The organism is Streptomyces sp. NPDC059875 (assembly GCF_042731085.1).
Lineage (GTDB): Bacteria > Actinomycetota > Actinomycetes > Streptomycetales > Streptomycetaceae > Streptomyces.
The window spans coordinates 1-55,497 of record NZ_JBHWJZ010000039.1 but is presented as its reverse complement, the minus strand read 5'-3'; the positions used below and the strand labels follow the sequence as shown (position 1 = coordinate 55,497).

Genomic DNA, 55,497 nt, shown 5'->3' with positions numbered 1-55,497 from the left:
CCTCCAGATACGAGCCGGCCGACCACTGGTGGACGCGGACGGCCAGCACGTTGCCGCGCGCCTTGAGGAGCCGGCCGACGGAGAACTCGTGCGCCAGCCGCGAGCCCTTGAACTCGCCCAGCTCGGTGCCGTTGAGCCACACCCGCGCACAGGACTCGACGCCGTCGAAGCGCAGCACCGCCTCGCCTGCCTCCGGCCAGCCGTCGGGGAGGTCGAACCGGCGCAGATGGTCGCCCGTCGGGTTCTCCGTCGGCACGCGCGGCGGATCGACCGGGAAGGGGTAGACGACGTTGGTGTACGCGGGGGCTCCGTGGTCCTTGCCCTGGAGCACCCAGTGTCCCGGCACCGCGATCCGGTCCCAGGCCCCGGCGTCGTACCCCTCGGCGGCGAAGGACTCGTCCTCCGTGTCGGCGCGGGGCGAGAGCCGGAAGCTCCAGGGGCCGTTCAGCGAGAGGGAGGCGGCGTCCGAGCGGGCGAACCAGGCGCGGGGCCGCAGGCCGCCGCGGCCGGGCGAGACGTCTTCGTACCAGGGAAGCACGGGCATGGGTCTCCTGCCGGAAGGGGGAGGGGAGAGGTGTGAGGAGGTCAACGGCGCGGAAAGCGCTTGCCGTCCCTGCTGTCTCCATCCCACCTCGACGGGCTCCCGTGCACAAGCCCGGGAGCCCGTCCGGCTGTTGGACTCTTCGCCGCCCGGTTGGACTACCGGCCCGCGCGCCGCTTGTTCCACACGTCGAAGCCGACGGCCGCGAGCAGTACGAGCCCCTTGATGACCTGCTGGTAGTCGGTGCCGATGCCGACCAGCGACATGCCGTTGTTCAGGACGCCGAGCACCAGCCCGCCGATCACGGCGCCCATCACCGTGCCCACGCCCCCGCTCATCGACGCACCGCCGATGAACGCGGCCGCGATCGCCTCCAGCTCGAAGTTCAGGCCTGCCTGCGGCGTGCCCGCGTTGAGCCGCGCCGCGTACACGCAGCCCGCAAGCGCGGCCAGGACCCCCATGTTCACGAAGACCAGGAAGGTGACCCGCTTGTCCTTGACGCCCGAGAGCTTCGCCGCCGCCTTGTTCCCGCCGAGCGCGTACACATGGCGACCGACGACCGCGTTGCGCATCACGTACCCCAGACCGATCAGGAGCACGCACAGGATGAGCATCACCACGGGAACGCCGTGGAAGCTCGCCAGGGCGAGGGTGAAGGCGACGATCGCCGCCGTCATCGCCACGCACTTCAGCGCCCACAGTCCGGTCGGCAGCACCTCGAGTTCGTACGCCGACTGGCGCCGGCGGTCGCGCCACTCCCGCAGCAGCAGGAAGACGACCGTGACGAGCCCGATGAACAGGGTGGGGTTGTGGTACTGCGTGTACGGCCCCATCTCCGGGATGAAGCCCTTGGCGATGTTCTGGAAGCCGTCGGGGAACGGCGCCAGGGAGCGGCCCTCCAGGAAGATCTGGGTGAGACCGCGGAAGAGGAGCATCCCGGCGAGCGTCACGATGAACGACGGGATGCCGAGATACGCGATGAAGTAGCCCTGCCAGGCGCCCGCGACGGCCCCGACCAGCAGGGAGAGGACCAGGGCCAGGACCCAGGGCATGTCGTGACGGACCATCATCACCGCGGACAGCGCGCCGACGAAGGCCGCCAGGGAGCCCACGGAGAGATCGATGTGCCCGGCGATGATGACGATCATCATGCCCATGGCCAGGATGAGGATGTAGCTGTTCTGCTGGATCAGGTTGGAGACGTTGTTCGGCAGCAGCAGCGTGCCGTCCGTCCAGATCTGGAACAGGACGACGAGGAAGGCGAGCGCGACGAGCATCCCGTACTGGCGCATGTTCGCCCGCAGCGTCCGCAGGAGCAGCGCACCGGCCGACGGGCGCACCGGCTGCGGCGCCACCGTGTCCTGCGCGGAAGGGGTCGTGGTGGTCATGGCGGGCCTCAGCTCCTGCTCATGGTCATGTGACGCATCAGGGTTTCCTGGGTGGCCTCGGCGCGACTGACCTCACCGGTCAGCCGGCCCTCGGCCATCGTGTAGATCCGGTCGCACATCCCGAGGAGCTCCGGCAGCTCGGAGGAGATGAACAGCACGGCCTTGCCCTGCGCCGCGAGCCGGTCGATGACGGTGTAGATCTCGTACTTGGCGCCGACGTCGATGCCCCGCGTCGGCTCGTCGAGGATCAGCACGCGCGGGTCGGCGTGGATCCACTTGCTCAGCACGACCTTCTGCTGGTTGCCTCCGGAGAGCCGCCCGACCTGCTCGAACACGGTCGGCGTCCGGATGTTCAAGGTGGTCCGGTAGCTCTCGGCGACCTTCCGCTCCAGGTGCTCGTCGACGACTCCGCGCCGCCGCATCCCGGTCAGGGACGGCAGGGAGACATTGCGGTGCACGGTGTCGTCCAGATGGAGGCCGTAGCGCTTGCGGTCCTCGGTGACGTACGCGAGGCCGGCCTCGATCGCGGCGGGGACGCTCCCGGTCGCCGCCTCCCGGCCGTCGATCTCCACCGACCCGGTGACGTACCGTCCGTACGAGCGGCCGAAAAGCGACATCGCGAGTTCGGTGCGCCCGGCGCCCATGAGGCCGGCGATCCCGACGATCTCGCCCCGCCGCACGGTCAGCGAGACGTCGTCGACGACCGTGCGCCGGTGGTCCACGGGATGGCGTACGGTCCAGCCGCGCACCGCGAGCGCCACCCGGTCCGCGTCCTCGCCCTCGTACGCGGTCCGCTCGGGGAAGCGGTGGTCGAGGTCACGGCCGACCATGCCGCGGATGATCCGGTCCTCGGACAGTTCGGGTGCGGCGTCCGGGGTCGGCCGGACGGGCAGGGTCTCGATGGTGCGGCCGTCGCGCAACACGGTCACGGTGTCGGCGATCCGCCGGATCTCGTTCAGCTTGTGCGAGATGACGACGGAGGCGATGCCCTCGGCGCGCAGTTCCAGGATCAGTTCGAGGAGCTTCGCGCTGTCCTCGTCGTTGAGCGCGGCCGTCGGCTCGTCGAGGATGAGCAGCTTCACCTCCTTGGACAGCGCCTTGGCGATCTCCACCAGCTGCTGCTTGCCCACGCCGAGGTCGGCGACCGGCGTGTGCGGGTTCTCGCGCAGCCCGACCCGCGCCAGGAGCCGCTTGGCGCTGCGCAGGGTGTCGTTCCAGTCGACGATGCCGCGCCGGCCCTGTTCGTTGCCGAGGAAGATGTTCTCGGCGATCGACAGATGGGGGACCAGGGCGAGTTCCTGATGGATGATCACGATGCCCCGGCGCTCACTGGCCCGGATGTCCCGGAACGCGACCGGCTCGCCCTCGAAGTGGATCTCGCCCTGGTAGCTGCCGTGCGGATGGACACCGCTGAGCACCTTCATCAGGGTGGACTTCCCGGCGCCGTTCTCCCCGCAGAGGGCGTGGATCTCGCCGGGCCGGACGGTCAGGCTCACCTCGCTGAGGGCGGTGACTCCTGGGAAGGTCTTGGTGATGCCCCGCATCTCCAGGACGGGCCCCGGCCGCCCGTTCCCGGTCACGAGAGCTGCCCCGCCGTGAAGTACCCCTCGCGGACGAGGAGCTGGGTGTTGGACTTGTCGATGCTGACCGGGTCGAGGAGGTACGACGGCACGGTCCGCTTCCCGTTGTCGTAGTCCCCGACGTTGTTGACCTCGGGCTTCCGGCCGTTGAGGACGGCGTCTCCCATGGCCACGGCACGGGCGGCCAGTTTGCGGGTGTCCTTGAAGACGGTCTGCGTCTGCTCGCCGCGGATGATGGACTTGACCGAGGCCAGTTCGGCGTCCTGGCCGGTCACGACCGGCAGGGGCCGGCCGCCGGTGCCGTAACCGGCGCTCTTGAGGGCGGAGATGATGCCGATGGAGATGCCGTCGTAGGGGGAGAGGACCGCGTCGACGCTCTCCTCGCCGTAGTTCTTGCTGATCAGGTCGTCCATCCGCTTCTGCGCGGTGCCGCCGTCCCAGCGCAGCGTGGTCGCCTGGTTCATCCTCGTCTGGCCGCTGCGGACGACGAGCTGCCCGCTGTCGAAGTACGGCTGGAGCACCTTGATGGCGCCGTTCCAGAAGTACCGGGTGTTGTTGTCGTCCGGCGAACCCGCGAACAGCTCGATGTCGTACGGCTTGCCCGCGCCCTTGGCGGGAGTGCCCAGCTTCAGCCGCTCGACGATGTACCGGGCCTCCAGCTCGCCGACCCGCTCGTTGTCGAAGGAGGCGTAGTAGTCGACGTGTTCGGTGCCCATGATGAGCCGGTCGTAGGAGATCACCGGGATGCCCGCGTCATGGGCGCGCTGGAGGACCTCGGTGAGCGCGGAGCCGTCGATGGCGGCGATCACCAGGAGCCGGCGCCCCTTGGTGATCATGTTCTCGATCTGGGCGATCTGGTTCTCGACCTTGTCGTCGCCGTACTGCAGATCGGTGTCGTAACCGGCCTGCCGGAACTGCTTCGCCATGTTCTCGCCGTCGGCTATCCAGCGCTCCGAGGCCTTGGTCGGCATGGCGAGCCCGATGGTGCCGCCCTTGCCGGCGTCGGGCTTGTAGCGGCTGCCGCCGCGGGCCTCCTGGCCGCAGGCGGTCAGCAACGTGGTGAGCAGCGCGGCCGCGGCCGCGGCGCGCAGGGTGCGGGTGCGCATGGTCAGTTCCCTTCGGGGGTGGGGAAGCGCCGGAGCTCGCCCGGCAGCCGGGAGCCGAGCGGGGACATGCCGCCGTCGGCGCCGTGCCGGGCCAGCAGGTCGAGGACGAGCCGCCCGCGCCGGACCCGCTCGCGTGCGGTGGCCAGGGTGTGCTCGCGCAGATGGGCCCCGTACGGATAGATGCCGGGGGACTTGCTGAGACCGAACTTGAGGTAGAGCGGCGCCCCGCGCCGGATCAGCTCGGCGGCCTCGTACATCCGGATCGAGCCGCCGAGGTCGTCGGGGGACTCGACGTAGAGGTCCATCGGGGCGCGGCTGGCCCGGCGGATCTCGCTGAGGTGGGCGAGGGTGAGATCGGAGGGGATGTTGAGGGAGTCCGCGCCGAGGTGCTCGTAGACGGCGTACCCGGCCGGGTTGACCGGGCCGATCAGCGCGGACACCTTGAAGGTGGTGTCGGCCGGGAGCAGGCCCGTCGCCCGCAGCCGGTGCAGGGTCCACAGCACGCCCTCGTCGGCGATGAGCAGACAACGGACCCCGAGCGCGGTGCCGCGCAGGGCGTCCTCCACGCAGCCGGCGAGACCGTCGTGGCCACGGGCGCGCAGCCCCGCGCCGCCGGAGTCGGTACGGGTGGCGGCGCCGATGTCCCAGGTGCCGCGCGGCCCGGTGAACAGGCAGAGCTCGACGTCCCGTTCGGCGCAGGCGTCCACCATCTCGGTGATCTCGTCGTCCGTCAGCATCCAGACGCCGCTGCCCTGGCTGATCCGGTGGACCGGGACGTCGAGCCGGGAGCTCTCCTTCAGGACGGCCGCGAGCGCCTCGGGGCCCTCGACGGAGGGGATCTCGGTCCGCCAGGTGCCGCCGTCGGGGAAGGTGTGCGGGGAGGCCTCGGCGGGGTCCGTCGGCGGCACGGAATGACCGATCCCGGCGAGCGCGGCGGCGCCGGGGCGGCGGGGGGCGGAGGGAGTGGGCACAGGACTCCTCATTGTTCGATATACCGGACACCGTCCGGAACGTTGGGTATGCGGCGGTACGGGGAGCCCGGGACTCCCGTACGTCGCCCGGGACTCCCGTACCGCCGTACGGCTCGTCGCCACGCACCGTCATGGGCGCAGCAGCACCTTGCCGGTCTTCGGATCGCCGCCGCCGACCAGGGCGACGGCCTCCGCGAACCGCTCCAGCGGGAACTCGTGGCTGATCAGCGGCGCCGGGTCGAGCAGCCCCAGGCCGAAGGCCCGTACCGCGTCGGCCCAGGCGGCGGACGGCGCCCCGAAGACGCTGCGGATCTCCAGCTGGCTGAGCGAGAGATGGACGGGGTCGATGCCGGTGGCCCCGGGGGTGAACATCCCGGTGAGCACGACCCGGCCGCCCCTGCGGGCGAGCAGACAGGAGGAGGCGGCCGTGGTCGGTGCCCCGGCGGTCTCCACGACCAGGTCGAAGCGGTCGGCCGCCGCCGCGGACTCGCCCGGGGTCAGGGCCTCGCTCGCGCCGAGCCGCAGCGCCTGCTCACCCCGCGCGACCCGCGGGTCGACGACGGTCAGTTCGGCGGGCGAGGACGCGGCGAGCCACTGCACGGCGAGCAGGCCCAGCGTGCCGGCGCCGACGACGGCGACCCGCTCGCCCGGCCGCGGCCGTCCCGCCCGTACCGCCGCGGCGATCACGGCGGCCGGCTCCAGGAGCGCGGCGGCGCGCAGGTCCGCGCCCTCGTGCAGGAGGTGCAACAGTCGGGCGGGAACGACCACATGGTCGGCGAACGCGCCCGGCTCGGTGAAGCCGGTCTCCGCGTACCCGGCCGTGCACAGGCTGGTCTCGCCGCAACGGCAGCGCTCGCAGGTCCCGCACGCGCGGAACCCCTCCGCGACGCACCGGCGCCCCAGGAGGGAGGCGTCGACCCCCGCCCCCACGGCCTCCACGGTCCCGGACCATTCATGGCCGGGCGTCACGGGGTAGCGGACATAGGCGGGATCGCGGTGCCCGTCGTACACCTCGCGGTCGCTCATGCAGACTCCGGCGGCGGCGACCCGGACACGGACCTCGCCGGGGCCGGGCTCGGGAGTCTCCCGCTCGACCAGACGGTGCTCGCCCGGCCTCTCGACGACGATCGCGCGGCTCACTTCGGTGCCCTCCGCTCCCAGCCCTCGGCCCAGAGGTCGAACCGGGCCTGCTGCTGGGGGAATTCGGCGGCGGCGTCCACGTCCAGCTCCACCCCGAGACCGGGCGCGTGCGACACCTCGAAGCAGCCGGTCTCCGGGTCGACCTGGGGCGCGCCGCGCACGACCTTCTTGATCTCCGCGTCCGCGAAGTCGTTGAAGTGCTCCAGGATCTTGAAGTTCGGTGTGCAGGCGGCGAGTTGGAGCGAGGCCGCGGTCAGTACCGAGCCGCCCACGTTGTGCGGTGCGACCATCATGTAGTGCGTCTCGGCGGTGGCGGCGAGCTTGCGGGTCTCCAGGATGCCGCCGATGTGTCCGAGGTCCGGCTGGATGATGTCGGCCGCCTGCGACTCGAACAGCTCACGGAACTCGATCCGGTCGTGGATGCGCTCACCGGTCGCGATCGGCAGGTCGACCTTCGCGGCCACCTTCTCCAGCGCCTTCAGGTTCTCCGGCGGTACCGGCTCCTCCAGCCAGGCCGGCCGGAAGGGCGCCAGCTCGCGTGCCAGCCGGACCGCCGTCGCGGGGGAGAACCGGCCGTGCATCTCCAGCATCAGCTCCGTGTCCGGCCCGATCGCGTCACGTACCGCCTCGATCAGCGACACCGCGTACCGCGACCCCTCGGCGTCGAGCTCGAGGTGGCCCGTGCCGAACGGGTCGATCTTCAGCGCCCGGTAGCCGCGGGCCACGACCTCCTGGGCCGCCTTGTGGTACGCCTCGGGAGTCCGCTCGGTGGTGTACCAGCCGTTGGCGTACGCCTTGACCCGGTCGGTGACCTTGCCGCCGAGCAGCTGCCACACCGGCACGCCCAGCGCCTTGCCCTTGATGTCCCAGCAGGCCATCTCCACGACCGCGATCCCGGACATCACGATCTCGCCGGCCCGCCCGTAGTCGCCGTACTTCATGCGCCGGACGAGGTCCTCGACCGCGAACGGGTCGGAGCCGGTGATGTGGTTGGCCTCGGCCTCGCGGAGGTATCCGATCAGGGCGTCGGTGCGGCCCAGCATGCGGGTCTCGCCGACGCCGGTCAGCCCCTCGTCGGTGTGGACCTGGACGTACGTGAGGTTGCGCCAGGGTGTGCCGACGACATGAGTGGTGATTCCCGTGATGCGCACGGTGGTTGCTCCCGGGGTCGTTCGATATTTCGTCACACGTTCGAAATCGTGGCGTGACCGTAGACAGCGACTTCCCGGGTGTCAATGGTCCCCGCACGACCGTTGCCGGGAGAACGGCCGTGTGGTTAGCCTGTGTTCGCCATACCGATCACTGATCGGGATTTCGAACGACGAGGGGTGGGTGGACGGCATGGGGCGTCTCGTTCCCGCGGTGACCAGGGCATTCGACATCCTGGAGCTGTTCCTGCAGGGCGACGGATCACTCTCCGCACCCGAGATCACGCGCAGGCTCCAACTCCCGCGCACCACCACGCACGAGCTGCTGACCACGCTCGCCGCCCGCAACTATCTGACGCCGGTCCCGCAGCAGCCGGGCCGCTACCGGCTCGGGGTGCGTACCTACCAGCTCGGCAGCCGCTACGCCGAACAGCTCGACCTCGCCGCCGAAGGGCAGACCGTCGCCCGCGAGATCGCCGAGACCTGCGACGAGACCGTCCATGTCGCCCTCCTCGAGGACCTGGACGTCATCTACATCGCGAAGGTCGACTCCACGCACGCCGTCCGCATGGTCTCCGCGGCGGGCCGCCGGCTTCCGGCCCACTGCACGGCCGTCGGCAAGCTGCTGCTGGCGTTCCTCCCCGAGGAGGAGTTCGGCGCCCGGGTCGAGGGCCGCGAACTGGCCCGTATGACACCCCACAGCATCACCGACCCGGACGCCCTGCGGACCGCGCTCGCCGGGATCCGCTCCCGGGGCACCGCCACCGAGCACCGCGAGTCCAACCCCGATGTCAGCTGCGTCGCCGCACCCGTACGGGACGGCTCCGGCCGGGTCGTCGCCGCGCTGTCCATCTCCGTGCCCGTGATCCGCTGGAGCGAGGAGCGGGAGAGCGAACTGGCCGCGCTCGCCGCCAAGGGCGCCGGAGACCTGTCGCTCCGGCTCGGCCACCGGACCGCCCGATGACGCCGGACACAGCCGTGCGGGAGTACGCGGAGCTCGGCGAAGGACCCACCTGGGACCCGGCCGGAGCCCGGCTGATCTGGGTCGACATCCTCGGCCGCCGCATCCACACCTACGAGCCGGACAGCGGCCGTCGCTCCGTCCTCGCCGTCGACCAGCACATCGGTGCGGCCAAGCCCCGGACCGGCGGCGGACTCGTGGCCAACCTCAGGGACGGCATCGGACTGTACGAACCCGACGGCACGTTCTCGTGGCTGCGCCACGACCCCGTGCCGGGCCGGCGCGGCAACGACGCGGCCGTCGCCCCCGACGGGAGCCTGTGGGCGGGCACCATGCGCTACGACGAGGGACCCGGTGGCGGGAACCTCGTCCGGATCGCCCCCGACGGCACCGCCACCACGCTCCTCGACTCCGTCACGATCAGCAACGGCACCGGATGGAGCCCGGACGCCGCCCTCACCTACTACGTCGACACCCCCACCCGCCGGGTCGACACCTTCCGCGTCGAGGACGGACACGTCGTCGAGCGCCGGGAGTTCGTCACCGTCGAGCCGGGCGCCGGCTTCCCCGACGGGCTCGCCGTCGACGCCGAGGGCTGCGTCTGGGTCGCCCTCTGGGACGGCGGACAGCTCCGCCGCTACACCCCGCGCGGCGCCCTCGACCGTACCATCCAGCTGCCCGTGCGGAGGCCGACCGCCTGCGCTTTCGGCGGCCCGGGGCTGCGCGACCTGTACGTCACGACGGCCCGGACCGGCTTGGCGGACCCGCACCCGCTCTCCGGTTCGCTCCTCGTGCTGCCGGGCGTCGGCGAGGGGCTCCCCGGCACCCCGTTCGCCGGCTGACGCCTGGACAGTGCCCTAAGCCTCCGCTTAGGCTCGGCGGTCCGAAGCATCGGGCAGCCGCCCGGGACACCGCCCGGGAAGCCGGGAACAGCCGCGGAGAACTGAAGTGGTCACCCTCGCCGATGTAGCCCGTCACGCCGGAGTGTCGGCCAGCACGGTCAGCTATGTCCTGAGCGGCAAACGGCCCATCTCCGACTCCACCCGCCGGCGGATCCAGCGCAGCATCGACGAACTCGGCTACCGCCCGCACGCAGGCGCCCGCGCCCTCGCGAGCAGCCGGACCGGCATCCTCGCCCTGATGATGCCGTTGCGGACCGACCTGTACGTGCCGGTGATGCTGGAGATCGCCATGGCCGTCACCACCACGGCCCGCACCCACGGCTACGACGTCCTGCTGCTCACCGGGGAGGAGGGCCCGGAAGCCGTGCTCCGCGTCGAGGGGAGCGCCATCGCCGACGCGATGATCGTGATGGACGTCGGACTCGACGACCCGAGGCTCCCGCATCTCCGGCAGGCCGCACGGCCCGCCGTCCTCATCGGCCTGCCGGCCGACACCGGCGGACTCGACTGCGTCGACCTCGACTTCGAGGCGGCGGGGGCCCGCTGCGTCGGCCACCTCGCCGACCTCGGCCACACACAGATCGCCGTCCTCGGCGAACCCCCGGCCGTCTACGCCCGCGGCACCGGCTTCGCCGAACGCACCGTCACCGGACTGCGCGCGGCCGCCCTCGCCCGGGGCGTGGGCCTGTTGCACCGTCCCGTCGAGGGCACGTACGCCGCCGTCGCCGCGACCGTGGGCCGGATCTTCGAGGAACGCCCGGGCACGACCGCCCTCGTGGTCCAGAACGAGGCCGCCGTCGAACCGCTCCTCGCCGTGCTGCGCCAGCAGGGGCGCGCGGTGCCCGAGGACGTCTCCGTGGTGGCCGTCTGTCCCGACCAGGTGGCCGCGCAGGCGTCGGTCCCGCTCACCTCCGTCGCCGTCCCCGCCCAGGAGATGGGCCGGCTCGCGGTCGAACGGATCGTCCGGCGCCTCGACGGGAAGGGCCCGTCCGGCGTGACGCTGATCGCCCCCGAACTGACCGTGCGCGCGGCCTCGGGACCGGTCGCGGCGCAGGCGGGCGACATACCGCGCCGGAGTGGGACGGGGAGCCCTCGTGGCCGCGGCGACCGATGACGCCGCGACGGAGTTCCACGAGTTCTTCGAGCGCCATTACGCCGAACTGGCCCGGCTCGCCCATCTGCTGACCGGCGAGACCGACGCCGCCGACGACCTCGCGGCGGACGCCATGGTCGCCCTGTGGCACCGCTGGGACCGGGTCCGTGGAGCGGACCACCCGGTCGCGTACGCCCGCGGCGTCGTCGCCAACCTCGTCCGCAGCCGGATCAGGGGCACCGTGCGGGAGCGCCGTCGCGTCGCCCTGTTCTGGGACCGCCGCTCCGACCGGATCGAGGACCCGGACGTCACCGTCGTGGTCGACGTCCAGACAGCGCTGCGCACGCTGCCGTTCCGCAAACGGGCCTGTGTGGTGCTGCGCCACGCCTTCGACCTCTCCGAGCGCGACACCGCACTGGCGCTGGGGATCTCGGTCGGCACCGTCAAGAGCCAGACCTCGAAGGGCATGGCGGAACTCCAGCTGCTGCTCGGCACCCGGGCAGTCACCGAACTGGCCGCGGGAAGGCGCTGATGGACGACACGCAGCTGCGACGGCGACTGAGGGAAGCGGCCGACTCCCACCAGCCCGACCGCGCCCGCATCCTGGCCCGGGTGGAGCGCGGGCTTGCCGAGCCCCCGCGCGCCGACGCCCTGCCGCCGCGCCCGCCGAGGCCCCGCTGGGTCACAGCCACCGCCGTGGCGGTCTCCGTCGCCGGCATCCTCGCCCTCGGGGGCCTCGCCGCGACCACCCTGCACCGGCCCGCCGAACCTGCCGCCACGACGCCCGCGACCCACCCGCCGGCGCGGGCGGTCGGCACCGTCGACCCCGGCAGCAACAGCTGGTGGGCGCAGAGCAACGTCACCCTGACCGCGCCCAGGTCCCTGACCGCGCTCACCGTCGAGCTGCGGATCGCCGCCACCGGCGGCGTCGCGAGCACCGGGCACTGGCGCACGCTGCCCGCCCAGGACTTCACGGTCTCGGTACGCGACGAGCCCGCGGCCCTCGTCTACACCTGGACCCTCAAGCCGGGCCGCACTGTGCCTGCCGGCAACCACGTCTTCGCCGGCCAGTTCAACCACGCCGAGGGAGCGCGGGACAGTGCGGCCGACTCGTACACGATCACGTTGACGGACGATGTCCGCCAACACACCACCGTGCGCGGCGACTTCACGAAACCGGTCGCCGGATAGCCGGCACGGGACGGCAACTTCGGGCCGGTCGGCGGCGACCAGGGGAAGCGGGGGTCCCACCCCGCGCCCCCACCGGAGGAGTTGGGCATCGGATGAGCCGTCACGGCACGTCAAGGAATCGGAATTCGGGCACTCCCGTCAGCCGCCGGGGAGTACTGGGAGCGGCCACCGCCGGCGCCGCCGCCCTGCTCACCGCGGGCGGCCTGATGTCCGAGGCGGCAGCCGCCGGCTTCGGGTGGAGCGACGACGGCACCCAGTACGTCATCGGCACCGGCGCGAACCTCGTCTTCAAGGTGTCCAAGTCGACCGGCGACCTCACGTCGCTCGTCTACCGGGGCAAGGAGTACGAGGGCTACGGCGGCAAGCACTCGCATGTCGAGTCGGGCCTCGGGGCCTCGACGGTCACCCTCACGCAGACCGGCGCGGTCATCCTCGTCACCGTCGTGCACGGCACCCTGAGGCACTACCTCGCGGCGCGCAGCGGCAAGAGCAACGTCTATCTGTGGACCGACAAGGCCGACGCCTCCTTCACCGCCACCCGCTTCATCGCCCGGCTCAAGCCCGGCATCTTCCCCAACGAAGGGAACGACTCCTGGGTCGAGGCGGCCGACACCGTCATCGAGGCGGGCGACGTGTGGAAGAGGTCCGACGGCCGGACCCGCTCCAAGCACTACTCCGGGGCCCGGGTCATGGACTACGACCACGTCGGCTACACGAACGGTACGGCCGCCCTCTGGATGGTCCGCTCCAACCACGAGAAGGCCTCGGGCGGCCCGTTCTACCGCTCCCTCCTGCGTCACTCCAACGAGGGCGGCGTCGGGCTCTACGAGATCCTCCACTACAACCAGTCGCAGACCGAGGACATGCGTTTCGGCCTCCAGGGGCCGTACGTGCTGGCCTTCACCGACGGCGGCGCACCCGACCCGGCCCTCTTTCCGGCCGCCCACGACACCTCCTGGGTGGACGGTCTCGGCATCCGCGGCTGGGTCGGGCCCGCGGGGCGCGGCAGGGTGGCGGGCGTCGGGCTCAAGGGCATGGACGCGAGCCGCCCGTACACGGTGGGCTTCGCCAACGCCGACGCGCAGTACTGGACGGCGGCGACGGCCGGAACGGGGGCGTTCTCCTGCCGCGGGATGCTCCCGGGGACGTACACGTTGACCGTCTACAAGGGCGAACTGGCCGTCCACACCGGCTCGGTGACCGTGACCGCGGGTGGCACGACGGCGCTCAACACCCTGACCCTGACGGGTGATCCGAGCGGCGCGCCGGCGATCTGGCGGATCGGGGAGTGGGACGGCACCCCGGGAGGGTTCAAGAACGCCGCACTGATGACCGTCGCCCATCCCTCGGACGTCAGGGCGGCCGCCTGGACGGGCAATGTCGTCATCGACGGCGGCGACGTGGCCGGCTCCTTCCCCTGCTACATGTGGTCGGGCGTCAACGACGGCGTGCTGGTGTACTTCAGGCTGACGGCCGGCCAGGCGGCCGTCGCGCACACCCTGCGGATCGGCGTGACCACCGCGTACATCAACGGCCGTCCCCGGGTGACCGTCAACGACTGGGTCTCGGCGATCCCCTCGCCGCCGGAGCAGCCGACCACGCGCTCGCTCACCACGGGGTCCTACCGGGGCAACAACCACACCTTCACGTACAGCGTTCCCGCCTCGGCCTGGAAGACGGACCCGACGCAGTACAACGTGCTGAAGCTGAACATCGTCAGCGGCTCGGCCGGTACCGGGTTCCTGAGCCCGGGCAACGCCTTCGACTGCATCGACCTGCTGCCCTGACGGCCGCCCGCCCGAGGCGGGCGGCACGCCTACCGGCTGAGCCAGCCGCGCAGCAGCCGGCTCACGGCCGGCATCGCCAGGTACGTCATCAGGACGTTGAACACGCACGCCATGACCGCGCTGCTGAGGACGAGGGGCAGCGCGGTCAGGTGGGGCAGCAGGAAGTAGCTGCCGAGGAGGGAGATCGGATAGATCGCCAGGGTCGCGCTGATCGCCATCTTCCACCGCGGTGGCGCCGGCCTTGTCGAGCCGGGCTTGGCGAACCAGGTCTCCATGCCGGTGAGTCGGCGCCGGGCGATCTCCGTGTGGTGGTGCCCCTCGCAGTCGTCGAACCAGGCCGCCCGTTCCGGAGACTCCTGCCAGGCCCGACAGGCCGCCGCGTCGCGGAACCGGTGAACGAGGAACCAGGGCGCGTCGCCGCCGGAGGAGCGGAAGAGCCCGTATCCGAGATGGCCGGGAAATCTGGCCGCGCTGTCGAGAATCCCCTGAGCCCATCGCTCGAAGGCGCCTTCGTATCCGGGCTCCACCCGGCGGGCTATCAACAGGGTCACCTCGCCGGTGTCGGCGGGGACGGTGGCGTGCTCGAGGCTCACCGCAGTCACTCGTACTCCTCATGATCACGCCGCGCCGACACCCACTCTACGCCGCCCGCCCACGCCGAGCCGACGCCCTTGCCCCGGTCAGCGGCGGGACTTGTGCGCTGTCTGCAAGGCAGCCCATTCGGTGGTGGGAAAGTCGTGGGCCCACCGCTTCCGGTACCCCTCCGTGCCGTGCTCCGCGAGGAGTTCCTCCACCATGACCACGAAAGCGCCGATGAACTCCTCCACCGGTACCCGGCCGTTCCAGACCGGCTTCGCGTCCGACCACCAGGACGCCGGCTCGCTCAGGTCGGCGAAGCCCACGACCTGGACGAACGCCTTGTCCTCGATTCGGTTGAAGAAGACTCTCGTTCCGCCAGGCTCATCGAGAAACGTCACGAAGGTCGCATGGCAACCCAGCAGCAGGTCCCGAACGCTGTTCATGAAGCCGGCCAGCACCTTGGGACCCACATAGGAGGCCTGTACTTCGACCTTCACGTCCCCCACCGACCACAACCAGCTCGCCCACCCCGACCCGCCGAGTCTCCACCGCATGCTCTGACCATGCGACGAAGACTCATCAATCGGACTCTGCACGTCCACCCCTCCCTCCTGTGCGGCTGCACGCACCGCGCACCAAGCCTTGAACCGCCAAGAACCGTATCCCGGCCGCACGCCTTCGACGGCGGCGCATCCTTCAAGCCCGGGGTCGGCCCGAACTGTCGACCTGTCAGGCCGCCACGGAATCGGGGTTGTAGTTCGTGCCACGAACTTATATTGTTCGTGTCACGAACTCTTACTCATTCCTGGTCTGGAGCGTGAACCATGAGTCGTACGGTCGCAGTCATCGGCGGGGGCTACGGAGGCGCAGCCGTCGCCAAGGCGCTGGAGGGCGAGGCGGATGTCGTCCTCATCGATCCCCGGGACGCGTTCGTCAACGCCGCCGGGTCGCTTCGGGCGCTGACCCGGCCCGACTGGGCGGGCAACATGTTCTTCCCCTTCGACACGCTGCTCCCGCACGGCGAGGTCGTCCGCGACCGTGCGGTCTCCGTGGATCCCGGAGGTGTCACGCTCGCCTCCGGCCGGCGCGTGGACGCCGACTACCTGGTCCTGGCCACCGGCTCCAGCTACACCTACCCGGCCAAGCCCAAGTCCGACTCCACCCTCGACGCGCTGGAAGACCTCCGCCGGAGTCACATGGAGGTGGCCGACGCCGACACGGTGCTCATCCTCGGCGCGGGGCCGGTCGGCCTGGAACTGGCCGGTGAGATCAAGGAGGTCTGGCCGCACAAGCACGTGACCCTCGTCGACCCGGCGGGGGAGCTGCTGCCCGGGTTCGAGCCGGAGGTGGTCCGGGAGCTGCGGGGTCAGCTCGACGCGCTCGGCGTCGACTTGCGGCTGGGCACGAGCCTGGCGACCATGCCGACGACGGAGCCCGGCCGGACCGGCGCCTTCACCGTCACCTCCACCGCCGGTGACGAGATCACCGCCGACATCTGGTTCCGCGCCTACGGCGTGCACGTCAACAGCGACTACCTCGCCGACGGTCGGCTCACCACCCGCACCGCCGAGGGTCGGGTCCCCGTGACCGACACCCTCCACGTCCACGGGCACGAGCACGTCTACGCGGTCGGTGACATCACCGACGTCGACGAGGCCAAGATGGCCGGATACGCGATGCAGCACGCCGAGGTGGTCGCCAAGAACATCGCCTCCCAGCTGCGCGGCGAGGCGCCCACGGCCACCTACCGACCGCTGCCCCACCCCATGATCCTGCTCCCGCTCGGCCCGCGCGGCGGTGTCGGACAATTGCCCTCTCCCGACGGGCCGTTCGTCGCTCCGACCGCCATGGTCTCCGAGTACAAGGGTGCCGATCTCTTCACCGGACGCTTCGTCGGCCAGTTCGGCCCCACCGCCGCCACTGCCACGACACCCACCAACTGAACGGAAAGGCAAGGCACGTCGATGTCACGTGATCACGTCGTCTTCGGCTTCGGTGCGCACAGCACCGTCGATGACGGGCCGGAGCTCCTGCGCATGGTCGAACTGGCCGATCGCGAAGGGCTCGACCTGTTCTCACTGTCCGACCACCCCTACATCGGGGCGCGGTTGGACGCGTACGCCACCCTCGGATTCGTGCTCGGACGCACACGCCGGCTCGCCGGCTTCGCCAACGTCACCAACCTGCCGACACGACCGCCCGCCATGCTGGCGCGCACGGTGACCTCGTTGTCGGCGCTGTCCGGCGGGCGGGTCGTGCTCGGCATGGGCGCCGGCGGGCTGTGGGACCGGATCGCGGACATGGGTGTGGCGCCGCTGTCGGCGGGCGAGGCGGTGGAGGCCTTCGAGGAGGCGATCGTCCTGGTGAAGAAGTTGTCGGGCGGTGGTCCGCCGGTCACCTTTGAGGGGCGTCACTACCAGGTGAAGGAGATCGAGCCGTCCGCGGCGGCGGCGCCACCGGTGTGGACCGGCTCGGTGGGCCGCAAGTCCCTGGCCGCGACCGGCCGGGTGGCCGACGGCTGGATCCCCGGTCACGCGGCGGACTGGCAGAGCGAGCGCTTTCGGAGCTCCCGCCCGGTGATCGACGAGGCGGCGGCGGCCGTGGGCCGTGAACCGGGCGCGATCCGCACGGTCTTCAACCTCCCCGGCCGGATCACCGACCGCCCCGCGGCCGCCACGCGGGACGGCGACGGCCGTTGGATCGGCGGCTCGTCGGACCAGTGGATCGAGGAGCTGACCGGGGCCGTCCTGGAGCACGGCGCCTCGGGCTTCACACTCTTCTCGCCGCACGGCGGCACCCCGGACCTGGCCTCGCTGGGTCGCTGGGCCGGAGAGATCGTTCCGGCCGTCCGCGAAGCGATCGCGAAGGAGGCCGGGTAGGCCGCCGTCCGTCCGCGGGACGGGGACGCGTTCCCAGGTCGAGGACGCGTTCCAAGGTCGGGGACACGTTCCCAGGTCGGGGAGTTGTCTAGGCCGCGGATGCGTCCCTGAGCCGGTCGCGCTGGATGCGGTGGGCCAGGGTGCGGCGTACCGAGGGCGACGCGGTCGGGGTGACGGCCTGGGTGACCTTCGAGGGGAGGTCGAGGTCCCGGCTGATGCTGTCGTACGTGGCCCGGAAGGCGGCGGGCAGCTGCTCCCGGTGCCGTATCAGATCCTCCTCGACGAGACGCCGCAGCTCGTCGACGTTCTGGGGCGTGAAGCGCTTGCGCCCCCGGGTGAGCGCGTCGACGTACCGCGTGCAGCGCGCGGTTCCGTCGCAGGTCTCGGAGATCTCCTCGGCGAGACCCCACAGGCGTCCTTCGAGCCACGGGACGTCGTGCTGGTCGAGCGAGAGCTCCATCGGCGGTGCCGTCCCGCCCGACTTGACCTTCGCGACCTGCTTGGACACCGCGGGCTGGCTCATGTCGGCGAGCCGGGCGATGCGGTCCTGCGTCCAGCCGAGGCCGGCGAACAGCTGGATCATCTCGGAGCGCAGCTGCCGCATCTCCTCGCCCGCACGGATGATCTCGTTCATGGCGGCGAGCATCCGCTCCGCCTGCTCCTCGGTCAGCGATTCGGTCGGCCGCTGGGGTGGCTGGTGGTTCCGGTACGTGTTCTCTGCGCCTGCCATGACTCGGTTATACACCGCCTACGGCGGCCTTCATAACTGAGTTGTACAACCTGGTTATGAGTGGCAGGATCCCCGTCATGCCCACCTTCCTCGCGACCGACGGAACCCGCCTCGCCTACCGCACGGAGGGCACCGGCGACCCCCTCGTCTGCCTCCCCGGAGGCCCCACGGACGCCCGCTACCTCGGCAACCTCGGCGGGCTGTCCGCCCACCGCCGCCTGATCCTCCCGGACCCGCGCGGGACCGGCCGGTCCGCGATCCCCGCGGACGCCTCCACCTACCGCTGCGACCGCCTCGTCGACGACGTCGAGGCGCTGCGCGAGCACCTCGGACTGCCGCGCATGGACCTGCTCGGCCACTCCGGCAGCGCGAACCTCGCCGTGCGGTACGTGGCCCGGTACCCGGAGCGCGTCGACAGACTCGCCCTGATCACCCCCGGAACCGCGGCCGTCGGCATCACGGTCACCGCGGAGATGCGGCGCGAGGCAGCGCGGAGGCGCGGCGACGAACCGTGGTTCCCCGCGGCGTTCGCCGCCCTGGAAGCGATCACCGAGGGCACGGGCAGCGACTGGGACGCCATCGCCCCCTTTTTCTGGGGCCGTTGGGACGACGCGGCGCGGCAGCACCACACGGCGGGTCGGCCGGACAACGCGGAGGCCGTCGCCGGCTTCGGCGCCGACGGCGCCTTCGACCCGCCGGCCACCCGTGCGGCGCTCGCCGCGTTCCGCGCCCCCGTCCTGCTGCTCGCGGGGGAGTTCGACGTCAACAGTCCGCCCGCGTCGACGGCCGAGTTCGCCGGACTGTTCCCCGACGCCTCACTCGTCGTGCAGTCCGGGGCCGGCCACTACCCGTGGGTCGACGACCCCGGACGATTCGTCGCGACCGCTTCGGCCTTCCTGCGGTGACGGTGCGCGCCCGGCGTGTACCCGAAGGCGCGGCGGAACACCTCGATGAACGCGCTGGTGGACGACCAGCCGCAGCGGTGCGCGACCGTGGTGACCGGCACGTCGTCGGCCAGCATGCGCAGCGCGTGGTACAGGCGCGCCTGGGTGCGCCACTGAGGGAACGTCATGCCGAGTTCGGAGCGGAAGAGCCTGCTGAGGGTGCGTTCGCCGGCTCCGGTCGCGGCGCCGAGCTCGGCCAGGGTCCGGGAGTCGGCCGGGTCGTCGCGCAGGATCGCGCACACGGCCGCGAGCCGGGGATCGGAGGGTGTGGGCAACCGCAGCGGCTGCTGGGGCGAGGCCCGCAACTGGTCCCGTAGGGCAGCCAGCAGCCGGCGGCGTTCGGGGCTGCTGTCGTCGGGGGCGCGCGTGTAGGCGAGGATCAGCTCGCGCAGGAGCGGGCTGACGGCGAGGACGGTGGGGGCGTCCAGGCCGAGCGGGTTGTCGTCGGCGGGCAGGCCGATCAGGTGCAGGTCCAGATGGCCGTGGGCGCGGTGCGCGTGAACGGTCCCCGCCGGGACCCAGATCGCGCGTGTCCCGGGGGCGAACCAGGTGCCGGCGTCGGTGGTGACGGCCAGGACGCCCGAGCCCGCGTAGACGATCTGGTGGTCGTCGTGGCGGTGGGCGTCGATGCGATCCCCGGCGGCCAGGACCTGGGTGCGGGTCGGGGCCTGCGGGGTATGGCGGACGGGCTCCCGGCTGCCGCGCTGGACGGGCTCCCTGCTGTCGCCGCGGAGTGACTGGCGGATGTTCGACACAAGTCGGCAGATTATCGAAAGCGCGACACGTTGGCGCATTGCCACGATCGAACGGTGTCGACGAATCGGACCACCCCGCGCCACAGCACTCGACCCCTCACGCTGATGTCCCTGGGACACGCCTGCGTGGACGTCTACCAGGGAGCGGTCGCCGCCCTGGTGCCGTTCTTCGTCTCCGAGCGGGCGTACACCTACGCCGCCGCTTCCGGTCTCGTCCTGGCCGCCTCGCTGCTGTCGTCGGTCGTGCAGCCGCTGTTCGGGGCGCTCACCGACAAGTGGCCCATGCCGTGGCTGCTGCCCGCGAGCGCGCTGCTGGGCGGCGTCGGTGTCGCCCTGAGCGGTGTCGGCGGCTCGTACGCGCTCACCCTGGCCGTCGTCGCCGTGTCCGGGATCGGCGTCGCCGCGTACCACCCCGAGGCGGCCCGCGTGGCGCGCCTGGCGAGCCGCGGCAGTCACACGGCCATGGGCTGGTTCTCCCTCGGCGGCAACCTCGGTTTCGCCACCGCCCCGTTGCTGGTCGCCGCCGTGATCGCCACCGGCGGCCTGGGCGCCACGCCGCTGCTGGTCGTCCCCGCCCTCGCGGGCGCGGCCCTGTGCGCCGCCGCGCTACGGGCTCTCAGGGCGCCGAGCGAGCGCACGGCGTCGGGAGTCCGCGAGGCCGCCGACGTGACCGAGACGGCGAGCAGGACCGAGACCGCGAGCAGCGACGACTGGGCGTCCTTCGCTCGGCTTTCGGGCGCCGTCGTGTGCCGCTCGATCGTCTTCGTCGGCCTGAGCACGTTCCTCTCGCTGTACGCGCCCCAGCGCGCGGGCGGAGGCGAAGTCTCCGGCACGGCGGCCCTGTTCGTGCTCTACCTGGGCGGCGCGGTCGGCACGGTCGTCGGCGGCAAGCTGGCCACTCGCCACCAGCGCGTCACGGTCGTGCGGTGGTCCTACGCGCTGACCGTCCTTGCCGTGGCCGGCGTCGTCCTGGTCCCGGGCCCGCTCCTCTTCCTGTTCGTCGCGCTCACCTCGGCCGGCCTGTACGTACCCTTCTCGCTGCACGTGACGCTCGGTCAGGACTACCTGCCCCGGCGCGTCGGCACCGCCGGGGGCGTCACGCTGGGCCTGACCGTCAGCATCGGCGGCCTTGCGAGCCCGGTCGTCGGAGCCGTCGCCGACGCCACGTCCCTGCAGACCGCCCTCGCGCCGCTGATCGCCCTGCCCGCCCTCGGCTGGCTGCTCCTGCGCACCCTTCGCGAGCCCGAGGTACCCACCCTGTCCGCCCCACCCGCGACCAACCCCGGAGGTCGTCGACCGGCGCGTCGAACCGCGTGAGTTCGTACCGGTCCGGCCCGGCTGAGCGGTTGCGCACGAGGCGGTCCGCGCGGGCGGGGGAGAGGGCGACCCGCCCGCGCGGGCACAAGGGAAGATCTTCGGCCCCTCGGGCGCTTACCTTTACAGCGATCGCACGCGACGGAAGGAACGGGCGCCCGGCATGAAGATCGATCTCACGGACACCACATCCAGCAAGATCAACAAGGCGATCGTCGAGGGCCGCCGGGCCGTCGGCACACCCGCCGTCGGCATGGTGCTCACGCTCGTGATCGTCACGGACGAGGAGAACGCCTACGACGCGCTGAAGGCCGCCGGCGACGCCTCCCGCGAACACCCCTCCCGCACGCTCGTCGTCATCAAGCGCCACGCCCGCTCGCCCCGGGGACGTCACGAGGCGCGCCTGGACGCGGAGGTCCGCGTCGGCAGCGACGCGGGTTCGGGCGAGACCGTTCTGCTGCGGCTGCACGGTGAACTCGGCGCCCGTGCCGACTCCGTGGTCCTGCCGCTGCTGCTCCCGGACGCGCCCGTCGTCGTCTGGTGGCCGGCCGAGGCCCCCGCTGTGCCGTCCACGGACCCGCTCGGCTCGCTCGCCCAGCGCCGGATCACCGACGCGTACGCCGTCGAGGACCCCCTCGCCGCGCTCGAGGTACGCGCGGCCTCGTACGCCCCCGGCGACACGGACCTCGCCTGGACCCGCCTCACCCCCTGGCGCTCGATGCTGGCAGCCGCGCTGGACCAGGCGAAGGCGACCGTCGTCTCGGCCGCGGTGGAGAGCGAGCCCGACAACCCGAGCGCCGAACTGCTGGCCCGCTGGTTCGAGGACCGGCTGCGGGTCCCGGTCGAACGGGTCGTCAGCGAGGGCCCGGTCGTCACCGCCGTCCGCCTCGGCACCCCCGACGGCGAGATCCGCATCGACCGCCCGGAGGGCCCGGTCGCCCGCCTGTCGATTCCCGGCCAGCCCAGCCGCGTCCTCGCCCTGAAGGTCCGCACGACCGCCGAGCTGATCGCGGAGGAGCTGCGCCGCCTCGACCCCGACGAGATCTACGCCTCTGCCCTGCGCACCCAGGCACCTCAGGCCCCCGCGCAGCCGTAGGGCCTGTCTGGCACATGATTTTGGGCGGGTTCGCGGAGCCGGAGGATGAGTGAGGCGAGGTGGACTCCGGCCTTGAGCTCCCCGACTCCCCGATGGGCGCCGGCGCGGGACTGGGATCAGGCGTGGGCCCGGAGTCCTGGCCCGGCCTTGGGACTGGTACAGCCGCTGGCGCTGAGAATGATCACGGCTGCCTAGCACGGTGATCGTTCCCGGGCTGGGATTCGATGAAAGATCGTCGATCAAGGCCGGCAGGGCCAGGCTCTGGTGTGGTGCCGCAGGCGGATCGCCGGGCCGCGGCGGCCTATGGTCGCCCACCCCACCCCATGGGATCATTTTGTCCTAGAGGCTACCCGAAGGGGGCGTAATGTCTCGCATCGAAGAAAGCATCGACATCTCCCGTCGCCCCGACGAAGTCTTCACATACATGACGGACCCGAAGCACATCGCGGAGTGGGAGGAGAGCGCCGCAGCGGTACGCACCCTGAGTGAAGGGCCGCTCGGCGTCGGCTCTCGCTTCCAGGTGCAGCGGCGGATCGGGCGCCTGGAGGTCCCCATGACCATGGAGGTCACGGAGTTCGACCCGCCGCGCAGCTGGCACTTCCACGGCGTCGACGGCCCGGTCCGCAGTGACCTCCAGGGCACGATCGAGCCGCTCGACGACGGCGAGCGGTCCCGGCTGACGTTGTCCCTCGACCTCGAGCCGCACGGCATCGGCAAGGTCCTCGTCCCGCTCGTCGTCAAGCCACTTGTCCGCAAGGAGATTCCGCGGGACGAGGCGCACGTCAAGGAACTGCTTGAGGCGGGCGCGCCCTAGGGCCTGTCTGACAAACGATCTTGGGTGGGTTCGCGGAGCCGGAGGATCAGTGAGGCAAGGTGGACACCGGCCTTGTAGCGGGTGGCGAGTCTGTCGAAGCGGGTGGCGATCGCGCGGAACTGCTTAAGACGGTTGAAGCAGCGCTCGACCACGTTGCGGGCCTTGTAGAGCTCGCGGTCGAAGGCCGGCGGCCTGCCGCCGGTCTGTCCGCGCTGCACACGGTTGGCTTTCTGGTCGGCCCGTTCCGGGATGACCGCCCGGATGCCCCTGCGCCGCAGGGACTGGCGGATCGCGCGTGGGGGGCAGGCCACGGCCGTCGCAGGCGAGATGGACTTTGGTGGTCAGCCCGCCGCGAGACCGGCCGAGCGCCTGGCCGGCCGTCGCACGGGGCGGAACTTCCAGTTCGTCCCCCGTCGCCGCCCCTTTTTGCGGGCGCCGGCGGCGTGCTGGTGGGGTCGGCTGATCGTGGAGTCGACCGACGCCGTCCGTAGATCGTGATCTCCGGCGGGGCGGCTGTTCGAGCCGGGAACGTCACCGCCGGAACCGCGTGAACTTGTACGTGCCGACGTCGCCAACCGGAGCCCGCTACGCGGCGAACCGCCGTACGTAGCGCTTCTGCCAGGGGGTCTCGACCGCGCGCGGGTGGTACCCCCGGCGGACGAACTCCACCGCTCCGTCGGCCGGGACGCCGTCGAGGACGGCGAGGCAGGCCAAGGCCGTACCCGTCCGGCCGATGCCACCCCCGCACGCGATCTCGACGCGCTCTGACCGCGCCCGCGACCAGGCCTCGGCGAGGACGTCCCGGGCCTCCGCGGGGTCGGTCGGCAGGCGGAAGTCCGGCCAGCGCAGCCAGCGCGACTCCCAGGAGACCGCCGGCGGGCGCTTGCCGAGCAGATGGACCGCGAAGTCGGGCGCCGGTCCCGGCGGCAAGGGGTGCCGGAGCCCGCGCCCCCGCACCGCGCGCCCGGAGGGCAGACTCAGCACACCGGCGTAGGTCGGCTTCCACAACTCGCTCACGTGTTCACCGTAACGCGCCGCTCGACCCGGCGGCCCGAACTCATTGACACTCTGCTCTTCTCCGTGGGCTCCGGCCTCTGCGCGCTCGCCGGGGACATCACGCTCTTCGGCACCGGCCGCTTGACTGGCAGACCACGCCGAACGAGCGAGGGCCGGTCCGCCGGAATCTTCCCCAGCGAGCCGGCCCTCGCGGCCGCGTCTCGCGTCTCAGAGCGGCAACCCGGCGTAGTTCTGCGCCAGTTCGGCCGCGGCATGAGGCGAGGTCGCGATCCGTTCGAGTTGGGAGAGCTGGAGCCGGGTGTCGAAGGACGACTGCCCGGGATCGGTGTGCAGCGTCGTCGTCATGAAGTACGAGAAGTGCTCGGCGCGCCACACCCGGCGCAGGCAGGTGTCGGAGTACGCGTCGATCAGCTCCGTGGAGCCCGTGGCGTACCGATGGGCGAGCGCACGCGCCAGGACGATCACGTCGGCGGCGGCGAGGTTGAGCCCCTTCGCGCCGGTCGGCGGGACGATGTGGGCCGCGTCGCCGGCGAGCAGCAGCCGACCGTACCGCATCGGCTCCGTCACCGAACTGCGCATCGGCAGCACCGACTTCTGTATGACCGGGCCGCGCTCGAGCCGCCAGCCGGGCTCCGCGGCGACCGCGAACCGGGCGTCCAGCTCGTCCCAGATCCGCTGGTCGGACCAGTCCGTCGGGTCGGTGCCGTTCGGCACCTGGAGGTAGAGCCGGCTCACGGCGGGCGAGCGCATGCTGGCGAGGGCGAAGCCGCGCTCGGAGTGGGCGTAGATCAACTCGTCGTACACGGGCGGGGCTTCGGCGAGGATGCCGAGCCAGGAGTACGGATACGTCCGCTCGTACGTCGTGCGCTCCGCCTCCGGGACCGCCGTGCGCGCGACCCCGTGGAAGCCGTCGCAGCCGATGACGTAGTCGCAGGTCAGGGTCTGCTCGCGGCCCTTGTGGGTGTAGCGGATCGACGGACGGTCCGTGTCGACGCCCTCCACCGCCCGCACCTCGGCGCCGAACAGCAGAGGCCCGCCGTCGGCCAGTCGAAGGGCGATCAGGTCCTTCACGACCTCGGTCTGCGCGTAGACCCAGACCCGGCGGCCGTCGGTGAGCGAGGGGAAGTCGACCCGGTGGGCGCGCCCCTCGAAGCGCAGCTCGATGCCGTCGTGGGCCAGGCCCTCGGCGTCCAGTCGCGACCCGGCCCCGGCGGCGCGCAGGGCGTCGACGGTGGCCTGTTCGAGGATTCCGGCGCGCTGGCGCTGCTCGACATACGCGCGGTCGCGGGATTCCAGGACCACGCAGTCGACACCGGCGTTGTGCAGCAGACGGGCGAGCAGCAGCCCGGAGGGGCCGCCGCCGATGATCCCGACGGTGGTGTGCATGAGCTCTCCGTGTTCGTATAGTGAAATAAACTTCACTCTAGAATGGGCTGAGTCTGCGCCCGCGGCGTTCGGCTGTCAACGCCCCTGCGTGGACATACCGGGCCCCCTCCGTCGTCATTCACTACGGTGTCCCCAAGATCCGTCAGGGAGAGCCCATGCCACCGACCGAAACCGCCGAGGCGCCGGACGCACCGGACGCATCGGACGCGCCGCGCGAGCGGGGCGTGCCGCAGGAAGCCGTCGCCCCGCTGATGCGCGGCCTGGCCGTGCTGCGCCGGCTCACCGACGCCGACGGGGCGCTCAGCCTCAGCGAGCTGGAGCGCACCACCGGTCTGGCCCGCTCCACCGTGGACCGGGTGACCGGCACGCTCGCGCGCATGGGATACGTACGCCTCGACGGCCGTGACGTCTTCCTCGCCCCCCACCTGATGGAACTCGGCAACGCCTATCTGGCCGCCCTCGGGCTGCCCGGCCTCCTCGGCCCCCGCGCCGACGCGCTCGCCGACGAGCTCGACGAGTCGGTCTCCCTCGCGGTCGCCGACGGCGACGGCATCCGCTTCGTCCATCAGGCCACCCGACGGCGCGCCATGTCCCTCAGCTTCCGCATCGGCGACCTGCTGCCCGCCGAACGTACCGCCCCGGGGGTGCTGTTCGCCGCGGACTGGACGGGGACGGAGTGGGAGCGCTGGCGCGCCCGTCGGGCCGCGGACCCCCGGAGCGCCGGCTTCCCCGCCGTACCGCCCGGCGGCGGGCCGGACGAGGAGGAGTTCGCCGCCTCGGCGGCGCGGGCGGGGGAGCGGGGCTGGGCGCTCGACGACCAGCTGATCGAGCCCGGCCTGGTCGCCCTGGCCCTGCCCGTACGGGACGCGACGGGCGTCGTGGTGTGCGTGGCGAGCGTGGTCAGCCACACGAGCCGCCACACCGCCGACTCACTGCGCGAGGCCATGCTGCCGCGCCTGCGTGCCGCGATCGCAGACTGGGAGCAGCTGGCGGAGCGACACGCGCGCGGGGCGGCCGCACCCGGGGCGCACGACCCGGCGCCCCACGCGCCGCAGGGCGCGAGCACGCCCCACGCGCCCCACGGGCCCCACGGGCCCCACACGCCCGGCGGCGCGGCCGGCGCGGTCGTCGGTCTCGCCGATTGGACCCATGCCTCGAAGCAGGAACTCGGCCGCGGGTTCATCGAGTCCCTCGCCCGAGGGCTCACCGTGCTCACCGCCTTCGGCGAGGGCCGGTCCGCGCTGCCCCTGACCGCCGTCGCCGAGGCCACCGGGCTCGCCAGGGCCACCGCCCGGCGCGCCCTGATCACCCTGGAGCACCTCGGCTACGTCAGCGCCGACGGGCGGCTGTTCCGGCTCACGCCCCGGGTCCTCGCGCTCGGCTTCCCCCATCTCTCGCGCATGCCGCTCCCGCAGATCGCGGCGCCGCATCTGGCCGAACTGTCCCGCCGCGTCCACGACTCGGCCTCCCTCGCGGTGCTCGCCGGCGCCGACGTCCGCTACACCGCCCGGGTCGCCACCCGCCGCGTCATGAGCGTCCACATCACCGTCGGCACCCGCTTTCCCGCCCACGCCACCTCCCTGGGCCGGGTGATGCTCGCTGACCTGCCGCCCGAGGCGCGCGCCGCGTGGCTGGAGTCCATCGAGCCGGAGGCCCTCACTCCGTCCACGGTCACCTCCCGCGCGGAGCTCGCCGCGATCCTGGAGCGGGTGCGGGAGCAGGGGTACGCCCTCGTCGACGAGGAGCTGGAGCAGGGGCTCCGCTCGATCGCCGTACCGGTGCGCGATCGCGCGGGCGTGGTCGTGGCCGCCGTCAACGTGGCCATGCACAGCAGCCGTCGCAGCGTCGAGGAGTGCGTCGAGGCCGTCCTGCCGGAGCTGCGCGCCGCGGTCGCCCGGATCGAGGACGACCTCCGCACGGCGGGGCGGTTCGCCCGCGTCCCGGAGGTCTGACCCCCGGTCCCGCCTCACGCCGAGGCGAGCGGCTCCGCCGGGGTGCGGAGTTGCTCCGCCGCGTCCGACACCCGCAGCAGCAGGCTCATGAACTGCGTCTGCTCCTCGGCGGAGAGCGGGGCGAGGAACACCTGGTTCATCCGTGCCGTCCGCACGGTCAGTTTGCGGTGCGTGCGCTCCCCGTCCTCGGTCAGCCGCAGCAGGAAGCGGCGGCCGTCCTCGGGGTCGCGCACCTTGTCGAGCAGCCCGCGGCGGGTGAGCCGGCTGACGACCTCGGCGATGGTGGAGCGGTCCAGGCCCACGCGCTCGCCCACGGTCCGCTGGTCGAGGCCGGGCTCGGCCGTCAGGGCGTTCAGGACGCCGAACTGCGGGGAGGTGATCTCCTCCGAGACCATCGTGGTCCACAGCAGGTGGTGCGCCTGCTGGAGCCGCCGGGCCAGGTGCCCGGGATGGGTGGTCAGGTCCACCGCGGCCATCGTCTGCCCTCCGGTTGATTTCGTCGGTGTACTGAACGATACGCGTCCGCCGGCTGCCCCTCTGGGCGGGTCTTCAGGTGGGTATTGACGGTCGCCAGGACCGGTGCCAGCATGGCGGCATTGTCAAATACTCAGTGCACTGATTAATTCGGAGGCTTCTCGTATGGACAAGGTGGTCGCCACCGCCGCCGAGGCGGTGGCCGACGTCGGGGACGGAGCGTCGCTCGCCGTGGGCGGCTTCGGTCTCAGCGGGGTGCCGAACGTGCTGATCGACGCGGTGTACGGCCGCGGTGTCGGCGGCCTGCGCGTCGTCTCGAACAACTGCGGCGCGCTGGACTCCGGTCTGGCCGTGCTGCTGTCCGCCGGGCGGATCGCCCGGGTGACGGGCTCGTACATCGGGTCGAACAAGGAGTTCGCGCGCCAGTACCTCGCCGGCGAGCTGGAGGTCGAACTGATCCCGCAGGGCACGCTCGCGGAGCGGCTGCGGGCCGGCGGCTGCGGCATACCCGCCTTCTACACCCCCGCCGGCGTGGGCACCCAGGTCGCCGAGGGCGGCCTGCCCTGGCGCTACGACGGCGACGGCGGGGTCGCGCTCGCCTCGCCGCCCAAGGAGGTACGGGAGTTCGACGGGGTCGAGTACGTGCTGGAGCACGGCATCCGCACGGACTTCGCGCTCGTCCGCGCCGCCCGCGGCGACCGCCACGGGAATCTCGTCTTCAACAAGTCGGCACGGAACTTCAACCCCCTCGCCGCGATGGCGGGGAAGGTGACGATCGCCGAGGTCGAGGAGCTGGTCGAACCGGGCGAGCTCGATCCCGACGCGGTGCATCTGCCCGGCGTCTTCGTCCAGCGGGTGGTGGCCCTGACGCCCGGACAGGCGGCGGACAAGCGGATAGAGAAGAGGACCACGCGATGAGCTGGACCCGTGAGCAGATGGCCGCCCGCGCCGCGCGCGAGCTGAAGGACGGTCAGTACGTCAACCTCGGCATCGGACTGCCGACCCTGATCCCCAACCACCTGCCCGAGGGCGTGGAGGTGGTGCTGGAGTCGGAGAACGGCATCCTGGGCACCGGCCCCTTCCCGGCCGAGGACGAGGTCGACCCCGATCTGATCAACGCGGGCAAGGAGACGGTCACCGTCCTGCCCGGGGCCTCGTACTTCGACTCCGCGCTCTCGTTCGGGATGATCCGCGGCGGCCACATCGACGTCGCCGTCCTCGGGGCCATGCAGGTCTCGGCGCGCGGCGACCTCGCCAACTGGGCCGTGCCCGGCAAGCTGATCACCGGAATCGGCGGGGCGATGGACCTCGTGCACGGCGCCCGGACCGTCATCGTCGTGATGACCCACACCGCCAAGGACGGCACTCCGAAGATCGTGGAGGAGTGCACCCTCCCGCTGACCGGCCGTGGCTGCGTCGACCGGATCGTCACCGACCTCGGCGTCCTGGACGTCACCGAGGACGGACTCGTCCTCGTCGAGACCGCGCCCGGCGTCGACCCCGCCGAGGTCCTCGCCAGGACGGCAGCGAAGGTCCGCAGCGCCGCCGACGCCCCCATCCGCTGACGCGCCCCGACCCGCCCCGACACGTCCAGACACACACCCCGGGAACCCCCATGGCCCTCACCCAGTCGGACATCGACGCCGAGATCGACGACCTCCAGAACGCGTACGACAAGGACCTGGCGGCCGGCGCCACACCCCGCAACCACCCGGCCCGCGACTACGCGCCGTACCGGAGCTCCCTGCTCCGCCACCCCCACCAGCCGCTCGTGGCCGTCAACGGCGGCGACCCCGAGACGGTGGAACTCTCCGGCCCCGTCTTCGGGCCGACCGACATCACCGAGATCGACAACGACCTCACCCGGCAGCACCCGGGCGAGCCCCTCGGCGAGCGGATCACCGTCTCCGGACGCCTCCTCGACCGGGCCGGACGCCCCGTACGCGGTCAGCTGATCGAGCTGTGGCAGGCCAACGCCTCCGGCCGGTACGCCCATCTGCGCGACCAGCACCCGGCCCCGCTCGACCCGAACTTCACCGGCGTCGGCCGCACCCTCACCGACGACGAGGGCCGCTACACCTTCACGACGATCAAGCCGGGCGCCTACCCGTGGCGCAACCACACCAACGCGTGGCGCCCCGCCCACATCCACTTCTCGGTCTTCGGCACGGCGTTCACCCAGCGGCTCGTGACGCAGATGTACTTCCCCGGCGACCCGCTCTTCGCCTACGACCCGATCCTGCGCTCGGTCACCGACGGGGCCGCCCGCGAGCGGCTCGTCGCCACCTATGACCACGCGCTGTCGCAGCCCGAGTTCTCGCTCGGCTACGCCTGGGACATCGTCCTCGACGGCCCCTCCGCCACCTGGATCGAAGAAGGGCGCTGACCCGACATGACGCTTCTCCCGACCCCGTCCCACACCGTCGGCCCGTTCTACGGGTACGCCCTGCCCTTCCCCGAAGGGGACCGGATCGCGCCGCACGGCCACCCGGACCGGATCGTCCTGCACGGCCACGTGTACGACGGCGAGGGCGCCCCCGTCCCCGACGCGATCCTCGACTTCTGGCAGGCCGCCCCCGACGGCTCGCTGACCGGCGCCCCGGGCTCGCTGCGGCGCGACCCCGTGACAGGCGGCCACCTCGGCCGCAACGGCACGGACTTCACCGGCTTCGGCCGGGTCGCCACGGACGCCGACGGCCACTACGCCCTCCACACCCTGCCACCCGGCAACGCGCGGCTGCCGTACATCAGCGTCTGCGTCTTCGCCCGCGGACTGCTGCACCACCTCTTCACCCGGGCGTATCTGCGCGACGGCGCCGACCCGCTGCTCGACTCGCTCCCGGCCGCGCGCCGGGCCACGCTGGTGGCCCGGCCCGACGAGGACGGCGCGCCCCGCACGTACCGCTTCGACATCCGCCTTCAGGGCGAGGGCGAGACGGTCTTCCTGGAGTTCACGTGACACCCGATCCCGGTCCCGACCCCCATCCCCATCCCCATCCCCATCCCGATCCCGCTCCCGTGGACGCCGGACTGCTCGCCCCGGGGCGGGCGGGCTGCCCGGCCGAGACCGCGACGGGCGACACCGCGTTCCTGCGGGCGCTACTCGACGCGGAAGCGGCCCTCACGCGCGCACAGGCGGCCTGCGGGCAGGCGCCGGCCGACGCCGCCGACGCGGTCACGGCTGCCGCCGACGTCTCCCGCTTCGACGTGCGCACTCTCGCCCTGCGCGCCCGCGCCGGCGGCAACCCCGTCATTCCGCTGGTCGCCGACCTGACGGCCGCTGTGCCGGGGGAGTGGCGGGCGTACGTCCACCGGGGTGCGACCAGCCAGGACATCATGGACACCGCGGCGATGCTGGTCGCGCGCCGCACGCTCGACCTGGTTCTGGGCGACCTCGACCGTACGGAAGCGGCGCTGGCCGCCCTGGCCGCCGCCCACCGGGACACGGCCATGCCCGGCCGCACCCTCACCCAGCACGCCGTGCCCACCACCTTCGGACTCAAGGCGGCCGGCTGGCGCGCGCTGATTCTCGACGCCCGGGACCGGCTCCGTACCGTACGGGACGCCTTGCCGGCCCAACTCGGCGGCGCCGCAGGGACCTTGGCCGCATTCGCCGCGTACGGGAACGAGTCGACCGGAGGCGCCGAACGGCTCGTCGTGGCCTACGCCCACGAGACCGGCCTCGCGACACCCGCGCTGCCCTGGCACACCCTGCGCACCCCGATCGCCGACCTCGCGGGCGCCCTCGCCTTCACCGCCGGGGCGCTCGGAAAAGCTGCCGTCGATGTCCTCACCCTCTCCCGCACCGAGATCGCGGAGGTGACGGAAGGTGCGGGCGGCGGATCGTCCGCCATGCCGCACAAGGCGAACCCCGTGCGTGCCACGCTCGTCGCGGCGGCGGCGCGCCGTGCCCCGCACCTCGCGGCCGTTCTCTACGCCTCGATGGCGGCGGAGGACGAACGTCCGGCCGGCGCCTGGCACGCCGAGTGGGAACCGCTGCGCGACCAGCTCCGACTCGTCGGCGGGGCGGCGCACGACACCGCGGAACTGGCCGAGGGGCTGCGCGTCCACGCGGACGTCATGCGGGAACACCTGGGCCTCACCGGCGGGTTGATCCTCTCGGAGCGGCTGTCCGCCGCGCTCACCCCGGTGCTCGGCCGGGCCCGCGCGAAGGAACTCCTCACCGAACTCGCCCGGCTGTCCGAAGCGGAGGGGCGCCCGCTCGCGGAACTCCTCGGTCATGTCGAGGAGTTGAAGGAAATCGACCTCGGCGATCTCACCGACCCCACCCGCTACACCGGCTCTGCCGGAGCCCTGACCGACCGCGCCCTGGAGCGACCTTGACCACCGCGACACCGCCGCAGCAGCCGTACGAGGGACTTCACCACCGCGTCGAGGGGCCGGCCACCGCACCCGCCCTGATCCTCGGCCCCTCGCTCGGCACCTCCACCGCCCTGTGGGACGCGGTCGCCCCCGAACTGTCGGTGACCCACCGCGTCGTCCGCTGGGACCTGCCCGGCCACGGCGGCTCCCCGGCCGCGCTCATCGGCCCCGGTGCGACCGTGGCGGACCTGGCCGGCCTCGTCCTCGCCCTGGCCGACCGGCTCGGCGTCGAACGCTTCTCGTACGCCGGAGTCTCCCTCGGCGGCGCCGTCGGCCTGCACCTCGCCGCGCACCACCCCGAGCGGGTGGAGCGCCTCGCGGTCCTGTGCTCCTCCGCCCACTTCGGCGGCTCCGCGCCGTGGGAGGAGCGCGCGGCGACCGTCCGGCGCGAGGGTCTGGCGGCACTCGCGGAGACCGCCGACGCCCGCTGGTTCACCCGCGGTTTCACCCTGCCCGCCCTGGTCGACGACCACCGGAAGGCCGACCCGGACGCCTACGCCGCCTGCTGCGACGCGCTCGCCGCCTTCGACCTGCGGGACCGGCTGCCGTCGATCACCGCGCCCACGCTCCTCGTCGCTGGCCGCGAGGACCCGGCGACCCCGCCGGCCCATCTGCGGGAGATCGCGGACGCGGTGCCCGGCGCGGCGCTCACCGAGATCGCCGGCGCCTCCCACCTGGCGCCGGCCGAACAGCCCGGGGCCGTCCTTGCCGCGCTGCGCGGCCACTTCGCGGGCGGCGGCGCGAAGCGCGGCATGGAGGTCCGCCGCCAGGTCCTCGGCGATGCGCACGTGGACCGCGCGCAGGCGCGCCAGACGGACTTCACGGCCCGCTTCCAGGACTTCATCTCCCGCTACGCCTGGGGCGAGATCTGGACCGACCCCACGCTGTCGCGGCGCGAGCGGAGCCTGGTCACCCTCACGGCGCTGGTCGCCCACGGCCACCTGGAGGAGTTGGCCATGCACGTGCGCGCGGCCCGGCGCAACGGTCTGAGCCCCGACGAGATCGGGGCCGTACTCCTCCAGACCGCGGTGTACTGCGGTGTCCCGGCGGCCAACGCGGCCTTCGCCGTGGCCCAGCGCGTCCTCGCGGAAGAGGTTGCGCCGGGCGAGTGAACGCGTGTCAGTGCGTGAGGCGATCGTCCGTCGCCTCACGCGCTTCGGCGCGCCAGTCCTCCGAGATCCGGCGGGCCTGGTCGGCGTCGGCCGTGCCGAGCGCCCCGGCGACGGCCTCCCAGGTGTGCCCGGAGGCCAGCAGGGCCTCGACGGCCGCGCCGACGCTCAGATTCGCGCCGCGCCGGGCGTGGTCGAGGGCGCGGAGCGTGCCCAGCAGATCGTCGGCCGTCGCCGAGTCGCGCAGCGAGCGGGCGGCGGCCTCGCGGCCCTGGACCGCCGTGACCCACCAGTCCGCGGCGGTGTGAGACGGGTGTGTTTCGTGCGTCATGAGACGCCCTTCCACTAGTTGCTCAGTGCACTGAGCATAGCCGGGTGTTCTGTTGCGGCGAGATGTATTGACACGGCTCCGGGGGCGGGGCAGCATCACCTCCAGGTTAATTAACTATCTAGTGCGTTAACTGCACGTGTCAGGTGTGCGTGTCGCTCGCCACCCGCTCCGGCGCCCCTCTCCGCGGCGCCGACCCCCGTCCCTCTCGCAGCCCGTCCCCGCTCCTGGGTACGCTGCTCACTCCGAGGAGTCCACGTGTCCGCTCACCCGCAGGCCGGCCCGGTGCCGGCCGGCCCGCCCCAGGGCAAGCCCCGCAAGGCCGCCTTCGCCGCCTGGATCGGCAGCGCGCTGGAGTACTACGACTTCTTCATCTACGGCAGCGCCGCGGCCCTGGTCTTCCCGAAGGTCTTCTTCGACCCGTCGGACCCGGCCACCGCCACGCTGATCTCGCTGGCGACCTTCGGTGTGGCCTACGCCGCCCGTCCCGTCGGGGCGCTGGTGCTCGGACACTTCGGCGACCGGCTCGGCCGACGGAAGATCATGGTGTGGACGCTGGTCCTCATGGGTCTGTCCACCTTCCTCATCGGCTGTCTGCCGACCTACTCGCAGGCCGGCGTCCTCGCTCCCGCCCTGCTGGTCCTGATGCGCGTGCTCCAGGGGCTCTCGGCGGCCGGTGAGCAGGCCAGCGCCAACGCGATGACGCTGGAGCACGCGCCCGAACACCGGCGCGGCTACTACACGAGCTTCACCCTGAACGGCACGCAGGCCGGCCAGATCCTCGCGACCCTCGTCTTCATCCCCGTCGCCGCGCTTCCCGACGAGCAGCTCTACAGCTGGGGCTGGCGCGTCCCGTTCCTGCTCAGCGTCCTCGTCGCCGTCGCCGGCTGGGTCATCCGCCGCACGCTGGAGGAGACCCCCGTCTTCCAGCAGGTCGCGGCCGAGCGTGCGGTCGCCAAGATGCCGCTGGCGTACCTGTTCAGGAACCACTGGGCCGATGTGCTGCGGGTGGTGGCGGCGGCCCTGATCGCCACCGTGTCCACGATCTTCTCGGTCTGGGCACTCTCGTACGCCACGAGCGACGCCGTCGGGCTCGACAAGACGAGCATGCTCTGGGTCAACGGCTGTGCCAACGCGGTGGCCCTGCTCGCGATCCCGCTCTGGGCCCGGCTCTCGGACCGGATCGGCCGCAAGCCGGTCTTCCTGATCGGTTCGCTCGGCTCCGGCGTGATGATCTTCGTCTACCTGTGGGCGATCTCCACCGGCAGCTACCCGCTGGTCTTCGCCGCCGGCCTGCTCCTCTTCGGAGTCGTCTACAGCGCCGCCAACGGCATCTGGCCGTCCTTCTACGGCGAGATGTTCCCCGCCAGGGTCCGGCTCTCCGGCATGGCCGTGGGCACCCAGATCGGTTTCGCCGTCGCCGGGTTCGCGGTCACCTTCGCGGCACAGATCGCGGGGCCCGACGGGGACAACTGGCAAGGAGTCGCCGTCTTCACCGCGGTCTTCTGTGTCATCTGCTCGATCGCCGTGGCGACGGGTCGCGAGACGCACCGCGTGCCCACCGCCGAACTCGGGCTGCGCACCCCGACCGAGCCAGCGCTGATTCCGGCACGCGAGTCCGCCGCGCTCTGACGGAACCCCGGCGTGCACCGACACGCACCGACGTACTCCTCCGCGCACCGGGCTGCCCCTCGGTGGCCTTCCCCGAGGGGCCCTGTGCGCGATTTACTTAACTAACCAGTTCGTACATGAGGAGCCTCATGGAGATCCCCGTCCTCGTCCTCAACGGGCCCAACCTCAACCTCCTGGGTCTGCGCGAACCCGCGATCTACGGCACCGACACCCTCGACGCCATCGAGCGCCTCTGCCACGACACCGGCGAGCGGCTCGGTCTACGGGTCGATGTCCGTCAGTCCAACCACGAGGGCGTCCTCATCGACACCGTCCAGGAGGCGCGCACCACACACCGCGGCATCGTGATCAACCCCGCCGGCTACAGCCACACCTCCGTCGCCCTGCGCGATGCCCTGGCCGCGGTCGGGCTGCCGGTCGTCGAGGTGCACCTGTCCAACATCCACCGGCGGGAGGCGTTCCGGCACCACAGTTACGTCTCCGGTGTCGCCGACGCCGTCATCTGCGGGGCCGGGGCCCACGGCTACGCCCTCGCGCTGACCCACCTCGCCCAGCTCACCCGCGACACCCAGCCGACCCGCACCACCCAGGGGAGCCCCCGATGACCTCGTACCTCACCGGCCTGATCGGCTCCGGTATCGGCCCCTCGCTGAGCCCGGCCCTCCACGAGGCCGAGGCCGACCGCCACGGCGTCCGCCTCGTCTACCGCACCCTCGATCTCGACACCCTCGACGTCGAGCCCGACGCCGTCGGCGACCTCGTGCACGCCGCTGCCTTCCTCGGCTTCGACGGACTGAACGTCACCCACCCCTGCAAGCAGCTCGTCATCGAGCACCTGGACGAACTCGCCCCCGAGGCCGCCGAACTAGGCGCCGTCAACACCGTCGTCTTCCGCGACGGTCGCGCCGTCGGACACAACACCGACGTCACCGGCTTCGCCCAGTCCTTCGCCCGCGGGCTGCCCGACGCACCGACCCGGGACGTCGTCCAGCTCGGCGCCGGCGGGGCGGGCGCCGCGGTGGCGCACGCCCTGCTGAACCTCGGCGCCGACCGGCTCACACTCCTGGACACCGACCCGACCCGCGCCGCCCGCCTCGCCGCCGACCTGGGCGCCCGCTTCGGCCCGGGCCGCGCCCGGGCAGGGGCGGCGAGCGAGGCGGCGGACCTGCTCGCGGCCGCCGACGGGCTCGTCCACGCCACCCCCACCGGCATGGCCGCCCACCCCGGGCTCCCCGTGCCCGCCGCCGCGCTCCGTCCCGGGCTGTGGGTGGCCGAGGTCGTCTACCGCCCGCTGGAGACCGAACTGATCCGCGCGGCCCGCGCGGCCGGCTGCCGCACCCTCGACGGCGGCGGCATGGCCGTCTTCCAGGCCGCCGACGCCTTCCGGCTCTTCACCGGACTCGCACCCCACACCGAGCACATGCTCGCCCATCTCGCCGATCTCGCCGCCACCCCGGCCTGAACGGAGGAGCCGCGCCATGACCTCCCTGACCGCAATGACACCCGTGCCCGCGCCCCCGCCGCACCACCCGCCGCGCACCTCCATCGCCACCGTCTCGCTCAGCGGGCCCCTCTCCGAGAAGCTCACCGCCGTCGCCACCGCCGGATTCGACGGCGTGGAGATCTTCGAGAACGACCTGCTCGCGGGCCCCCTCAGCCCCGAGGAGGTCCGGCTGCGCTGCGCCGACCTCGGGCTGCGCATCGAGCTCTACCAGCCCTTCCGCGACTTCGAGGCCGTCCCGCCCGAGCGGCTCGCCCGCAATCTCCGGCGCGCCGAGCGGAAGTTCGCGCTCATGGAGCGGCTCGGTGCCGACCTCCTCCTCGTCTGCTCCAGCGTCGACCCCGAGGCCGTCGACGACGACGAGCTGGCCGCCGAACATCTGCGGCTCCTCGCCGAGCGCGCCGACGCGCACGGCATCCGCATCGCCTACGAGGCCCTGGCCTGGGGCCGCCACATCCACACGTACGACCATGCCTGGCGGGTCGTCGAACGGGCCGACCATCCGGCCCTCGGCACGTGCCTCGACAGCTTCCACATCCTCTCCCGGGGCTCCGACCCCGCGGGCATCGCGGACATCCCCGGCGAGAAGATCTTCTTCCTCCAGCTCGCCGACGCACCGCTCATGGCGATGGACGTCCTCCAGTGGAGCCGCCATCACCGCTGCTTCCCCGGGCAGGGCGGCCTCGACGTCGCCGCGGTCGTCGACGCGGCGGTCCGCGCCGGATACCGCGGGCCGCTCTCGCTCGAGGTCTTCAACGACGTCTTCCGGCAGGCCGGCGCGGCCTCCACCGCCGTCGACGCGCTGCGCTCCCTGCTCCTCCTGAAGGAGCGCGCCGGGCTCTCCGCCCCACCCGCCCCCGCTGTTCCGTCCGGCTTCGCCTTCGCCGAACTGGCCGCCACCGACACCGAACCCCTGCGCGGCGTACTCGGCGCGCTCGGGTTCACCCGCACCGGCCGGCACACCTCCAAGCCGGTCGAACTGTGGCAGCAGGGCGAGGCGCGGATCCTGCTCAACACGGGCGCCGGCAACGGCCGCCAGGGGCCCGCACTGGCCGCCGTCGGCGTGGAGACGGCCGACCCCGACCGGGCGGTGCGCCGCGCCGAGGCGATGCTCGCCCCCGTCGTACCGCGCCGCCGCGCACCCGGGGACGCCCCGCTGGACGCGGTCGCCGCCCCCGATGCCACGGAGTTGTTCTTCTGCCGCACCGACGCGCCCGACCACCCCAGCTGGACCCGCGACTTCACCCACGCAGCGGAGCAGGTCACCGAACCCGCCGCGGTCCGCCGCATCGACCACATCGCGCTGACCCAGCCCTGGCACCAGTTCGACGAGGCGGCGCTCTTCTACACCTCCGTGCTCGGCCTGGCCGCCGAGGACAGCGTGGACCTCGCCGACCCCTACGGGCTGCGCCGCAGCCGGGCGGTGGCCGGCGCGGACGGGGGTGTACGCATCGTCCTCAACGTCGCCCCCGCGCCGGGCGCCGACGACGGCCACGCCCAGCACATCGCGCTGGCGACCGACGACCTCCTCACCGCCGCCCGCCGGATCCGCGATCGCGGCGGGAGCCTCCTGCCCATCCCCGCCAACTACTACGACGATCTGGACGCCCGCCACGAACTGGAGCCGCGCACCCTCGCCGCCTACGCCGAGCTCGGCGTCCTCTACGACCGTGACGCGTACGGGGAGTTCCTCCACTGCTACACCGCCACCGTGGGCCGGGTCTTCTTCGAACTCGTCCAGCGCATCGGCGGATACCGGGGATACGGCGCCCAGAACGCGCCCGTCCGGCTGGCCGCCCAGCTCGCACAGGCGCACGCCTGACCCCGGGGTCCCGAGCGGCCCACGGCTAGACTGGCCGACGCCGGACAGTCCGCCCCGAGGAGCCGCATGGCCGCCGCCGTTCCCCCGTCCACCCAGCCCGCCGAGCCCGTCAAGCGCACCCGGGACGCGGCCCGGACGCGGGCGGAGATCCTCGACGTGGCGACGGAGGAGTTCGCCCGCCTGGGCTTCGCGGGCGCCCGGGTGGACGAGATCGCCGCCCGGATGCGGACGACGAAGCGGATGATCTACTACTACTTCGGCAACAAGGAGCAGCTCTTCACGGCCGTCCTCGAACGGGCCTACACCGTCATCCGCGACGAGGAGCAGAAGCTCGACGTGGAGCATCTGGATCCGGTGTCCGCGATCCGCCGGCTGGCCGAGCTCACCTTCGACCACCACGAGGCCCACCCCGACTTCATCCGCCTCGTCAGCATCGAGAACATCCACGAGGCGGAGCACATCGCCTCCTCGCCGAGCCTCAGCTCGCTGAGCTCGCCCGCGATCGACGTCATCGCCCGCATCCTGGACGCCGGGCGCGCCGAGGGCGTCTTCACCGCCGACGTGGACGCCGTCGACCTGCACGCGATGATCAGCTCGTTCTGCTTCTTCCGCATCTCCAACCGGCACACCTTCCGTACGCTCTTCGGCCGCGACCTCACCGAGGCGTCCCGCCGCGAGCACTACCGGACGATGCTGGGCGACCTGGTCATCGCCTATCTGACCTCGACGGACTGACCTCGCCGGACCGCCGGAGAGGGATCGGGTCCGGCGCGCGGGACGAGCAGCAGGCCCAGGAGCGGGACCGCGCCCAGGATCAGCCAGGGCAGGGGACCCCGGTGCTCCAGGAGCGCGCCGGCGGGAGCGGCGCCGACGAGGACGACCAGACCGGAGACCGACGAGAGCGCTCCGGTGAACAGGCCGAGCCGCTCGGCGTCGACGAGGTCGGGGACGTACGCCCGGGCTGCCGGGACCACCAGCATCTGGCCGAGGGTGAGCAGCACGGTGAAGCAGAGCGCGGGCCACAGCCCGCCCAGCGGAAGCAGGGCGCCGGTCGCCGCGAACGCGCCGGCGATCAGGGCGAGACCGGCGCGGACCATCCCGGGCCGGCTCAGCCGCGCCGCCGCCCACCGCTCCAGCGGCACCTGGCCGACCACGACCAGCGCGGAGGACAGCGCGAAGAGCCAGCCGAGCGCCCGCTGCGAGCCGGTGGCGCGGTCCAGCTCGGCCGGCAGGGCGAGATAGAGCTGGTTGTACGCGAGCAGATAGGTCGCGTACGCGAGCGCGAGGCCAAGGAATCGGCGGTTCCGCACGAGCGGGCGCCACTCGGTCCGGGGCCGTCGGACCGTCGGCGCCGCCCCCGGCATCAGGAACCAGTGCCCGGCGAGGACGAGGGCGAAGACCGCGGCCCCCGCCAAACAGGCGGCCCGGAAGTGCCCTCCGGCAGCCCCGTCCCCGGTGCCGTACAGCAACAGCGCCCCCAGTACGGGTCCGAGCAGCGCGCCCGCCTGCCCGCCCGCCGAGAACAGGGCGAGCGCCCGCGTGCGGACGGGACCCCCGCCGTCCTCGAGGCGTACCGCCTCGCGCGCGATCTCCGTCTCCACGGCGGGCGAGAACAGGGCGGCGGCGAAGCCGACCAGGACCACCGCCCCGATGACCGCCCAGGTGGACGTGGCCAGGGAGAGCCAGACGAAGCCCGCCACGCGCAGCGCGCAGCCCGCGAGGACGACCGGCCGCGCGCCGTAACGGTCGGTCAGCGCGCCGCCGACGACGAACAGGCCCTGCTGGCTGAAGGTGCGCAGGCCCAGGATCAGCCCGACCAGCCAGCCGCCCAGGCCGAGGGCCCCGCCCAAGTGGTCGGCGAGATAGGGGAGTACGGCGAAGAAGCCGACGTTGAACGCGAACTGACTGACAATCAGCAAGCGTGCGAGCGCGGTCACGCGACGATCTTTCCGTCGCGCATGGTGAGCACCCGGTGGCTCAGGTGCCGGACCGCCGCCATGTCGTGGGAGATGAACAGACAGCCGAGGCCGAGCCGGTCCTGCAGATCGAGCAGGAGGTTGAGGATCCCCGCTCGCAGGGACGGGTCCAGGGCGGACACCGGTTCGTCGAGCACGAGCAGGTCGGGCGAGCTCGCCAGGGCGCGGGCGATCCCCGCGCGCTGGCACTGTCCGCCGGACAGCTCCTGCGGAAGCCGCTCCGCGAGGGCCGCGTCCAGACCGACCAGGTCGAGGAGTTCGGCGACCCGCTCGGGGCCGGCGGGTCGCGACCAGCGGCCCTGGACGCGCAGCGGCTCGGCGATCTGGTCCCGGATCCGCCTGCGTGGGCTGAGCGAGCCGTACGGGTCCTGGAACACCGGCTGGAGGCGGGGCCGGACCGCGCGCAGCCGCCGCTCGCTCAGCGCGGTGAGGTCCAGACCGTCGAACCGGACGCTGCCGCCGTGCGGTCGGCGCAACAGCAGGACGGCCGCCGCCGTGGACGACTTCCCGCAGCCCGACGGCCCGACGAGGCCGACCGTCTCACCGGCGTCCACATGGAAGGAGACGCCGTCGACGGCGGTGGCCGCCCCGTACCGCACGACCAGGTCGTCGACTGTGAGCAGCGGGCTCATACGGACTCCAGGGCGGCGTGGTGGCAGGCGACCGCACGCCCGTCGAGGGGGCGCGGCTCAGGCCGTGCGGTGCGGCAGTGGTCGGTGGCCCGCGGGCAGCGGGGCGCGAAGGCGCAGCCGGTCCTCAGCTCCCCGGACGTCAGCTCGCCAGGCGTCGGCGGACGGCCCGGAAGGGCGGGCAGCCGGGTCCGGGGCACCCCGTCGGCAGTGGGAAGGGAGGCCAGCAGGCCCGCGGTGTACGGCGCGAGGGGCCGGTCCAGGACCCGGACCACCGGACCGTACTCGGCCAGGGAACCCGCGTACATGACCGCCATGCGGTCGGCGTGCGCCCGTACGACGTCGAGCGCGTGGGTGACGAGCACGAGCGAGGCGCCCCGCGCCGCGCAGTGCTCACGCAGCAGGTCGAGGACCCGGCCTTGGGTCTCGGGGTCCAGGGCCGTGGTCGGCTCGTCGGCCACGACCAGCTCCGGCTCGTTGACCAACGCCATGGCGAGGACGGCGCGTTGCCGCATGCCGCCAGAGAACTCATGAGGATATGAGCGGGACTTGGCGGCCGGGATGCCGACCTCCTCGAGCACGACGGCGGCCCGCCGCCGCGCGTCCTTCCTCGACATGCCCCGCACCGACCGGAGGGCGAGCGCGAGTTGCTCGCCGACCGGGTGGACGGGGGAGAGCGCGGAGAGCGCGTCCTGCGGAACGAGCGCGATGCGGCGGCCCCAGTCGGCCGGTGTGACCGGGGCGCCCCCGAGCAGGACATCGCCGGAGACGGTCGCCCCGCGCGGGACCATGCCGAGCAGCGCGCGGACGGTCAGCGACTTCCCCGCCCCCGACTCGCCCACCAGGGCCAGGACTTCACCGGTGCGCACCTCGAAGGAGACGCCGCGGACCACGTCCACGCCGTCGAAGGAGACGCACAGCTCACGGACCGAGAGCAGGGTGTCAGACCGGGACATGGCTCGCCTTCCTGCGCGGCGGTACGGAACGGATGCGGGCGCGGCGCGGTGTCGCGCCCGACAGGGACACGGCGAGCGCGGCGAGCAGCGCGAGCGCGACCGCCGGGGCGAGGGCGGCCACCGGGGCCCGCTCGACGTAGTCGGCGGACTCGTCGAGCAGCAACCCCCACTCGGGGGACGGCGGCTGGGCGCCGAGCCCGAGGAATCCGAGCGAGGCCAGGGCGAGCGCGATGCCGGGCAGCCGCAGGACGGCGTGCCGGGCGACCGGCGCCGCCACCGACGGCAGGACGTGCCGGCCGAGGATCCACAAAGGGCTCGCGCCCATCGCCCGCTGGGCGAGCAGGAAGCCGGAGGCCCGTATCTCCTGGGTGAGGGCCGCGGCGTGGGCCGCGAGCGGCGGCCAGGAGACGAGCGTGACGGCGAGCGCGGCGGCGCCCGTGCCGGGACCCGTCGCGGCGCCGACGAGGATGCCCGCCACGACGGGCGGTACGGCGTTAGCGATGTCGGCGAGACCCGAGGCCACGTTCGGCAGGAAGCCGAGCGCCAGCGCGAGGAGGTACGAGAGCAGGCAGACGACCCCCGCCGTGCCGACCGTCGAGGCGGCGCCGTGCCCGAGCCGGGCCAGCACGTCCCGGCCAAGCGCGTCGGTGCCGAGCGGGTGCGCCGCCGAGGGCGCGGCGAGCCGGGCCGCGGTGTCGATCGCGTACGGCTCGCGCAGCAACCCCCAGCCGACCACGGCGACGAGCACCGCGCCGAGGACCACCGGAACGGCCGGGGGGACGCGGGCGGGGCGGGCGGCGGGCAGGGTGAGGCTCGCGTCGCGCAGCGCGGGACCGAGCAGCCCGCGGCGCACGACGGCCGCGAGCACACCCGTCAGGAGCCCGAGTGCGAGCAGCGCGAGGACCGTCCCCTGGAGCAGCGGCAGGTCCTGTGACTTGGCCGCGCCCAGGGCCGTACGCCCGAGTCCCGGGATCGCGAAGACCGTCTCGACGGCGACCGCGCCGCCGGTCAGACCGACCGCGACCATCCCGAACTGCGGTACCAGCGGCGGGAGTACCCGGCGGACGGCGGCCGCGGCGAGCTGCGTCCGGCCGACGCCCGCACCGCGCCACAGCTCGACCCAGCGCTCGTCGAGCACGGACGGCAGTGCGTCGGCGACCAGCCGGCCGAGCAGTGCGCCCGCCGGGACTCCGAGGGCGAGCGCCGGCAGGACGAGGTGCTGCGGCCCCGCCCAGCCGGACGTGGGGAACCAGCGGAGCCAGACGCCGGCCACGATCAACAGACCGAGGGACAGCAGGAATTCGGGCACGGCGGCGAGGACAGCGGCCACGGCACCCGCACTGCCCCGACCCCGCACGAGGACGGGCGCGGCGAGCGCGCAGCCGACGGCGAGCGCCACGACGAGCGCCGCGCCCATCAGCGCCAGCGAGACCTGAAGACCGGCGGTCACCGCCGGCAGCACGTCCGTGCCGGACACCCACGAGGTGCCGAGATCGCCCCGCAGCAGCCCGCCCGCCCAGCGGCCGAGCAGTCCGAGCGGGCCCGCGTCGAGGCCGAGGTCCGCCCGGATGGCGGCCAACGCCTCGGGCGTCGGCTCCTGTTCGGCCGACCTCGCGCGCAGCACGCTGAGCGCGGGGTCCTTCCCGGACAGCCAGGGCAGCAGCCCGGCCACGGTCAGTACGGCGACCAGACCGGCCGCCCTCGCCAGGCCCGCTCTCACCGGACGGCGGTGTCGATCGTGACGAGCTCGCGCTCCCGCGGGTCGTGTGCGGCGCCGGTGACGTCGGCCGCGTCGCCCTGGACGACGCGCTCGTGCAGCATGGGGACGGCCGCGTCGGTGGCGAGAACGGCGGCCTCCGCGTTCATGACGGCCCGGCGGCGGGCGTCGCCCGTCGCGCTTCCCGAGGCCGCGGTCAGCGCCCGGTCGACGACGGGGTCGGAGAGCTGGGAGAGGTTGAAGGAGCCCTTGTCCGCGAAGTCGCTGTACAGGTACGCGGCCGGGTCCCCGGAGTCGAGGACGGTCGCCCGGGACAGGATGAAGGCGTCGAACTTTCCGGCCAGGGCGTCCGCCTCGATGTGGGCGTACTCGCGGACGTCGAGGGTGACGGTGAAGCCGGCTGCCTGGAGCTGCTGCTGGAGCACCTGGGCGACCTCGGGCAGTTCGGCGCGGTCGGTGAAGGTCCCGATGGTGATCCGGGCGCCCTTCGGGTCGGCGGCCGCGGCGTGCGGGACGGTCCCGCGCAGCTTGGCGGCCCAGGGGAGCGCCGGTCCGAGGAGCCCCTGGGCGACGTCCGCCCTGCCCTCGTACACGCCCTCGACGATCTTGCGGGCGTCGATCGCCTCGCGGGCCGCCGCGCGCAGCCGGGCGTCCTTGAACGGTCCGGACGCGGTGTTGAGGTAGAGGGTGTTGGTGCGCGGCATCGGCACCTCGGTGATCAGCTCGGGGTCGAGCAGGGCGGCCTGGGAGACCGGCACGGCCTCGACGATGTCGGCCTCGCCGCTGCGCAGGGCGGCGGCCCGCGCGGTGCCGTCGGGCACGAACCTCACGTCGATGCCGGACGCCTTGGCCCGGCCGCCCCAGTAGCCGTCGTACCGGTTCAGCGTCGCGGAGGCCGTGCCGTTCACCTCGACCAGCTCGAAGGGGCCGGTGCCGGCGCCGACCGGGTTGACGGTCTTCCCCCGGTACGCCTTGGCGGCCAGGATCGACAGCTGCGGCGAGCTGAGGCGCTGCGGTACGAGGGGGTCCGCGGCGGCCGTCGTGACGGTGACCGTGTGCGGGCCGGCGGCGCGGACGGTGAGGTCGACGCCGTCGAGGATGCGCGGCTTGGGGGAGGCGCCTGCGGCGGCGGTCAGCGAGGTCACCACGGAACTGGCAGTGAGGGCCGTGCCGTCGTGGAAGGTGACGCCCTTGCGGAGCGTGAACGTCCACGTCCGGTCGGTCTGCCGCCAGCGGGTGGCGAGGGCGGGGACGGCGTTCCCGTCCCGGTCGAGCCCGACGAGCGTCTCGGCGGCGGACCAGCGCGACAGCTTGAAGGCGTCGTCCGACAGGGGTGAGAGCCCGGAGCGCGGCGGCTGCATCATCGCGAGGCGTACGCGGGCGTCGCCCGACCCCTTCGCCTCGGTGCCGGTGGGGGCGAAGCAGCCGGTGAGCAGGGCCGCGGCGGCGCCGACCGAGAGGGCGGTCAGCAGGGCGCGGCGGGGTATGCGGGAGTTTTCGTGCAGGCGCAAGGGAGGTGCCCCAACGGGAGGTGCGACAAGTGGTTGAGGGCTTGACCATATCATCATGACAATCGTTTTCATGTCGCTCGATCGGCGTACGCCCGGCGTGCAGTAAATCGGCCGAGGGCGGAGCATGAACGTGAGAAGGGTGGGGGCGGCGACCCAGGAGGCTGCCATGCCCGACGAGCTCGTCGTACTGAAGAACGTCGACAAGCACTTCGGTGCGCTCCACGTGCTCCAGGCCATCGACATGACCGTCGGCCGTGGTGAGGTCGTCGTCGTGATCGGACCGTCCGGCGGCGGGAAGTCGACCCTGTGCCGGGCCATCAACCGACTGGAGACCATCGACTCCGGAGAGATCGTCATCGACGGCAAGCCGCTGCCCGCCGAGGGCCGCGAACTCGCCGCGCTCCGCGCCGATGTCGGCATGGTCTTCCAGTCCTTCAACCTCTTCGCGCACAAGACCGTGCTCGAGAACGTCACCCTCGGCCAGATCAAGGTCCGCAAGAAGGACAGGAAGGCCGCCGAGAAGCGGGCCCGCGAGCTGCTCGACCGCGTCGGGGTCGCCAACCAGGCCGACAAGTACCCCGCCCAGCTCTCCGGCGGCCAGCAGCAGCGCGTCGCGATCGCCCGGGCCCTGGCCATGGAGCCGAAGGTGATGCTCTTCGACGAGCCCACGTCCGCGCTCGACCCCGAGATGATCAATGAGGTCCTGGAGGTCATGCAGCAACTCGCCCGTGACGGAATGACCATGGTCGTCGTCACCCACGAGATGGGCTTCGCACGCTCCGCCGCCAACCGCGTGGTCTTCATGGCGGACGGCAGGATCGTGGAGGAGACCACACCCGAAGAGTTCTTCAGCAACCCGCGCAGCGACCGCGCCAAGGACTTCCTCTCGAAGATCCTGCACCACTGAACCGCGGCCGACCGCGCGCACAGCAGCCCCAGGGGTGATCACATGAATCCGCGCAAGCTCACCAAGGCCGGCGTGGCCGCGGCCGCCGCGCTCGCCCTCTCCTTCTCCATGGCCGCCTGCAGCGACGACGGCGGCGGGGGCGGGTCCGCCTCCGACGGCGACAAGATCACCGTAGGAATCAAGTACGACCAGCCCGGCGTCGGGCTCAAGACGCCCGACGGCACCTACACAGGCTTCGACGTCGACGTGGCCACGTACATCGCCAAGCAGCTCGGCCGGGATCCCGGTGACATCGAGTGGAAGGAGGCCAAGAGCGCCGATCGGGAGACGATGCTCCAGCGCGGCGATGTCGACTTCATCGCGGCCTCCTACTCGATCAACGACAAGCGGGAGGAGAAGGTCGACTTCGCCGGTCCGTACCTCCTGGCCCACCAGGACGTGCTGATCCGCGCGGACGACAACTCCATCACCAAGCCAGAGGATCTGAACAACAAGAAGCTCTGCTCGGTCACCGGCTCCACGTCCGCGCAGAACGTCAAGGACAAGATCGCCCCCGACGCACAGCTCCAGGAGTACGGCGGCTACTCCGAGTGCCTCACCGGCCTGGAGAACGGTGTGATCGACGCGGTGACCACCGACGACGCGATTCTCGCCGGATACGCCTCGCAGCCGGAGTTCGAAGGCAAGTTCAAGCTCGGCGGCTTCGAGATGAGCAACGAGAACTACGGAATCGGTGTCCAGGAGGGCAGTGAACTGAAGCAGCAGATCAACGACGCCCTGGAGAAGATGGTCGCCGACGGTTCCTGGGACGCGGCCGTGAAGAAGAACTTCGGCCCGGCCGAGTACCAGAACGAGCCCGCGCCGGAGATCGGCGTCATCGTCAAGTAAGTGGGCCGCCGTGTTCGACTTCCTCGAAGGCTACGACCTGCTGGGAGCGTTCTGGGTGACGGTGCAGCTCACCGTCTACTCCGCGATCGGCTCCCTGATCTGGGGGACGCTGCTGGCCGCCATGCGCGTCAGCCCCGTCCCCCTGATGCGGGGCTTCGGCACCGCCTACGTCAACATCGTCCGCAACATCCCCCTCACGGTGATCATCGTCTTCACCTCGCTCGGCCTGTTCCAGACCCTCGGCGTCAACATGGGCGCCGAGGACTTCACCACCATCAACTTCAGGCTCGCGGTCCTCGGACTGATCGCCTACACCTCCGCCTTCGTCTGTGAGGCGCTGCGCTCCGGCATCAACACCGTCCCCCTCGGCCAGGTCGAGGCAGCCCGCGCCATCGGCCTCAACTTCCCCCAGGTGCTGCGCCTGATCGTGTTGCCGCAGGCGTTCCGCTCGGTCGTCGGACCGCTGGCCAACGTACTGATCGCGCTCACCAAGAACACCACCGTGGCCGCCGCCATCGGTGTCGCCGAGGCCGCCCTGCTGATGCGCGAGATGATCGAGAACGAGGCCCAGCTCATCCTCATCTCGCTGATCTTCGCGGTCGGCTTCATCTGCCTCACGCTCCCCATGGGGCTCTTCCTCGGCTGGGTGAGCAAGAAGGTGGCGGTGAAGCGATGAAGGAGAAGCCCACCGTCCTCTACGACGTCCCCGGCCCGCGCGCCAAGCGGCGCAACCTCCTCTACACCCTGCTGTTCCTGCTCGCTGTCGCCGGCCTGATCTGGTGGGTCCTGGTGACCCTCGCCGACCAGGGCCAGCTCGAATGGGCCAAATGGTCGCCGTTCTTCACGGACTCCCGTACCTGGACGACGTTCCTCCTGCCCGCCCTGAAGAACACCCTCATCGCCGCCGCGCTCGCCGTGATCATCGCCCTCCCCGTGGGCGCCCTCCTCGGCATCGGACGGCTCTCCGACCACCTCTGGATCCGCGGCGTCGCCGGCACGATCGTGGAGTTCTTCCGCGCCATCCCCGTGCTGATCCTGATGCTCTTCGCCAACGCGGCCTACTCCGAGTTCACCGACATCAGCCCGGAGAACCGCCCCCTCTACGCGGTCGTCACCGGACTCGTCCTCTACAACGCCTCGGTCCTCGCCGAGGTGGTCCGCGCCGGCATCCTGTCCCTGCCCAGCGGCCAGACCGACGCCGCCAAGGCGATCGGGATGCGCAAGGGCCAGACCATGACCAACGTCCTGCTGCCGCAGTCGGTCACCGCGATGCTCCCGGCGCTCGTCAGCCAGCTCGTCGTCATCGTCAAGGACACCGCGCTCGGCGGCGCGATGCTCGGCTTCTCCGAACTCCTCGCGTCCGTACGCCCGATGAGCGCGAACTACGGAGCGAACACCATCGCCAGCTTCACCGTCGTCGCCGTCATCTTCGTCATCCTCAACTTCGCGCTCACCACCTTCGCGAGCTGGCTGGAACGCAGGCTGCGGCGCGCCAAGAAGTCCACCGGCGCGGTGGTCGGCGTCGACGCGGTCGAGGAGCTCGCGCGGCCCGGCGAACACATCGGCCCGGCCGACGGCGACAAGTGACGGTTGTCTTACGTGGGGGTGTGTCCGGGGGACGGCGCGCCGACCCCTGTGGGCACGATGAGGCATGGTCACCTCCCAGACCCCGCGCGAGCCCACCCGCACCGACCGTCTGCTCGCCGCGCTCGGCGGGCTGCTCGCCGCGTACGTCTCCCTCGCCGTCGCCGAGCTCGTCGCCGCCGCCGTCCGCCCCGAGGCGGGCCCCGTCACCGCCGTCGGGGGAGCGGTCATCGACCTCACCCCGGCGGCGGTCAAGGAATGGGCGATCCGCACCTTCGGCGAGAGCGACAAGGCCGTCCTGCTGCTGGGGATCCTCCTCATCCTGGCCTTCCTCGCCGCGGCCATCGGAGTGCTGGCGCTCCGGCGCCGGCCGGCCGCCGTGGCGGGCGTGCTGTCCTTCGGCGTCGTCGGGGCCCTCGCCGCCGCCGGCCGCCCGGACTCCGACTCCGCGACGGACATGCTTCCCTCGCTGGTCGGCGCGGCGGCCGGAGCGGCCCTGCTGTACGTGCTCATCGGCCGCCTGCTCGCCCCGCGACCCTCGGCCGCACCGCAACGGGCCGCCCGCGCGAGCCGCCGGAGCTTCCTCCTGACCGCCGGCGCCACGGCCGTCGCGGCGACCGGCGTGGCGGCGCTCGGCCGGGCGCTCGGAGGCACCCGCAGTCAGGACGCCGTGGCCTCCCGTACGGCGCTCCGGCTGCCCCGGCCGGCGTCCGCCGCGCCGGCCGTCCCGCGCGGGGCGCAACTGGACGTCGCCGGCATCAGCCCCTTCGTCACCCCGAACAAGGACTTCTACCGCGTCGACACCGCGCTCGTCGTGCCCAAGGTCGACGCCGACGAATGGCGGCTGCGGATCCGGGGCCTGGGCGTCGACCGGGAACGCTTCTTCACGCTGCCCGATCTCTTCCGCCGCACCGTGATCGAGCGCGACATCACCCTCGCCTGCGTCTCCAACGAGGTCGGCGGCCCCTACGTCGGCAACGCCCGCTGGCTGGGCGTCCGGCTCGCCGACCTGCTGCGCGAGGCGGGCGTACGGCCGCCGTCCGAAGGCGGTCCGGCCGACCAGCTCGTCGCCCGCTCCGTCGACGGCATGACCATCGGCACCCCGGTCGAGGACGTGATGGACGGCCGCGACGCCCTCCTCGCCTTCGGGATGAACGGCGAGCCCCTGCCCTTCGACCACGGCTTCCCCGTCCGGATGCTCGTACCCGGCCTGTACGGCTATGTCTCCGCCTGCAAGTGGATCGTGGACATCGAGCTCACCACCTTCGACGCCTACGACGCGTACTGGGTGCGAGGGGGCTGGGCGGACCGGGCGCCGGTCAAGACCCAGTCGAGGATCGACACCCCGCGCTCCCTCGCCCGCCCCGGGGCGGGCACCGTGATGATCGCCGGGGTGGCCTGGGCCCAGCACCGGGGCATCGCCCGCGTCCAGGTCCGGATCGACGACGGCCCCTGGCACGACGCACGGCTCGCGGCCGAGGACACCAGGGACACCTGGCGCCAGTGGGTGTACCCCTGGGAGGCCACCCCCGGCCGCCACTCGCTCACCGTCCGCGCCACCGACGGCACGGGGGAGACCCAGACCGAACGCCGCACCGACCCGATGCCCGACGGGGCCGACGGATGGCACACCGTCGTCGTGACGGTCGAATGACCCGGGCCGGTGTCCCCCGGAAGTGGATCACTGCTGCCCGGTGGGGTGACCGGGCGGCGTGCCGCGTTCGCCCGAGCGGTCCGAAGGGCCGTTGATGGGTACGTGAGTACCGCGAGCACCGCACCGATAGTCGTCCACTCCTGCGCACACGTCGGCGCCACGACCCTGCTCGTCCGGCTGATGGGCGAGATCGACCACTACAGCGCCGCACCCCTCCGGGCGATACTCGCCTCCGCCGCCGCGGAGGGCTGTACCGACCTCGTCCTCGACGCCTCGCGGGTCACGTTCTGCGACTCCGGTCTGCTGGGGGTCCTGGACCAGTGGTCCCGGCGGGGGCGTCGCTACCGCATCGACGCACCCCCGGGAGTCGTGCTGCGGCTGCTGCGCCTCGCCGCGTAGACCGGTGGGCCGGGGCGGCGATCACCGTCCCGGCCCACCGGCCCCTCCCAGCCGCGGGACCGCTACTTCAGGTACGGCCCCGCGGTACCGATCCGGCCGGGTCCGTTCAGCACGAACACCCGCAAGTTGCCCTTCCCCGGTGCGGCGACGCTCAGCGTGCCGTTCGTGACGACCCGCTGGTCGCCGGTGACGGCGTCGGTGTAGGTGCCGTTCGGGATGCCGGTGTACGTCGCGCCACCGGTGACGGCGACGAGCGCGAAGCTGTCCGTACCGCCGGCGGTGTAGCGGCGTTTGAACGCGATCGAGCCGCTGACGCCCTCCGTGGAGTACTGGCCCATCTGCAGGGCCGGTACCGCCCGGCGGATCTGGTTGAGCCGCTGGAGGTGCCGGGCCAGCGGCTGCGCCAGGGTCTGGGCGACGGCGCCGCTCGCCGACTCGACGGTGGAGAAGTCCGACGCCTTCACGTCCCCCGCGAGATGGTCGCCGAAGTAGGCGCGGCCCGTGGTCGCCAGCGGACAGGTGGGCCCGCAGTCGATCTTCTTGCCCTTCTGGAACTCGACCTCGGAGCCGTAGTACAGCGTCGGGATGCCGCGGAAGGTCCACATCAGCGACATGTTCTCCGCCCAGGCGTCCGTGCCCCCTGCGTAGCGCTCGCTGCTCTTGTTGGGCCCGTAGTCGTGGCTGTCGACGTACACGACGTTGTAGGTGGCGTCGTTGTAGCTGTCGTCGGAGTCCTTGCCGTTGCCGAAGGCGTTCTGCGCGTCGCCGAAGTTCATGTGCATGCGCATGTCGATGACGTTCATCCCGGAGAACCGGCTGTGATCCGGCTCGTGGTAGCTGTTGCCGTTCAGGAAGGCGTTGTTCGACGTCGGCTGCCCGGACGGGCCGAGCTGCTGCTCGTGGTCGTACATCTCCAGGGCGGCCTTGGCGTCGTCGGCGTCGTACTCCTCGCGCTCCTTCCAGGTGTAGAACTGGGCGGAGTGGTTGACCGAGCCGCGGTTCCACTTGTCGTTGACGAAGGCGGCGACCTCGCCGAAGACGAAGAAGTTCTTCGCGGCCTGCGCGCCGAACTTCTGGGTGACGCGCTCCTGGATGGCGGGCAGGAAGCGGCGGTTCCAGGTGGTGCGCGGGATGTGGACGGCGGTGTCGACCCGGAAGCCGTCGACCCCCATGTCGATGTACTTGTTGTAAGCCCCGATCAGATAGTTCTGCACCGGCGCGGACTCGGTGTTGAAGTCGGCCAGATCGTCGTGCAGCCAGCAGGAACGGGAGTCCTCACCCTCCCAGTTGCCGATCCAGCAGTTGTGGTAGAGCGACTTCGGGAACATGCCGGACGTGGGGTTCGGCCACTGGCAGTTGTAGATGCGGTAGCCCTCCGGGGAGGTGTACTGGGTCGGGGTGCCCCAGTTGACGCAGGTGTTGCCGGTCGGCTCGGCCGTCGACCACAGGTCGCCGTTGTAGTACGACTTCCCGGACTTCGGCTCCACGGTCAGTCCGTCGTACTCGAAGGAGGCGTTGGGCTCGTCGTAGTGCCAGCTCCACTGGCTGTCGCGGACGCCGTACACCTTCGGGGTGAACAGGCCCTTGGCGCCCCAGCGGGAGGAGTGGTTGTAGACGACGTCCTGGTAGATCTTCATGCCCTTGGCGTGGGCCGCGTTGATCAGGTCCTGGTACGAGGCGCCGGCCGACTCCAGGCGGGCGTCCACCTTGTAGAAGTCGTAGCCGTGGTAGCCGTGGTAGTCGTAGTCGGACCGGTTGAGCACGACGGGCGTGATCCAGACGGCGGAGAAGCCGAGCCCCTTGATGTAGTCGAGCTTGTTCACCAGACCCTTGAAGTCGCCCCGGAACATGGGGTCGTCGTTCGCGGCGTTGCCCGACTTCGTGTGCTGGCTCCCGCCCCGGTTGTTCGACGTGTCGCCGTCGTTGAAGCGGGCGGTCAGGACGAAGTAGATCGGGTCCTTGCGCGGGTCAGTGGCGAGCGGACGGCCCGGGTCGGGTGCCGGCGGCGCGGCGCCGGTGGTCGCCTGCGCCGGAGCGGAGGAGGCCGAGGCGTTCCCCGCCGCGTCGAGGGCCTTGATCGTGTAGGTGTAGGCGGTCCGCTCCTCCAGACCGGTGTCGGAGAAGACGGTGGAGCCCACGTCGGTGACCACTGTGCCGCGCGTGCCGCCGGTGCGGGTCACCTGATAGCCCGTCACCCCCTTGTCGTCGCTCGACGGCTGCCAGGTCAGGACGACGGAGGTGCCGTCGGCGCTCGCGGCGAGTCCGGCGGGCACGGTCGGCGCCTGGGTGTCAGGGACCTCGGCGGCGCACGGGTTCGCGGCGTTGCTCGTGACGACCTTGTCCTCGACCGTGGTCGTGCCGGCGGCGAGCGCGTAGTTCGCGCCGTTGTTGTTGTCCCAGACGCCGTTGCCGTTGTTGAAGACCGCGCTCATGGCGGTGGCCGCGCCCAGGTCGACGGTCCGCTTCCACCAGCCGGTGCAGGCGGCCTCCATGCCGATGCCCGGGACGGTGGTCCAGGCGCCGCCGGCCGGGGCGTAGTGCAGGTTGGCGGTGGTCCAGCCGAGGGCGGCCGTGGAGTAGTAGACGGTGGCCTGGCTGCCGGGCTCGGTCGGTTCGCCCGGGTCGTCGGCGCACGGGTCGGAGTGGGCGACCACGCCGTCCTTGACCGTGAGGGTCCCGGTGCCCAGGTCGTAGTTCGCGCCGCCGTTGTTGTCCCAGGTGCCGGCGCCGTTGGTGAAGGTCGCCTGCAGTCCCTCGGCGGAGCCCAGGGCGACCGTCTTCTTCACCCAGTCCGTGCAGGCCGCCTCCATCGCGACGCCGGGGACGGTGGTCCAGGCGCCGCCGTCGGGCGCGTAGTGGAGGTTGTGGGCCGACCAGTTCTTCGTCTTCGTGTAGTAGAAGACCGTCGCGGTGTTCTCGGCGGCCGCGGCGGGCGCCGCGGACACGTGGGGCGGCTCGGCCGGGGGTGCGGCGGAGAGCAGCCCGAGCAGGCAGGCGGCGGCCACGGCCGCCGCTGGGGCGGGTCCGAACCGCCGGAAGGGGGTGCGTCGCATGCGTCTCTTCTCCGGAGCGGCGCCGCGACGGGGAGGTCGTGGCGAGTTCTGAAAGATTGACCGGCAAGTTGCTGCAAGCGCTTGCGACAGCGAAAGTTACCCGTGCATGACAGAGCGGTAAAGAGTCCCGACGCGATTCGTCGTGGGCGGGGGGCCGCCCGCCCACGCAAGGGCCTGTGCGGTGCCCGGGGCGCGTGCCGCATAGAGTCGACACCGGCTCGGGGCGGGCGCCTGACCGGCGCACCGGACCCGCGCCCGCGCCCGTACCGCCGAAACCACCCCGAGGAGCACTCCGTGACCGACGAGGCGTCCATCGCCCTGCAACAGCAGATCGCCCGGGAACTCGAGGTTTCCCCGACCTTCGATCCGCTCGCCGAGATCGAGCGCCGGGTGGCCTTCCTCACCGAGCGTCTCACCTCCACGGGACTGCGCAGCCTCGTGCTCGGGATCAGCGGCGGCGTCGACTCCACGACCGCCGGCCGCCTCTGCCAGCTGGCCGTGGAGCGGGCCCGTACCGCCGGACACGACGCCACCTTCTACGCCATGCGCCTGCCGTACGGCGTCCAGGCGGACGAGAAGGACGCCCAGCTCGCCCTGGGCTTCATCGCCGCCGACCGGGTGCTGACCGTGGACGTCCGGCCGGCGAGCGACGCGGCCCTCGACGCCGCCCTGTCCGGGGGTGTGACCTTCCGGGACGCCCACCACCAGGACTTCGTCCAGGGCAACATCAAGGCCCGGCAGCGGATGATCGCGCAGTACGCCGTCGCGGGCGCCCACGACGGTCTCGTCGTCGGCACCGACCACGCCGCCGAGGCCGTCTCCGGCTTCTTCACCAAGTACGGCGACGGCGCGGCCGACGTCGTCCCCCTGACCGGCCTGACCAAGCGCCGGGTGCGGGCCGTCGCCGAGGCCCTCGGCGCCCCCTCCGAGCTGGTGTGGAAGACGCCCACGGCCGACCTGGAGACCCTCGACCCGGGCAAGCCCGACGAGGACGCGCTCGGGGTGACGTACGACGACATCGACGACTTCCTGGAGGGCAAGCCGGTCGGCGAGGCCGCCTTCGCCTCGATCGTCCGCCGCTACGAGCTCACCGACCACAAGCGGCGGCTGCCGATCGCTCCTTGAGGGTGACGTGCGACGACCATCCGGACGCGAGCCCGCGTGGCGCGCGTCCGGAGGGTGGTCGGCTTGGTGTGCCCTCGGAAATCCCGAACGGCACACGCGAAGGAGACAACCGCATGTTCGGACAGTCGAAGGCGTTCAGCGGCTTCTCGGTCGACGATCTCGGCAAGGCCCGCCAGTTCTACGGCGACACCCTCGGCCTCCAGGTGGAGGAGACCGGAGAGGGGGAGATGCGGATGCTCACGATCAAGCTGGGGAGCGGCGCGAATGTCTTCGTCTATCCCAAGGACAGCCACACGCCCGCCTCCTTCACGATCCTGAACTTCCCGGTGGACGACATCGAGACCGCCGTGGACGAGCTCGGGAAGCGGGGCATCAGCCTGGAGCGCTACCCGGAGTTCACGCACGACGCCAAGGGCATCGTCAAGGGCCCCGAGGGTCCGGCGGCGATCGCCTGGTTCACCGACCCGGCGGGCAACGTCCTCTCCGTCATCCAGGAGAACTGAGCCGTACGGCGACGGCCCGGCCCCATGCGCGGGGGGCGGGCCGGGGGCGGTCGGGCGGCGCCCAACCCCGCG

At 72.2% G+C, this 55,497-nt stretch carries 53 protein-coding genes and 1 pseudogene (1 of these 54 only partly in view); 32 read left to right on the top strand and 22 right to left on the bottom strand.

The genetic code is table 11. The annotated features are described in order from the left end of the window. From ACFV9D_RS33265 to ACFV9D_RS33235, 7 genes are all read right to left on the bottom strand, one after another. Positions 1 to 544, bottom strand: partial view of a glycoside hydrolase family 2 TIM barrel-domain containing protein gene (locus tag ACFV9D_RS33265; RefSeq protein ID WP_385154703.1) — the beginning only. It extends 2,336 nt beyond the left edge of the window; the window shows 544 of its 2,880 coding nt (coding positions 1-544); the start codon lies at positions 542 to 544; its stop codon lies beyond the left edge, outside the window. A 155-nt stretch (positions 545 to 699) separates the two neighbouring features. Then, positions 700 to 1,929, bottom strand: coding sequence for a multiple monosaccharide ABC transporter permease (gene mmsB, locus ACFV9D_RS33260; protein ID WP_385154700.1), 1,230 nt, complete (start codon positions 1,927 to 1,929; stop codon positions 700 to 702). 8 nt (positions 1,930 to 1,937) lie between these two features. Beyond that, positions 1,938 to 3,473 carry a multiple monosaccharide ABC transporter ATP-binding protein gene (mmsA, locus tag ACFV9D_RS33255; protein ID WP_385154709.1) on the bottom strand — a complete coding sequence of 512 codons (1,536 nt, stop codon included), beginning with the start codon at positions 3,471 to 3,473 and terminating at the stop codon, positions 1,938 to 1,940. A gap of 32 nt (positions 3,474 to 3,505) precedes the next feature. Next, complete coding sequence (chvE, locus tag ACFV9D_RS33250) at positions 3,506 to 4,615, bottom strand: multiple monosaccharide ABC transporter substrate-binding protein (RefSeq protein ID WP_385154697.1); 1,110 nt, start codon at positions 4,613 to 4,615, stop codon at positions 3,506 to 3,508. 2 nt (positions 4,616 to 4,617) lie between these two features. Further along, complete coding sequence (locus ACFV9D_RS33245) at positions 4,618 to 5,598, bottom strand: hypothetical protein (protein ID WP_385154694.1); 981 nt, start codon at positions 5,596 to 5,598, stop codon at positions 4,618 to 4,620. A 117-nt stretch (positions 5,599 to 5,715) separates the two neighbouring features. Further along, entirely contained in the window at positions 5,716 to 6,726 is a 1,011-nt protein-coding gene (locus ACFV9D_RS33240) for a zinc-binding dehydrogenase (protein ID WP_385154691.1), read from the bottom strand. Next, complete coding sequence (locus tag ACFV9D_RS33235; RefSeq protein WP_385154688.1) at positions 6,723 to 7,877, bottom strand: mandelate racemase/muconate lactonizing enzyme family protein; 1,155 nt, start codon at positions 7,875 to 7,877, stop codon at positions 6,723 to 6,725. Before ACFV9D_RS33235 ends, ACFV9D_RS33240 begins: the two co-directional genes overlap by 4 nt. 190 nt (positions 7,878 to 8,067) lie before the next feature. Between ACFV9D_RS33235 and ACFV9D_RS33230 the strand changes: the two genes are divergently transcribed. The 6 genes from ACFV9D_RS33230 (at position 8,068) to ACFV9D_RS33205 (ending at position 13,808) form a co-directional block, all read left to right on the top strand. Beyond that, on the top strand, positions 8,068 to 8,838 hold the full coding sequence (locus ACFV9D_RS33230) for an IclR family transcriptional regulator (protein WP_385154685.1): 771 nt from the start codon (positions 8,068 to 8,070) through the stop codon (positions 8,836 to 8,838). Next, positions 8,835 to 9,677 carry an SMP-30/gluconolactonase/LRE family protein gene (locus ACFV9D_RS33225; protein WP_385154682.1) on the top strand — a complete coding sequence of 281 codons (843 nt, stop codon included), beginning with the start codon at positions 8,835 to 8,837 and terminating at the stop codon, positions 9,675 to 9,677. Before ACFV9D_RS33230 ends, ACFV9D_RS33225 begins: the two co-directional genes overlap by 4 nt. A 106-nt stretch (positions 9,678 to 9,783) precedes the next feature. Beyond that, positions 9,784 to 10,851 (top strand): LacI family DNA-binding transcriptional regulator, encoded by a 1,068-nt coding sequence (locus ACFV9D_RS33220; protein WP_385154679.1) that lies wholly within the window; start codon positions 9,784 to 9,786, stop codon positions 10,849 to 10,851. Beyond that, positions 10,832 to 11,362: a SigE family RNA polymerase sigma factor gene (locus ACFV9D_RS33215; RefSeq protein ID WP_385154676.1), complete on the top strand. Its 531-nt coding sequence runs from the start codon at positions 10,832 to 10,834 to the stop codon at positions 11,360 to 11,362. The genes ACFV9D_RS33220 and ACFV9D_RS33215 overlap by 20 nt, the downstream gene beginning before the upstream one ends. Beyond that, a complete protein-coding gene (locus ACFV9D_RS33210) occupies positions 11,362 to 12,021 on the top strand; it encodes a hypothetical protein (protein ID WP_385154673.1) in 660 nt (219 codons plus the stop codon). The genes ACFV9D_RS33215 and ACFV9D_RS33210 overlap by 1 nt, the downstream gene beginning before the upstream one ends. A 92-nt stretch (positions 12,022 to 12,113) precedes the next feature. Next, the gene (locus ACFV9D_RS33205) at positions 12,114 to 13,808 is read left to right on the top strand and encodes a rhamnogalacturonan lyase B N-terminal domain-containing protein (protein ID WP_385154670.1); all 1,695 of its coding nucleotides are present in this window, start codon (positions 12,114 to 12,116) and stop codon (positions 13,806 to 13,808) included. Between the two features lie 29 nt (positions 13,809 to 13,837). Here the strand turns inward: ACFV9D_RS33205 and ACFV9D_RS33200 are convergent, their stop codons facing one another. Both ACFV9D_RS33200 and ACFV9D_RS33195 read right to left on the bottom strand, forming a co-directional pair. Then, positions 13,838 to 14,410: an antibiotic biosynthesis monooxygenase gene (locus tag ACFV9D_RS33200; protein WP_385154667.1), complete on the bottom strand. Its 573-nt coding sequence runs from the start codon at positions 14,408 to 14,410 to the stop codon at positions 13,838 to 13,840. 78 nt (positions 14,411 to 14,488) lie between these two features. Continuing rightward, on the bottom strand, positions 14,489 to 14,989 hold the full coding sequence (locus ACFV9D_RS33195) for a hypothetical protein (RefSeq protein ID WP_385154664.1): 501 nt from the start codon (positions 14,987 to 14,989) through the stop codon (positions 14,489 to 14,491). 222 nt (positions 14,990 to 15,211) lie between these two features. Here ACFV9D_RS33195 and ACFV9D_RS33190 point away from each other — a divergent pair, with 222 nt between their 5' ends. Together ACFV9D_RS33190 and ACFV9D_RS33185 are read left to right on the top strand one after the other, a co-directional pair. Then, the gene (locus tag ACFV9D_RS33190; RefSeq protein ID WP_385154661.1) at positions 15,212 to 16,330 is read left to right on the top strand and encodes an NAD(P)/FAD-dependent oxidoreductase; all 1,119 of its coding nucleotides are present in this window, start codon (positions 15,212 to 15,214) and stop codon (positions 16,328 to 16,330) included. Positions 16,331 to 16,351: 21 nt separating this feature from the next. Then, positions 16,352 to 17,266, top strand: coding sequence for an LLM class flavin-dependent oxidoreductase (locus ACFV9D_RS33185; RefSeq protein WP_385154658.1), 915 nt, complete (start codon positions 16,352 to 16,354; stop codon positions 17,264 to 17,266). An 88-nt stretch (positions 17,267 to 17,354) separates the two neighbouring features. Here ACFV9D_RS33185 and ACFV9D_RS33180 read toward each other — a convergent pair whose 3' ends face one another. Continuing rightward, positions 17,355 to 17,996 (bottom strand): sigma-70 family RNA polymerase sigma factor, encoded by a 642-nt coding sequence (locus ACFV9D_RS33180; RefSeq protein WP_385154655.1) that lies wholly within the window; start codon positions 17,994 to 17,996, stop codon positions 17,355 to 17,357. A gap of 77 nt (positions 17,997 to 18,073) precedes the next feature. On the opposite strand from ACFV9D_RS33180, the gene ACFV9D_RS33175 reads away from it, so the two are divergent. Then, on the top strand, positions 18,074 to 18,901 hold the full coding sequence (locus ACFV9D_RS33175; RefSeq protein ID WP_385154652.1) for an alpha/beta fold hydrolase: 828 nt from the start codon (positions 18,074 to 18,076) through the stop codon (positions 18,899 to 18,901). On the opposite strand, the gene ACFV9D_RS33170 is transcribed toward ACFV9D_RS33175, so the two are convergent. After that, the gene (locus tag ACFV9D_RS33170) at positions 18,841 to 19,695 is read right to left on the bottom strand and encodes an AraC family transcriptional regulator (RefSeq protein ID WP_385154649.1); all 855 of its coding nucleotides are present in this window, start codon (positions 19,693 to 19,695) and stop codon (positions 18,841 to 18,843) included. The genes ACFV9D_RS33175 and ACFV9D_RS33170 overlap by 61 nt on opposite strands. 105 nt (positions 19,696 to 19,800) lie before the next feature. Between ACFV9D_RS33170 and ACFV9D_RS33165 the strand changes: the two genes are divergently transcribed. The 3 genes from ACFV9D_RS33165 to ACFV9D_RS33155 all read left to right on the top strand — a co-directional run bounded on the left by ACFV9D_RS33165 (position 19,801) and on the right by ACFV9D_RS33155 (position 22,919). Continuing rightward, a complete protein-coding gene (locus ACFV9D_RS33165; RefSeq protein ID WP_385154706.1) occupies positions 19,801 to 21,012 on the top strand; it encodes an MFS transporter in 1,212 nt (403 codons plus the stop codon). A gap of 160 nt (positions 21,013 to 21,172) precedes the next feature. Beyond that, entirely contained in the window at positions 21,173 to 22,105 is a 933-nt protein-coding gene (gene opcA / locus ACFV9D_RS33160) for a glucose-6-phosphate dehydrogenase assembly protein OpcA (protein ID WP_385154646.1), read from the top strand. A 364-nt stretch (positions 22,106 to 22,469) separates the two neighbouring features. Next, entirely contained in the window at positions 22,470 to 22,919 is a 450-nt protein-coding gene (locus tag ACFV9D_RS33155; RefSeq protein ID WP_385154643.1) for an SRPBCC family protein, read from the top strand. Here the strand turns inward: ACFV9D_RS33155 and ACFV9D_RS33150 are convergent. From ACFV9D_RS33150 to ACFV9D_RS33140, 3 genes and pseudogenes are all read right to left on the bottom strand, one after another. Further along, positions 22,916 to 23,404: pseudogene (locus tag ACFV9D_RS33150) on the bottom strand (transposase); the annotation flags it as partial. The gene ACFV9D_RS33155 and the pseudogene ACFV9D_RS33150 overlap by 4 nt on opposite strands. A gap of 100 nt (positions 23,405 to 23,504) precedes the next feature. Beyond that, complete coding sequence (locus tag ACFV9D_RS33145) at positions 23,505 to 23,936, bottom strand: protein-tyrosine phosphatase family protein (RefSeq protein ID WP_385154640.1); 432 nt, start codon at positions 23,934 to 23,936, stop codon at positions 23,505 to 23,507. A 207-nt stretch (positions 23,937 to 24,143) separates the two neighbouring features. After that, positions 24,144 to 25,322, bottom strand: a complete 1,179-nt coding sequence (locus ACFV9D_RS33140) for a 4-hydroxybenzoate 3-monooxygenase (RefSeq protein WP_385154637.1) — start codon at positions 25,320 to 25,322, stop codon at positions 24,144 to 24,146. A gap of 155 nt (positions 25,323 to 25,477) precedes the next feature. On the opposite strand from ACFV9D_RS33140, the gene ACFV9D_RS33135 reads away from it, so the two are divergent. Beyond that, on the top strand, positions 25,478 to 27,274 hold the full coding sequence (locus tag ACFV9D_RS33135; protein ID WP_385154634.1) for an IclR family transcriptional regulator C-terminal domain-containing protein: 1,797 nt from the start codon (positions 25,478 to 25,480) through the stop codon (positions 27,272 to 27,274). 14 nt (positions 27,275 to 27,288) lie between these two features. On the opposite strand, the gene ACFV9D_RS33130 is transcribed toward ACFV9D_RS33135, so the two are convergent. Then, positions 27,289 to 27,750: a MarR family winged helix-turn-helix transcriptional regulator gene (locus tag ACFV9D_RS33130; RefSeq protein ID WP_385154631.1), complete on the bottom strand. Its 462-nt coding sequence runs from the start codon at positions 27,748 to 27,750 to the stop codon at positions 27,289 to 27,291. A 163-nt stretch (positions 27,751 to 27,913) separates the two neighbouring features. On the opposite strand from ACFV9D_RS33130, the gene ACFV9D_RS33125 reads away from it, so the two are divergent. The 6 genes from ACFV9D_RS33125 to pcaD are packed head-to-tail and all read left to right on the top strand — an operon-like array spanning position 27,914 to position 33,243. Beyond that, positions 27,914 to 28,666: a CoA transferase subunit A gene (locus ACFV9D_RS33125; protein WP_385154628.1), complete on the top strand. Its 753-nt coding sequence runs from the start codon at positions 27,914 to 27,916 to the stop codon at positions 28,664 to 28,666. Beyond that, complete coding sequence (locus ACFV9D_RS33120; RefSeq protein ID WP_385154625.1) at positions 28,663 to 29,313, top strand: CoA transferase subunit B; 651 nt, start codon at positions 28,663 to 28,665, stop codon at positions 29,311 to 29,313. Before ACFV9D_RS33125 ends, ACFV9D_RS33120 begins: the two co-directional genes overlap by 4 nt. A 50-nt stretch (positions 29,314 to 29,363) precedes the next feature. Further along, complete coding sequence (pcaH, locus tag ACFV9D_RS33115; protein WP_385154622.1) at positions 29,364 to 30,134, top strand: protocatechuate 3,4-dioxygenase subunit beta; 771 nt, start codon at positions 29,364 to 29,366, stop codon at positions 30,132 to 30,134. A 6-nt stretch (positions 30,135 to 30,140) separates the two neighbouring features. Further along, complete coding sequence (pcaG, locus tag ACFV9D_RS33110; RefSeq protein WP_385154619.1) at positions 30,141 to 30,707, top strand: protocatechuate 3,4-dioxygenase subunit alpha; 567 nt, start codon at positions 30,141 to 30,143, stop codon at positions 30,705 to 30,707. Between the two features lie 59 nt (positions 30,708 to 30,766). Further along, positions 30,767 to 32,092 carry a 3-carboxy-cis,cis-muconate cycloisomerase gene (gene pcaB / locus ACFV9D_RS33105; protein WP_385154616.1) on the top strand — a complete coding sequence of 442 codons (1,326 nt, stop codon included), beginning with the start codon at positions 30,767 to 30,769 and terminating at the stop codon, positions 32,090 to 32,092. Then, positions 32,089 to 33,243 carry a 3-oxoadipate enol-lactonase gene (gene pcaD, locus ACFV9D_RS33100; protein WP_385154613.1) on the top strand — a complete coding sequence of 385 codons (1,155 nt, stop codon included), beginning with the start codon at positions 32,089 to 32,091 and terminating at the stop codon, positions 33,241 to 33,243. Before pcaB ends, pcaD begins: the two co-directional genes overlap by 4 nt. A gap of 7 nt (positions 33,244 to 33,250) precedes the next feature. Here the strand turns inward: pcaD and ACFV9D_RS33095 are convergent, their stop codons facing one another. Further along, the gene (locus ACFV9D_RS33095) at positions 33,251 to 33,571 is read right to left on the bottom strand and encodes a hypothetical protein (protein ID WP_385154610.1); all 321 of its coding nucleotides are present in this window, start codon (positions 33,569 to 33,571) and stop codon (positions 33,251 to 33,253) included. A 255-nt stretch (positions 33,572 to 33,826) separates the two neighbouring features. Here ACFV9D_RS33095 and ACFV9D_RS33090 point away from each other — a divergent pair, with 255 nt between their 5' ends. The 5 genes from ACFV9D_RS33090 to ACFV9D_RS33070 all read left to right on the top strand — a co-directional run bounded on the left by ACFV9D_RS33090 (position 33,827) and on the right by ACFV9D_RS33070 (position 39,258). Beyond that, positions 33,827 to 35,200 (top strand): MFS transporter, encoded by a 1,374-nt coding sequence (locus tag ACFV9D_RS33090; protein WP_385154607.1) that lies wholly within the window; start codon positions 33,827 to 33,829, stop codon positions 35,198 to 35,200. A 128-nt stretch (positions 35,201 to 35,328) separates the two neighbouring features. Further along, on the top strand, positions 35,329 to 35,805 hold the full coding sequence (gene aroQ / locus ACFV9D_RS33085) for a type II 3-dehydroquinate dehydratase (protein WP_385154604.1): 477 nt from the start codon (positions 35,329 to 35,331) through the stop codon (positions 35,803 to 35,805). Continuing rightward, positions 35,802 to 36,662: a shikimate dehydrogenase gene (locus ACFV9D_RS33080; RefSeq protein ID WP_385154601.1), complete on the top strand. Its 861-nt coding sequence runs from the start codon at positions 35,802 to 35,804 to the stop codon at positions 36,660 to 36,662. Before aroQ ends, ACFV9D_RS33080 begins: the two co-directional genes overlap by 4 nt. Positions 36,663 to 36,678: 16 nt before the next feature. Beyond that, entirely contained in the window at positions 36,679 to 38,523 is a 1,845-nt protein-coding gene (locus tag ACFV9D_RS33075) for a bifunctional sugar phosphate isomerase/epimerase/4-hydroxyphenylpyruvate dioxygenase family protein (protein WP_385154598.1), read from the top strand. A 66-nt stretch (positions 38,524 to 38,589) separates the two neighbouring features. Beyond that, a complete protein-coding gene (locus ACFV9D_RS33070; protein WP_385154595.1) occupies positions 38,590 to 39,258 on the top strand; it encodes a TetR family transcriptional regulator in 669 nt (222 codons plus the stop codon). On the opposite strand, the gene ACFV9D_RS33065 is transcribed toward ACFV9D_RS33070, so the two are convergent. From ACFV9D_RS33065 to ACFV9D_RS33045, 5 genes are read right to left on the bottom strand one after another with little or no spacing between them, the layout of a single operon-like run. After that, positions 39,237 to 40,460 carry an MFS transporter gene (locus ACFV9D_RS33065; RefSeq protein ID WP_385154592.1) on the bottom strand — a complete coding sequence of 408 codons (1,224 nt, stop codon included), beginning with the start codon at positions 40,458 to 40,460 and terminating at the stop codon, positions 39,237 to 39,239. The genes ACFV9D_RS33070 and ACFV9D_RS33065 overlap by 22 nt on opposite strands. Further along, positions 40,457 to 41,131, bottom strand: coding sequence for an ATP-binding cassette domain-containing protein (locus ACFV9D_RS33060; RefSeq protein ID WP_385154589.1), 675 nt, complete (start codon positions 41,129 to 41,131; stop codon positions 40,457 to 40,459). The genes ACFV9D_RS33065 and ACFV9D_RS33060 overlap by 4 nt, the downstream gene beginning before the upstream one ends. Beyond that, positions 41,128 to 42,084: an ABC transporter ATP-binding protein gene (locus tag ACFV9D_RS33055; RefSeq protein ID WP_385154586.1), complete on the bottom strand. Its 957-nt coding sequence runs from the start codon at positions 42,082 to 42,084 to the stop codon at positions 41,128 to 41,130. The genes ACFV9D_RS33060 and ACFV9D_RS33055 overlap by 4 nt, the downstream gene beginning before the upstream one ends. Beyond that, entirely contained in the window at positions 42,071 to 43,804 is a 1,734-nt protein-coding gene (locus ACFV9D_RS33050) for an ABC transporter permease subunit (RefSeq protein WP_385154583.1), read from the bottom strand. Before ACFV9D_RS33050 ends, ACFV9D_RS33055 begins: the two co-directional genes overlap by 14 nt. After that, positions 43,801 to 45,312, bottom strand: a complete 1,512-nt coding sequence (locus ACFV9D_RS33045) for an ABC transporter substrate-binding protein (RefSeq protein WP_385154580.1) — start codon at positions 45,310 to 45,312, stop codon at positions 43,801 to 43,803. The genes ACFV9D_RS33050 and ACFV9D_RS33045 overlap by 4 nt, the downstream gene beginning before the upstream one ends. Before the next feature lie 124 nt (positions 45,313 to 45,436). Between ACFV9D_RS33045 and ACFV9D_RS33040 the strand changes: the two genes are divergently transcribed. The 6 genes from ACFV9D_RS33040 (at position 45,437) to ACFV9D_RS33015 (ending at position 50,744) form a co-directional block, all read left to right on the top strand. Then, complete coding sequence (locus ACFV9D_RS33040) at positions 45,437 to 46,219, top strand: amino acid ABC transporter ATP-binding protein (protein ID WP_385154577.1); 783 nt, start codon at positions 45,437 to 45,439, stop codon at positions 46,217 to 46,219. Positions 46,220 to 46,261: 42 nt separating this feature from the next. Next, a complete protein-coding gene (locus ACFV9D_RS33035) occupies positions 46,262 to 47,107 on the top strand; it encodes a glutamate ABC transporter substrate-binding protein (RefSeq protein ID WP_385154574.1) in 846 nt (281 codons plus the stop codon). A 10-nt stretch (positions 47,108 to 47,117) separates the two neighbouring features. Continuing rightward, the gene (locus ACFV9D_RS33030; protein WP_362358443.1) at positions 47,118 to 47,783 is read left to right on the top strand and encodes an amino acid ABC transporter permease; all 666 of its coding nucleotides are present in this window, start codon (positions 47,118 to 47,120) and stop codon (positions 47,781 to 47,783) included. Next, positions 47,780 to 48,694, top strand: coding sequence for an amino acid ABC transporter permease (locus tag ACFV9D_RS33025; RefSeq protein ID WP_385154571.1), 915 nt, complete (start codon positions 47,780 to 47,782; stop codon positions 48,692 to 48,694). Before ACFV9D_RS33030 ends, ACFV9D_RS33025 begins: the two co-directional genes overlap by 4 nt. A gap of 64 nt (positions 48,695 to 48,758) precedes the next feature. Continuing rightward, positions 48,759 to 50,345 (top strand): molybdopterin-dependent oxidoreductase, encoded by a 1,587-nt coding sequence (locus tag ACFV9D_RS33020; RefSeq protein ID WP_385154568.1) that lies wholly within the window; start codon positions 48,759 to 48,761, stop codon positions 50,343 to 50,345. A gap of 102 nt (positions 50,346 to 50,447) precedes the next feature. Then, positions 50,448 to 50,744 (top strand): STAS domain-containing protein, encoded by a 297-nt coding sequence (locus ACFV9D_RS33015; RefSeq protein ID WP_385154565.1) that lies wholly within the window; start codon positions 50,448 to 50,450, stop codon positions 50,742 to 50,744. 62 nt (positions 50,745 to 50,806) lie between these two features. On the opposite strand, the gene ACFV9D_RS33010 is transcribed toward ACFV9D_RS33015, so the two are convergent. Next, entirely contained in the window at positions 50,807 to 53,797 is a 2,991-nt protein-coding gene (locus ACFV9D_RS33010; protein ID WP_385154562.1) for a carbohydrate binding domain-containing protein, read from the bottom strand. Between the two features lie 294 nt (positions 53,798 to 54,091). Between ACFV9D_RS33010 and nadE the strand changes: the two genes are divergently transcribed. Beyond that, positions 54,092 to 54,922: an ammonia-dependent NAD(+) synthetase gene (gene nadE / locus ACFV9D_RS33005; protein WP_385154559.1), complete on the top strand. Its 831-nt coding sequence runs from the start codon at positions 54,092 to 54,094 to the stop codon at positions 54,920 to 54,922. 113 nt (positions 54,923 to 55,035) lie between these two features. Further along, entirely contained in the window at positions 55,036 to 55,425 is a 390-nt protein-coding gene (locus ACFV9D_RS33000) for a VOC family protein (protein ID WP_385154556.1), read from the top strand. Positions 55,426 to 55,497 lie beyond the last annotated feature (72 nt).

Excerpts from the sequence above, each read along its gene's own strand:
- ACFV9D_RS33000 (WP_385154556.1), top strand. The coding sequence starts at position 55,036 with ATGTTCGGACAGTCGAAGGCGTTCAGCGGCTTCTCGGTCGACGATCTC.
- ACFV9D_RS33010 (WP_385154562.1), bottom strand. The coding sequence starts at position 53,797 with ATGCGACGCACCCCCTTCCGGCGGTTCGGACCCGCCCCAGCGGCGGCC.
- pcaG (WP_385154619.1), top strand. The coding sequence starts at position 30,141 with ATGACGCTTCTCCCGACCCCGTCCCACACCGTCGGCCCGTTCTACGGG.
- ACFV9D_RS33185 (WP_385154658.1), top strand. The coding sequence starts at position 16,352 with ATGTCACGTGATCACGTCGTCTTCGGCTTCGGTGCGCACAGCACCGTC.
- ACFV9D_RS33225 (WP_385154682.1), top strand. The coding sequence starts at position 8,835 with ATGACGCCGGACACAGCCGTGCGGGAGTACGCGGAGCTCGGCGAAGGA.
- ACFV9D_RS33070 (WP_385154595.1), top strand. The coding sequence starts at position 38,590 with ATGGCCGCCGCCGTTCCCCCGTCCACCCAGCCCGCCGAGCCCGTCAAG.
- ACFV9D_RS33035 (WP_385154574.1), top strand. The coding sequence starts at position 46,262 with ATGAATCCGCGCAAGCTCACCAAGGCCGGCGTGGCCGCGGCCGCCGCG.
- ACFV9D_RS33095 (WP_385154610.1), bottom strand. The coding sequence starts at position 33,571 with ATGACGCACGAAACACACCCGTCTCACACCGCCGCGGACTGGTGGGTC.
- ACFV9D_RS33230 (WP_385154685.1), top strand. The coding sequence starts at position 8,068 with ATGGGGCGTCTCGTTCCCGCGGTGACCAGGGCATTCGACATCCTGGAG.
- ACFV9D_RS33075 (WP_385154598.1), top strand. The coding sequence starts at position 36,679 with ATGACCTCCCTGACCGCAATGACACCCGTGCCCGCGCCCCCGCCGCAC.
- ACFV9D_RS33205 (WP_385154670.1), top strand. The coding sequence starts at position 12,114 with ATGAGCCGTCACGGCACGTCAAGGAATCGGAATTCGGGCACTCCCGTC.
- pcaH (WP_385154622.1), top strand. The coding sequence starts at position 29,364 with ATGGCCCTCACCCAGTCGGACATCGACGCCGAGATCGACGACCTCCAG.
- ACFV9D_RS33135 (WP_385154634.1), top strand. The coding sequence starts at position 25,478 with ATGCCACCGACCGAAACCGCCGAGGCGCCGGACGCACCGGACGCATCG.
- ACFV9D_RS33080 (WP_385154601.1), top strand. The coding sequence starts at position 35,802 with ATGACCTCGTACCTCACCGGCCTGATCGGCTCCGGTATCGGCCCCTCG.
- ACFV9D_RS33190 (WP_385154661.1), top strand. The coding sequence starts at position 15,212 with ATGAGTCGTACGGTCGCAGTCATCGGCGGGGGCTACGGAGGCGCAGCC.
- ACFV9D_RS33055 (WP_385154586.1), bottom strand. The coding sequence starts at position 42,084 with ATGTCCCGGTCTGACACCCTGCTCTCGGTCCGTGAGCTGTGCGTCTCC.
- ACFV9D_RS33040 (WP_385154577.1), top strand. The coding sequence starts at position 45,437 with ATGAACGTGAGAAGGGTGGGGGCGGCGACCCAGGAGGCTGCCATGCCC.
- ACFV9D_RS33180 (WP_385154655.1), bottom strand. The coding sequence starts at position 17,996 with ATGGCAGGCGCAGAGAACACGTACCGGAACCACCAGCCACCCCAGCGG.
- ACFV9D_RS33120 (WP_385154625.1), top strand. The coding sequence starts at position 28,663 with ATGAGCTGGACCCGTGAGCAGATGGCCGCCCGCGCCGCGCGCGAGCTG.
- ACFV9D_RS33025 (WP_385154571.1), top strand. The coding sequence starts at position 47,780 with ATGAAGGAGAAGCCCACCGTCCTCTACGACGTCCCCGGCCCGCGCGCC.
- ACFV9D_RS33060 (WP_385154589.1), bottom strand. The coding sequence starts at position 41,131 with ATGAGCCCGCTGCTCACAGTCGACGACCTGGTCGTGCGGTACGGGGCG.
- ACFV9D_RS33155 (WP_385154643.1), top strand. The coding sequence starts at position 22,470 with ATGTCTCGCATCGAAGAAAGCATCGACATCTCCCGTCGCCCCGACGAA.
- ACFV9D_RS33130 (WP_385154631.1), bottom strand. The coding sequence starts at position 27,750 with ATGGCCGCGGTGGACCTGACCACCCATCCCGGGCACCTGGCCCGGCGG.
- ACFV9D_RS33175 (WP_385154652.1), top strand. The coding sequence starts at position 18,074 with ATGCCCACCTTCCTCGCGACCGACGGAACCCGCCTCGCCTACCGCACG.
- aroQ (WP_385154604.1), top strand. The coding sequence starts at position 35,329 with ATGGAGATCCCCGTCCTCGTCCTCAACGGGCCCAACCTCAACCTCCTG.
- ACFV9D_RS33165 (WP_385154706.1), top strand. The coding sequence starts at position 19,801 with ATGTCCCTGGGACACGCCTGCGTGGACGTCTACCAGGGAGCGGTCGCC.
- mmsA (WP_385154709.1), bottom strand. The coding sequence starts at position 3,473 with ATGCGGGGCATCACCAAGACCTTCCCAGGAGTCACCGCCCTCAGCGAG.
- opcA (WP_385154646.1), top strand. The coding sequence starts at position 21,173 with ATGAAGATCGATCTCACGGACACCACATCCAGCAAGATCAACAAGGCG.
- ACFV9D_RS33245 (WP_385154694.1), bottom strand. The coding sequence starts at position 5,598 with ATGAGGAGTCCTGTGCCCACTCCCTCCGCCCCCCGCCGCCCCGGCGCC.
- ACFV9D_RS33020 (WP_385154568.1), top strand. The coding sequence starts at position 48,759 with ATGGTCACCTCCCAGACCCCGCGCGAGCCCACCCGCACCGACCGTCTG.
- ACFV9D_RS33210 (WP_385154673.1), top strand. The coding sequence starts at position 11,362 with ATGGACGACACGCAGCTGCGACGGCGACTGAGGGAAGCGGCCGACTCC.
- chvE (WP_385154697.1), bottom strand. The coding sequence starts at position 4,615 with ATGCGCACCCGCACCCTGCGCGCCGCGGCCGCGGCCGCGCTGCTCACC.
- ACFV9D_RS33140 (WP_385154637.1), bottom strand. The coding sequence starts at position 25,322 with ATGCACACCACCGTCGGGATCATCGGCGGCGGCCCCTCCGGGCTGCTG.
- mmsB (WP_385154700.1), bottom strand. The coding sequence starts at position 1,929 with ATGACCACCACGACCCCTTCCGCGCAGGACACGGTGGCGCCGCAGCCG.
- ACFV9D_RS33125 (WP_385154628.1), top strand. The coding sequence starts at position 27,914 with ATGGACAAGGTGGTCGCCACCGCCGCCGAGGCGGTGGCCGACGTCGGG.